Annotated in this window: 56 protein-coding genes and 3 pseudogenes (2 of these 59 cut by a window edge); 29 read left to right on the plus strand and 30 right to left on the minus strand. The window is 57.9% G+C overall.

All coding sequences use genetic code 11. The annotated features are described in order from the left end of the window. The 3 genes from ACXHRN_RS27765 to ACXHRN_RS27775 all read right to left on the minus strand — a co-directional run. A protein-coding gene (locus tag ACXHRN_RS27765) for a calcium-binding protein (protein ID WP_488642063.1) crosses the window boundary here: on the minus strand, nt 1-493 show its 5' portion. The gene continues 188 nt to the left of window position 1, outside the view; the window shows 493 of its 681 coding nt (coding positions 1-493); its start codon is at nt 491-493; its stop codon lies beyond the left edge, outside the window. 1,052 nt (nt 494-1,545) lie between these two features. Further along, on the minus strand, nt 1,546-4,722 hold the full coding sequence (locus ACXHRN_RS27770; protein WP_488642064.1) for an efflux RND transporter permease subunit: 3,177 nt from the start codon (nt 4,720-4,722) through the stop codon (nt 1,546-1,548). A 1-nt stretch (nt 4,723) separates the two neighbouring features. Further along, nucleotides 4,724-5,881 carry an efflux RND transporter periplasmic adaptor subunit gene (locus ACXHRN_RS27775; protein ID WP_488642065.1) on the minus strand — a complete coding sequence of 386 codons (1,158 nt, stop codon included), beginning with the start codon at nt 5,879-5,881 and terminating at the stop codon, nt 4,724-4,726. A gap of 174 nt (nt 5,882-6,055) precedes the next feature. Between ACXHRN_RS27775 and ACXHRN_RS27780 the strand changes: the two genes are divergently transcribed. After that, nucleotides 6,056-6,727, plus strand: a complete 672-nt coding sequence (locus ACXHRN_RS27780) for a response regulator transcription factor (protein ID WP_488642066.1) — start codon at nt 6,056-6,058, stop codon at nt 6,725-6,727. Next, on the plus strand, nt 6,728-8,065 hold the full coding sequence (locus tag ACXHRN_RS27785) for a sensor histidine kinase (protein WP_488642067.1): 1,338 nt from the start codon (nt 6,728-6,730) through the stop codon (nt 8,063-8,065). It begins immediately after the preceding gene. A 38-nt stretch (nt 8,066-8,103) separates the two neighbouring features. Here the strand turns inward: ACXHRN_RS27785 and ACXHRN_RS27790 are convergent, their stop codons facing one another. Continuing rightward, entirely contained in the window at nt 8,104-8,478 is a 375-nt protein-coding gene (locus ACXHRN_RS27790; RefSeq protein ID WP_488642068.1) for a VOC family protein, read from the minus strand. 98 nt (nt 8,479-8,576) lie between these two features. Here ACXHRN_RS27790 and ACXHRN_RS27795 point away from each other — a divergent pair, with 98 nt between their 5' ends. Next, complete coding sequence (locus ACXHRN_RS27795; RefSeq protein WP_488642069.1) at nt 8,577-8,999, plus strand: MarR family winged helix-turn-helix transcriptional regulator; 423 nt, start codon at nt 8,577-8,579, stop codon at nt 8,997-8,999. A gap of 252 nt (nt 9,000-9,251) precedes the next feature. Here ACXHRN_RS27795 and ACXHRN_RS27800 read toward each other — a convergent pair whose 3' ends face one another. From ACXHRN_RS27800 to ACXHRN_RS27810, 3 genes are all read right to left on the minus strand, one after another. After that, nucleotides 9,252-9,599 carry a hypothetical protein gene (locus ACXHRN_RS27800; RefSeq protein WP_488642070.1) on the minus strand — a complete coding sequence of 116 codons (348 nt, stop codon included), beginning with the start codon at nt 9,597-9,599 and terminating at the stop codon, nt 9,252-9,254. Between the two features lie 310 nt (nt 9,600-9,909). After that, on the minus strand, nt 9,910-10,821 hold the full coding sequence (locus tag ACXHRN_RS27805) for a MipA/OmpV family protein (RefSeq protein WP_488642071.1): 912 nt from the start codon (nt 10,819-10,821) through the stop codon (nt 9,910-9,912). A 29-nt stretch (nt 10,822-10,850) separates the two neighbouring features. Continuing rightward, the gene (locus ACXHRN_RS27810; RefSeq protein WP_488642072.1) at nt 10,851-11,684 is read right to left on the minus strand and encodes a DUF3313 domain-containing protein; all 834 of its coding nucleotides are present in this window, start codon (nt 11,682-11,684) and stop codon (nt 10,851-10,853) included. Nucleotides 11,685-12,341: 657 nt separating this feature from the next. Between ACXHRN_RS27810 and ACXHRN_RS27815 the strand changes: the two genes are divergently transcribed. From ACXHRN_RS27815 to ACXHRN_RS27840, 6 genes are all read left to right on the plus strand, one after another. Next, nucleotides 12,342-13,625, plus strand: coding sequence for an ABC transporter substrate-binding protein (locus tag ACXHRN_RS27815; protein ID WP_488642073.1), 1,284 nt, complete (start codon nt 12,342-12,344; stop codon nt 13,623-13,625). Between the two features lie 257 nt (nt 13,626-13,882). Further along, a complete protein-coding gene (locus ACXHRN_RS27820; protein ID WP_488642074.1) occupies nt 13,883-14,620 on the plus strand; it encodes an ABC transporter ATP-binding protein in 738 nt (245 codons plus the stop codon). Continuing rightward, nucleotides 14,601-15,320, plus strand: a complete 720-nt coding sequence (locus ACXHRN_RS27825) for an ABC transporter ATP-binding protein (RefSeq protein WP_488642075.1) — start codon at nt 14,601-14,603, stop codon at nt 15,318-15,320. The genes ACXHRN_RS27820 and ACXHRN_RS27825 overlap by 20 nt, the downstream gene beginning before the upstream one ends. Beyond that, the gene (locus ACXHRN_RS27830) at nt 15,317-16,183 is read left to right on the plus strand and encodes a branched-chain amino acid ABC transporter permease (RefSeq protein WP_488642076.1); all 867 of its coding nucleotides are present in this window, start codon (nt 15,317-15,319) and stop codon (nt 16,181-16,183) included. The genes ACXHRN_RS27825 and ACXHRN_RS27830 overlap by 4 nt, the downstream gene beginning before the upstream one ends. Continuing rightward, complete coding sequence (locus ACXHRN_RS27835; RefSeq protein WP_488642077.1) at nt 16,180-17,211, plus strand: branched-chain amino acid ABC transporter permease; 1,032 nt, start codon at nt 16,180-16,182, stop codon at nt 17,209-17,211. Before ACXHRN_RS27830 ends, ACXHRN_RS27835 begins: the two co-directional genes overlap by 4 nt. A 199-nt stretch (nt 17,212-17,410) precedes the next feature. Next, complete coding sequence (locus ACXHRN_RS27840) at nt 17,411-17,878, plus strand: nuclear transport factor 2 family protein (protein ID WP_488642078.1); 468 nt, start codon at nt 17,411-17,413, stop codon at nt 17,876-17,878. 90 nt (nt 17,879-17,968) lie between these two features. Here ACXHRN_RS27840 and ACXHRN_RS27845 read toward each other — a convergent pair whose 3' ends face one another. Both ACXHRN_RS27845 and ACXHRN_RS27850 read right to left on the minus strand, forming a co-directional pair. Then, nucleotides 17,969-19,123: a CaiB/BaiF CoA transferase family protein gene (locus ACXHRN_RS27845; protein WP_488642079.1), complete on the minus strand. Its 1,155-nt coding sequence runs from the start codon at nt 19,121-19,123 to the stop codon at nt 17,969-17,971. A 245-nt stretch (nt 19,124-19,368) separates the two neighbouring features. After that, entirely contained in the window at nt 19,369-20,067 is a 699-nt protein-coding gene (locus tag ACXHRN_RS27850) for a hypothetical protein (protein WP_488642080.1), read from the minus strand. A gap of 327 nt (nt 20,068-20,394) precedes the next feature. Between ACXHRN_RS27850 and ACXHRN_RS27855 the strand changes: the two genes are divergently transcribed. Continuing rightward, nucleotides 20,395-21,306 carry a LysR family transcriptional regulator gene (locus ACXHRN_RS27855; protein ID WP_488642081.1) on the plus strand — a complete coding sequence of 304 codons (912 nt, stop codon included), beginning with the start codon at nt 20,395-20,397 and terminating at the stop codon, nt 21,304-21,306. Between the two features lie 47 nt (nt 21,307-21,353). On the opposite strand, the gene ACXHRN_RS27860 is transcribed toward ACXHRN_RS27855, so the two are convergent. Further along, nucleotides 21,354-21,641, minus strand: coding sequence for a hypothetical protein (locus ACXHRN_RS27860; protein ID WP_488642082.1), 288 nt, complete (start codon nt 21,639-21,641; stop codon nt 21,354-21,356). A 179-nt stretch (nt 21,642-21,820) separates the two neighbouring features. Between ACXHRN_RS27860 and ACXHRN_RS27865 the strand changes: the two genes are divergently transcribed. Further along, nucleotides 21,821-22,111, plus strand: a complete 291-nt coding sequence (locus ACXHRN_RS27865) for an alcohol dehydrogenase catalytic domain-containing protein (RefSeq protein ID WP_488642083.1) — start codon at nt 21,821-21,823, stop codon at nt 22,109-22,111. 88 nt (nt 22,112-22,199) lie between these two features. Here the strand turns inward: ACXHRN_RS27865 and ACXHRN_RS27870 are convergent, their stop codons facing one another. Continuing rightward, nucleotides 22,200-22,415 carry a hypothetical protein gene (locus ACXHRN_RS27870; RefSeq protein ID WP_488642311.1) on the minus strand — a complete coding sequence of 72 codons (216 nt, stop codon included), beginning with the start codon at nt 22,413-22,415 and terminating at the stop codon, nt 22,200-22,202. Here ACXHRN_RS27870 and ACXHRN_RS27875 point away from each other — a divergent pair. After that, nucleotides 22,354-22,812, plus strand: coding sequence for a zinc-binding dehydrogenase (locus ACXHRN_RS27875; protein ID WP_488642307.1), 459 nt, complete (start codon nt 22,354-22,356; stop codon nt 22,810-22,812). The two genes, ACXHRN_RS27870 and ACXHRN_RS27875, sit on opposite strands and share 62 nt — an antisense overlap. A gap of 190 nt (nt 22,813-23,002) precedes the next feature. Here the strand turns inward: ACXHRN_RS27875 and ACXHRN_RS27880 are convergent, their stop codons facing one another. The 6 genes from ACXHRN_RS27880 to ACXHRN_RS27905 all read right to left on the minus strand — a co-directional run bounded on the left by ACXHRN_RS27880 (nt 23,003) and on the right by ACXHRN_RS27905 (nt 28,310). After that, entirely contained in the window at nt 23,003-23,911 is a 909-nt protein-coding gene (locus ACXHRN_RS27880; protein WP_488642084.1) for a LysR family transcriptional regulator, read from the minus strand. Nucleotides 23,912-23,926: 15 nt separating this feature from the next. Beyond that, nucleotides 23,927-24,781, minus strand: a complete 855-nt coding sequence (locus tag ACXHRN_RS27885; RefSeq protein WP_488642085.1) for an alpha/beta fold hydrolase — start codon at nt 24,779-24,781, stop codon at nt 23,927-23,929. Next, nucleotides 24,778-25,167, minus strand: a complete 390-nt coding sequence (locus ACXHRN_RS27890) for a hypothetical protein (protein ID WP_488642086.1) — start codon at nt 25,165-25,167, stop codon at nt 24,778-24,780. Before ACXHRN_RS27890 ends, ACXHRN_RS27885 begins: the two co-directional genes overlap by 4 nt. A gap of 5 nt (nt 25,168-25,172) precedes the next feature. Next, on the minus strand, nt 25,173-26,342 hold the full coding sequence (locus ACXHRN_RS27895; RefSeq protein WP_488642087.1) for a muconate/chloromuconate family cycloisomerase: 1,170 nt from the start codon (nt 26,340-26,342) through the stop codon (nt 25,173-25,175). 63 nt (nt 26,343-26,405) lie between these two features. Then, nucleotides 26,406-27,269 carry an intradiol ring-cleavage dioxygenase gene (locus tag ACXHRN_RS27900; protein ID WP_488642088.1) on the minus strand — a complete coding sequence of 288 codons (864 nt, stop codon included), beginning with the start codon at nt 27,267-27,269 and terminating at the stop codon, nt 26,406-26,408. A gap of 135 nt (nt 27,270-27,404) precedes the next feature. Further along, nucleotides 27,405-28,310 (minus strand): LysR family transcriptional regulator, encoded by a 906-nt coding sequence (locus ACXHRN_RS27905; protein ID WP_488642089.1) that lies wholly within the window; start codon nt 28,308-28,310, stop codon nt 27,405-27,407. 141 nt (nt 28,311-28,451) lie between these two features. On the opposite strand from ACXHRN_RS27905, the gene ACXHRN_RS27910 reads away from it, so the two are divergent. The 7 genes and pseudogenes from ACXHRN_RS27910 to ACXHRN_RS27940 all read left to right on the plus strand — a co-directional run bounded on the left by ACXHRN_RS27910 (nt 28,452) and on the right by ACXHRN_RS27940 (nt 33,849). Then, nucleotides 28,452-28,997, plus strand: a complete 546-nt coding sequence (locus ACXHRN_RS27910; RefSeq protein ID WP_488642090.1) for an ester cyclase — start codon at nt 28,452-28,454, stop codon at nt 28,995-28,997. 608 nt (nt 28,998-29,605) lie between these two features. Then, nucleotides 29,606-30,571, plus strand: a pseudogene (locus ACXHRN_RS27915) (LysR family transcriptional regulator). Between the two features lie 107 nt (nt 30,572-30,678). Then, nucleotides 30,679-31,086, plus strand: coding sequence for a DoxX family protein (locus tag ACXHRN_RS27920; protein ID WP_488642091.1), 408 nt, complete (start codon nt 30,679-30,681; stop codon nt 31,084-31,086). A gap of 32 nt (nt 31,087-31,118) precedes the next feature. Further along, a complete protein-coding gene (locus ACXHRN_RS27925; RefSeq protein ID WP_488642092.1) occupies nt 31,119-31,985 on the plus strand; it encodes a VOC family protein in 867 nt (288 codons plus the stop codon). Nucleotides 31,986-31,988: 3 nt separating this feature from the next. After that, nucleotides 31,989-32,948, plus strand: a complete 960-nt coding sequence (locus ACXHRN_RS27930) for a glutathione S-transferase family protein (RefSeq protein WP_488642093.1) — start codon at nt 31,989-31,991, stop codon at nt 32,946-32,948. Between the two features lie 15 nt (nt 32,949-32,963). Continuing rightward, nucleotides 32,964-33,581, plus strand: a complete 618-nt coding sequence (locus ACXHRN_RS27935; protein WP_488642094.1) for an alpha/beta hydrolase — start codon at nt 32,964-32,966, stop codon at nt 33,579-33,581. A gap of 13 nt (nt 33,582-33,594) precedes the next feature. Next, a complete protein-coding gene (locus ACXHRN_RS27940; protein WP_488642095.1) occupies nt 33,595-33,849 on the plus strand; it encodes a hypothetical protein in 255 nt (84 codons plus the stop codon). 70 nt (nt 33,850-33,919) lie between these two features. Here the strand turns inward: ACXHRN_RS27940 and ACXHRN_RS27945 are convergent, their stop codons facing one another. From ACXHRN_RS27945 to ACXHRN_RS27960, 4 genes are all read right to left on the minus strand, one after another. Further along, on the minus strand, nt 33,920-34,399 hold the full coding sequence (locus ACXHRN_RS27945; protein ID WP_488642096.1) for a hypothetical protein: 480 nt from the start codon (nt 34,397-34,399) through the stop codon (nt 33,920-33,922). Nucleotides 34,400-34,401: 2 nt separating this feature from the next. After that, complete coding sequence (locus ACXHRN_RS27950; protein ID WP_488642097.1) at nt 34,402-35,352, minus strand: aldo/keto reductase; 951 nt, start codon at nt 35,350-35,352, stop codon at nt 34,402-34,404. A 171-nt stretch (nt 35,353-35,523) separates the two neighbouring features. Then, nucleotides 35,524-35,721, minus strand: coding sequence for a tautomerase family protein (locus ACXHRN_RS27955; protein WP_488642098.1), 198 nt, complete (start codon nt 35,719-35,721; stop codon nt 35,524-35,526). A 61-nt stretch (nt 35,722-35,782) separates the two neighbouring features. After that, nucleotides 35,783-36,772: an alpha/beta fold hydrolase gene (locus ACXHRN_RS27960; RefSeq protein WP_488642099.1), complete on the minus strand. Its 990-nt coding sequence runs from the start codon at nt 36,770-36,772 to the stop codon at nt 35,783-35,785. 141 nt (nt 36,773-36,913) lie between these two features. Here ACXHRN_RS27960 and ACXHRN_RS27965 point away from each other — a divergent pair, with 141 nt between their 5' ends. Beyond that, nucleotides 36,914-37,828 (plus strand): LysR family transcriptional regulator, encoded by a 915-nt coding sequence (locus ACXHRN_RS27965; RefSeq protein ID WP_488642100.1) that lies wholly within the window; start codon nt 36,914-36,916, stop codon nt 37,826-37,828. Between the two features lie 142 nt (nt 37,829-37,970). On the opposite strand, the pseudogene ACXHRN_RS27970 reads toward ACXHRN_RS27965, so the two are convergent. The 4 genes and pseudogenes from ACXHRN_RS27970 to ACXHRN_RS27985 all read right to left on the minus strand — a co-directional run. Further along, nucleotides 37,971-38,036: pseudogene (locus tag ACXHRN_RS27970) on the minus strand (hypothetical protein); the annotation flags it as partial. Between the two features lie 197 nt (nt 38,037-38,233). Next, nucleotides 38,234-40,246, minus strand: coding sequence for an FUSC family protein (locus tag ACXHRN_RS27975; protein ID WP_488642101.1), 2,013 nt, complete (start codon nt 40,244-40,246; stop codon nt 38,234-38,236). 121 nt (nt 40,247-40,367) lie between these two features. Continuing rightward, on the minus strand, nt 40,368-40,589 hold the full coding sequence (locus ACXHRN_RS27980; protein ID WP_488642102.1) for an aldehyde dehydrogenase family protein: 222 nt from the start codon (nt 40,587-40,589) through the stop codon (nt 40,368-40,370). Between the two features lie 159 nt (nt 40,590-40,748). Continuing rightward, complete coding sequence (locus ACXHRN_RS27985) at nt 40,749-41,885, minus strand: NAD(P)-dependent alcohol dehydrogenase (RefSeq protein ID WP_488642103.1); 1,137 nt, start codon at nt 41,883-41,885, stop codon at nt 40,749-40,751. Nucleotides 41,886-42,000: 115 nt separating this feature from the next. Between ACXHRN_RS27985 and ACXHRN_RS27990 the strand changes: the two genes are divergently transcribed. Further along, complete coding sequence (locus ACXHRN_RS27990; RefSeq protein WP_488642104.1) at nt 42,001-42,957, plus strand: LysR family transcriptional regulator; 957 nt, start codon at nt 42,001-42,003, stop codon at nt 42,955-42,957. Between the two features lie 343 nt (nt 42,958-43,300). Here the strand turns inward: ACXHRN_RS27990 and ACXHRN_RS27995 are convergent, their stop codons facing one another. Continuing rightward, the gene (locus ACXHRN_RS27995) at nt 43,301-44,233 is read right to left on the minus strand and encodes a helix-turn-helix domain-containing protein (RefSeq protein ID WP_488642105.1); all 933 of its coding nucleotides are present in this window, start codon (nt 44,231-44,233) and stop codon (nt 43,301-43,303) included. Here ACXHRN_RS27995 and ACXHRN_RS28000 point away from each other — a divergent pair. The 6 genes from ACXHRN_RS28000 (at nt 44,228) to ACXHRN_RS28025 (ending at nt 50,257) form a co-directional block, all read left to right on the plus strand. Beyond that, the gene (locus tag ACXHRN_RS28000) at nt 44,228-45,526 is read left to right on the plus strand and encodes an NtaA/DmoA family FMN-dependent monooxygenase (protein ID WP_488642106.1); all 1,299 of its coding nucleotides are present in this window, start codon (nt 44,228-44,230) and stop codon (nt 45,524-45,526) included. The genes ACXHRN_RS27995 and ACXHRN_RS28000 overlap by 6 nt on opposite strands. Beyond that, nucleotides 45,523-46,041 (plus strand): flavin reductase, encoded by a 519-nt coding sequence (locus ACXHRN_RS28005; protein ID WP_488642107.1) that lies wholly within the window; start codon nt 45,523-45,525, stop codon nt 46,039-46,041. Before ACXHRN_RS28000 ends, ACXHRN_RS28005 begins: the two co-directional genes overlap by 4 nt. A 171-nt stretch (nt 46,042-46,212) precedes the next feature. Next, nucleotides 46,213-47,283: an ABC transporter substrate-binding protein gene (locus tag ACXHRN_RS28010; protein WP_488642108.1), complete on the plus strand. Its 1,071-nt coding sequence runs from the start codon at nt 46,213-46,215 to the stop codon at nt 47,281-47,283. A gap of 235 nt (nt 47,284-47,518) precedes the next feature. Further along, on the plus strand, nt 47,519-48,436 hold the full coding sequence (locus ACXHRN_RS28015) for an ABC transporter permease (protein ID WP_488642109.1): 918 nt from the start codon (nt 47,519-47,521) through the stop codon (nt 48,434-48,436). A gap of 8 nt (nt 48,437-48,444) precedes the next feature. After that, nucleotides 48,445-49,224 (plus strand): ABC transporter permease, encoded by a 780-nt coding sequence (locus ACXHRN_RS28020; RefSeq protein ID WP_488642110.1) that lies wholly within the window; start codon nt 48,445-48,447, stop codon nt 49,222-49,224. Next, nucleotides 49,211-50,257: an ABC transporter ATP-binding protein gene (locus ACXHRN_RS28025; RefSeq protein ID WP_488642111.1), complete on the plus strand. Its 1,047-nt coding sequence runs from the start codon at nt 49,211-49,213 to the stop codon at nt 50,255-50,257. Before ACXHRN_RS28020 ends, ACXHRN_RS28025 begins: the two co-directional genes overlap by 14 nt. A gap of 60 nt (nt 50,258-50,317) precedes the next feature. Here ACXHRN_RS28025 and ACXHRN_RS28030 read toward each other — a convergent pair. Continuing rightward, nucleotides 50,318-50,531: pseudogene (locus tag ACXHRN_RS28030) on the minus strand (LysR family transcriptional regulator); the annotation flags it as partial. Nucleotides 50,532-50,642: 111 nt separating this feature from the next. On the opposite strand from ACXHRN_RS28030, the gene ACXHRN_RS28035 reads away from it, so the two are divergent. Both ACXHRN_RS28035 and ACXHRN_RS28040 read left to right on the plus strand, forming a co-directional pair. Then, nucleotides 50,643-51,611 (plus strand): zinc-binding alcohol dehydrogenase family protein, encoded by a 969-nt coding sequence (locus ACXHRN_RS28035; protein ID WP_488642112.1) that lies wholly within the window; start codon nt 50,643-50,645, stop codon nt 51,609-51,611. Nucleotides 51,612-51,688: 77 nt separating this feature from the next. Beyond that, the gene (locus ACXHRN_RS28040; RefSeq protein ID WP_488642113.1) at nt 51,689-53,350 is read left to right on the plus strand and encodes an ABC transporter substrate-binding protein; all 1,662 of its coding nucleotides are present in this window, start codon (nt 51,689-51,691) and stop codon (nt 53,348-53,350) included. 123 nt (nt 53,351-53,473) lie between these two features. Here the strand turns inward: ACXHRN_RS28040 and ACXHRN_RS28045 are convergent, their stop codons facing one another. The 3 genes from ACXHRN_RS28045 to ACXHRN_RS28055 form a co-directional block, all read right to left on the minus strand. Next, nucleotides 53,474-55,918 (minus strand): glycoside hydrolase family 3 C-terminal domain-containing protein, encoded by a 2,445-nt coding sequence (locus ACXHRN_RS28045; RefSeq protein ID WP_488642114.1) that lies wholly within the window; start codon nt 55,916-55,918, stop codon nt 53,474-53,476. Nucleotides 55,919-56,103: 185 nt separating this feature from the next. Then, nucleotides 56,104-56,574, minus strand: coding sequence for a heme-degrading domain-containing protein (locus ACXHRN_RS28050; protein ID WP_488642115.1), 471 nt, complete (start codon nt 56,572-56,574; stop codon nt 56,104-56,106). A gap of 39 nt (nt 56,575-56,613) precedes the next feature. Next, on the minus strand, nt 56,614-56,666 hold the 3' end of the coding sequence (locus ACXHRN_RS28055) for a TolB family protein (RefSeq protein ID WP_488642116.1). 856 nt of this gene lie beyond the right edge of the window; 53 of the gene's 909 nt are visible here — the last part of the coding sequence; its start codon lies off the right edge, out of view; it ends in the stop codon at nt 56,614-56,616.

The raw sequence follows: 56,666 nt of genomic DNA on the forward strand, positions 1-56,666 counted from the left end.
AATCCGTAATCACATCGGCCCCAGACCCTTTTGTGAAAACGAAGATGTCCGCACCGGCACCGCCTGTGAGAATGTCGCGCCCCAGGCCGCCATTAATGACGTCGTTTCCAGCAAAGCCATTTAGTTGGTCAACATATCGCGAGCCCGCTATCTGATCTGCACCAGCGAAGAACTGCTTAATGACGGCGCGGTCGTCATGGAGATTCGTCACGGTTGCGGCTGCATCGGCGATCTTCGAGGCCGAGATTGACAGACCGGTGATCGTGAGGACGGTTCCATCCTCGTCCGAGGCGACCTGATACCCGGTCACTGATCCGCTCTTCAGCATTCCGGCGGAATCGTACCTCAAGTTGCTGCCAGTAAGACGGACCTCCGAATCTCCGAAATCCACAACATAGAGATCTGATTGGGTTGTATATTTGTCCGCGAACGGCAGTGACAAGAAGTTCATCGCATCGAAGGAGAATGAGTATTTCGCCGTTACGATCGCCATGGAAAACACCTTTCATTTTTGGGAGCAGGATAACAAGAGCCATCAGAAGGGACGTTGCCGTTGGAGAATTGCGGCAGCATTACGGGCATCGAATTATTTGACTGACGATGGATTCATCTGAGAATCGGGGGGCCGGAGTGAAAGCAGCGCTCTAGCTGGACGGGAAACTCGACCCGCCCTCACCTCGATCAACGACCTCAATATGGTGCTGACCAACGCGGTGGCATCGGCATCTGGCAGGGATCCGGTACGATTACATATTCACGAATGTGAAGCAGACCCCAACATTTTAGCGAGGCAAGGGTCGAAAGGCGTAATGCGGCTGCAATGCAAAGCGCATAGATTCGCCTGACCGAAACTTTAAGGTAGAGTACAATGAGTTCTCGTCGATCAGCTTTTAGATTTCTCGCCGTTAGTCTCCGGTCCATCTTTGTCCTAGCCGCCCTTCTTTCCGGGCCGTTGATCATCCTTCTGTTGAAATGAGGAGGACTGCCGGGATACCTTGGGCGAAGTGCGATCATGCCGCGACAAGAAGCATGGGAACAGCACCGGCGCCTTGAAAGGCTGGATCGCGAGTGACAGACCGGTCGACCCAAGCGACTACAACAGCCCCGATCTCACGCACATCACTCCTCCCATCGTTGCCTCAATCGACGCAATGAATGCATCTTCGGGACCGAGGATTACACCACAAATGCGAACTGTTGCGGGAAGCGGTCAATTATACCGCTGATTGAGCCGACTTGTCTTGCGGTTCATCTCCACGGGCTCTGGACCGCCCGAAGCAGGAAAACGGCAAATAGAGCATCATTCCAGGGACGATGCTGATTCCATTGTGCCTTGAACTGCCACAACGACACGACAAGCAGTTGCTTTTCGCGAACTCTTCTCTAATCAAACAATGACAGCTCCACTCGCAATGGGTAGCCGCAACCAAGAAAAAGCGGTGGTCTGTCGCCAAAACGCCGCCACCGCGATGAAGCTTACTGCTTCGAGCGACGCGTCTCACGCGCTTTCGTGTTCGTCTGCTCTTATGCGATGATCTCGGCGGATCAGGATGAGACGGTGCCAGGACGCAGTTTGACATCACCTGACTGCGTCTCGGCGTGCACGGCTTCCTCAACGTGATCGTCGGGTGCCTTCGGCATGAATCGAGCCAGGCGCCGGGTGATGCTGTCGATGTAGGACAGGATCATTGGCACCACGATCAGGGTCAGGATCGTTGAACTGATAAGGCCTCCGATCACCGCATGGGCCATTGGCGCGCGCTGCGCACCACCGCCTCCGACCGCCATACCGAGGGGGATCATGCCAAAGATCATCGCCAACGTCGTCATGACGATTGGCCGGAAGCGGATGGCCCCCGCGCTGATCAGCGCCTCGTTAAGCGTCAGACCACGCTGTCGCTCCTTGTTGGCAAAGTCGACCAGTAGGATGCCGTTCTTTGTAACCAGACCCATCAGCATAATGAAGCCGATCAGCGAGAACATGTTGATCGTGCTGCCGGCAACCATGAGGCCGAGAAGGACACCGACCAGCGACAGCGGCAGCGCCGCCATGATAGCCAACGGCTGAGCGAAACTGCCGAACTGCGAGGCAAGGACGATGTAGATGAAGATCACGGCCATGGCGAGAGCCGTCACCATGTGACCCATAGTCTCTTGCATATTTTTAGATTCGCCACCGAAGCGGATACGATAGCCGTCGGGCAGATCGCGTTTCGCGATCAGCGTTTGCAACTGGCTGGTCACGTCACCCAGCGTGCGGCCCGAGACATCGGCCGAAACCATTACCTCGCGCTGCATATCGAAGCGGCGGATTTCCGAGGCGGCGGGAACGGCACGGATATCCGCCACCTGATCGAGACGCACCATGATTGGCGCGCCGCTCGCGTCAACGCGACTGGTCGATATCATAACTTCGCCAATCGCAACCGCGTCCGATCGCTGTTCAGGTGGCAGACGAACAACTACGTCATAGGTTTCGCCGCTAGCATCTGTCCAACTGGTTACGTCTTCACCCCCGACCAGAGGCGAGAGTGAGGCGGCAAGATCGGATCTGGAAACGCCGAGATCGCTTGCCGCCTCACGCTTCAGGCGCACCGAAAGGATGGAGGTCACTTCCCTGGCGCTCGAATTGACATCGACGATGCCCGAGATCTTCTCCATGTCGTCTGCAAGATCGGAGGCAATTTTTTGAATTACGGTGCGGTCGTCACCAAGAACGCTCAACTGGATCGGGCTGTCGCCCCCGCCAAGTCCTTCCTGTACGATAGCAATCTCGATGCCAGGGATAACGGAAAGCCGCTCGCGGATGGGATTGGCGAGCATGACCGGTGTTCGTTTGCGCCGATCGATCGGCACCAGCCTGACCAGAACGGCAGCGCGGTGCTTTCCGACGGTGATGCTTGTGTTGATTGTCGAATAAATCGTCTCCACCTCAGGAAACTCCCGTAGCGCGTTTTCGACCTGCCGGACTTTCGTGGCCGTATAGTCGAGTGACGAGCCGACAGGCGTGGTCACGTTGACCTGGAAACGGCCCTCGTCAGCGTTCGGGACGAACTCCGCGCCAACCAGTGGCACCATGAACAGGCTGCTAATGAAGATGCCGACCGTGGCAAGCAGCGTCACAAGTCGGTGGCGCAGCGTCCAGGCAATCACACGACGATATTGGTCCGCAAGCGCCTCAAAGCCATGATCGAAGCGGGCAATCAGTCGCCCGATCGGTCCTCGCTTCGCGTGCGGATGTGCATCCGGATCGTACCAGATACTCGAAAGCATCGGGTCAAGGGTAAAGGCGACAAAGAGGGAAATCAGCACCGCGGCCGAGACGGTGACGCCAAACTCATAGAAGAAGCGACCGACAATTCCTTGCATGAAGGCAACGGGCAGGAAAACCGCGATGATGGTTGCCGTCGTGGCAATCACCGCAAGCCCGATCTCGTTCGTGCCGTCGAGGGTAGCCCTCAGATGCGACTTGCCCATGTGAAGGTGACGCGTGATGTTCTCGCGCACGACGATCGCATCGTCCACGAGAATGCCGATCGACAGCGTCAGCGCCAGCAGGCTCATTGTGTTGAGCGTGAAGCCGAGGAAACTGATAACCGCGAGTGTACCGAGCATGGCGATCGGCAGCGTCAGGCCGGTGATGACGGTGCTGCGCCAGGAATTGAGAAACAGGAAAACGATGGCGACGGCGAGTGCGGCACCCTCGATCAGCGTGGCCTGCACCTGGCTGACCGACTCCTCGATGGCCGTAGAGGCATCGGTGACGATGCGCAACTGGACATTTTGCGAGGCCAGTTCGGCATTGAGCTGCCCCATCCGCTTTTGAACATCCGCGACCACCTGCACGGTGTTGGCGTCCTGTACCTTGACGATATCGATAGCAAGTGCGGTTTCGCCATTGTAAATCGCGAGGCTTTCGGCATCGGCTGCGCCGTCAGAAACAGTCGCGATGTCGCGGAGATAGATAGGCCCGCCGCCGCGCTGTGCGACAATCATGTCGAGCAAGTCTTCTGGCTGCTCGATTCGGCCCTGCACTTGGATTGTGCGCTCAGAGAAGGTGGTGATCACGCTTCCGGCCGGGCTGTTCTGGTTGCCGGTGCGTAGGACGTTTATGACTTCGTTGATGCCCACGCCGAGGGCCCGCATGCGCGTATCGTCAATGTCGATGTCGATCTGGCGTTTCCGGCCGCCCACCAGCGTAGCCTGTCCGACCCCGGAGATCGTGGTCAATTGCCGAACGACGCGCTGATCGGCAATCGTTGTCAGGGCGGGGACGTCCAGCGACGCTGAACTGATAGCGACAGAAAGAATGGGCTGATCGGAGGGATTGAACCGCGATACGATCGGCTTATCGACATCGTCGGGGAAGCCGGCTTCGATGGCAGCAATTTTGTCTCGCACGTCCTGTGCGGCGACCGCGCCCTGGACTTCAAGCTTGAACTTGGCCGTGACAACTGAACGCCCTTCATAGGATGTGGACGTTATCTCATCGAGCCCACTGATCGCATTCAATGCGTCCTCGACCGGGCGGGTGACTTCGGTCTCGACAGTCTCCGGCGTGGCACCCGGATAGGTCGTTAACACCACGACAATCGGGACGTCGACATTGGGATACTGATCGAGTCCCAGCCGTTGGAAGGAGAAGATGCCCATCACCAGCAGCGCCACCATCATCATGGTGGTGAAGACAGGATGCGTCACGGAGATACGCGTCAGAAACATGTCAACCAGCCCTTTCGAGTGTCACAGCAACGTCGGGCCTGAGTTCGGGGAGAGGGACGGTAACGATCGTGTCGCCAACGTTGAGGCCGTTGGCAATCTCGATAAGACTGCCGCCGTTCCAGGCCGATCCTACCGTCACGGGTTGACGCTGAAGTTTACCGGCGTGCAGCGTGAGCACATAATCGCCGGCGTCGTCTTTCCGAAGCGATATGGCTGGAACCACGAGTGCATCGGCTTTTTCGCGGACGAGGACCGAGCCGGTTGCGAACATGCCGCCCCAGAGATGTGCATCGGGGTTGGGAAGTTCCAGGTAGACCGGCACAAAACGTGTACCGCTATCTGCAATCGGATTGATGCGGGTGACCGTGCCCTTGATAACTTGCCCTTGCATCCCATCGATCTGCAGTTCGGTTGTCTGGCCCACCCTGACGCGAAGGATATCACGTGTCGAGACAAGAACCTTCGCCTCCAAAATGCTGGTGTCAACCACAGTCAGAAGCTCGGCATCCGCGCTGACGCGCGCGCCTGTTTCAACGGTGCGGCTCGATATTATACCATCAAAAGGAGCGCGAATCTCCGCATCACGCAGCGCGACGCGGGCGATGTCGAGCTGCGCCGATAGACTCTGCACCTTGGCTGTGTTCGCCGCTACATCGCTCCTTGTCTTTTCAAGCTGTTCTTTGGATATCACGTTCTTCGATGCAAGTTGCTCGGTTCTGGCGAGCGCCTGCTTCGCCAGAACCAGTTCGGCCTCGGCGGCCTTGCGGTCGCTCTCGCGCTGCAGCAGCGTCGATTGTAAATCGTTGGTCTCAAAACGCACCAGAACGTCCCCGGCTTTCACTGCCTGTCCTTCTCGCACACTCAGATCAAGGATCTGCCCTCCAGCTTTTGTTCGGACGACGATACGATTGACCGGCTGGAGTTCACCGCTGACACGCAGCCGCTCCACCATTGAAGTGGCCTCAACGATTGCCACCTCAGCGTGTGCGAGTTCCAGCGGCTTGCTGACCGGGTTTGCAGATGCTGCCACCACGATATCCATGACGCGTTCATTCGGATCCACCGTGCTGCGGGCGGGATCGAGATAGATGACGGCGAGAGTGCAGCCGCCGAGCAGCATCCCTGCCTTGACGATTCTCACGCTCCATTTGGGGGCCATAAATGGCATCCTTCTTCTTCAAACTCACTATGGCGGCGCCGCACATTTTGCGGCCGGTGGTTCTCAGTGATAAATGTCGATAATTGCAGCAGCATTACCCGGTCGAGATTTGCTCTCCGTAATCCTGCCGCAACCTTGACCATAGAAAAGGAGAGCATAAATGGAGCGCTTGTGATGAGACTTCTGCTGATCGAAGATGAAAAGGAACTGGCCGATGCGTTGACCGTGGCGCTCAGCAAGCAAGGCATAGTCATCGACCACACGATGTGGCTCGCTGACGCCTGTGAACTGACACGACAGAATACCTACGATGTCATTCTCCTTGACCGGCGGCTGCCCGATGGTGAGGGGCTGACCTTCATCCCACAACTACGGCGCGCAGGGGTAGACACGCCGATCATCGTACTGACCGCGCGGAATGAGCCGATGGAGCGCATCGAGGGCCTGGACGGTGGCGCGGATGACTATCTGGGCAAGCCGTTCCTTGTTGAAGAGTTGATGGCGCGCCTGCGCGCGGTGCTCAGGCGGCCACCCAATCTTGTGGAGCCGCAGATTGCAATCGGGCGTATTGCTATCGATCCGCTGCATCTGAATGTGACCATCGATTCCGCTCCACTCGAACTTCCCAGACGCGAACTTCTGGTTCTCCTCGCCCTGGCCAAGCGCAAGGACAAGACCGTTCTTCGGTCGACACTCGAAGCCGCGGTCTACAACTACGAAGAAGAAATCCAGTCGAATGCGCTCGACGCACATATCTCCCGGCTGCGCAAACGCTTGTCGGACACTTCAGCAGGGGTAACCATCCACAATATCCGAGGAGTCGGATATCTCCTGAAGGAGGAGTAAATGGCTGCGCCAGATATTTCAAACGGATCCCTCTGGTGGAGGCTCAGCTGGCAACTGAGCCTGGTCTTCGTCGCAGTCGTCGCAGCGGTCGTCACCGGGCTTTGCTTCTATGGAGCCTTGATCCTGTCACCAAATGTGGGAATGCAGGACAAACTCGCCACAACTCTTGAGGAGTCCCTGGTACGTGATCGACAAGGTAACGTTAGTATCGTTGAAGGGCAGCAACTACGCTCATGGAGTGCAGAGAGTGGTCGTCTTTGGTTTATTGTAGCCATGGCCGACCGAAAGACGGCGTCCTATGGGCCGATACCTTCTGCATATGCGGATTTGGCCCCTTACGTTTATCTGATAAAGGATGCCGATATACGCGGCTCTGTCGGCACAAATGAGAATGCCTCCATAGATGTCGTCGAAACGCCGCTCGGTGAAGTCCGGGTAATGTATGGAGGCCAATCGAACAGGACTGAAACTTTCCTGATGATGCTCAGGAAGACCTATCCAATCTATGTCCCGCTTCTGGTGATCGCGCTGCCCGCAATCTTTCTCGTCGTTCCGCGAATAGTGCGGCGCGCGCTTGCCGGTCTGAACTCCGTTGTTAGCAAGGCACCAGACGTTGATCCACGCCGAGCGGGATCGAGGCTCCCGGTTGGTGATGTGCCGAAGGAAGTCGCGCCGCTGATCGTTGCATTCAATGGGATTCTTGAACGTCTGGAGGAACAGTATCGCGCAAGGCAGCGCTTCCTGATCGACGCGGCACATGAACTGAGAACGCCGATCGCCATCATGCAGATCCGGATAGAAGGAATGTCGGAGAGCAAAGAGCGTCGCAGACTAATGGATGATGTCGCGCGGCTCGGCGAAACTGCGGAACAACTTCTGGACTTCGAGCGTAACGATCAGGCGACCGGCCTGCATGAGACGGTCGATCTCGTCGATATCGCCCGAACGGTTGTGGCCGATTTGGCGCCGATGGCAATTGCGGCAGGCTATGAGATATCCTTTGAGAGCGATATCGAACGTTTCGAACGAAAGGCTAGCCCATCTGCATTGCCGCGCGCAATCGGTAATCTGGTGCGCAACGCCATTGATCACGGCGGCAACAACGGCATGATCTCCGTCTCAGTTTCGCGAAACGGCGAGATCAAAGTTTCCGATGAAGGCCCCGGAATACCGGCAAGTCAACGAGAGCAGGTATTTGAGCCGTTCTACCGTATCACGCCTCGCAGCACCGGTGCTGGGCTCGGACTGAGCCTGGTCAAGCAAATCGTTACCAATCATCGCGGTCAAGTGACGATCGATAGCACCTCATCTGGAACTACCTTCACCATTCAGTTCTAAACCGAAATGAGAGTTCTGCCGACTTTACGGACGCGGTTTCAATTACTTTGTGGGACCGTATGCGCAGTTATCGTATAGCCAAATGGATCGACGAAGGGGAAATAGCGCCCGAACGGACCGTCCTTCGGCGGGAACGCTATCCGCACGTCGCGCTCGCACAGATGAGCGTGCAATTCGTCAGCGTCGTCGCAACCAAACCAGATCGCGATGCCAACCCCCAGCTTTTCCGTGTCGTCAAAGTCTTCGATCGACGTGCGGACGGCGAATGGAATGGGATGTGTTTCGAAAACAACCGCGCCAGGAGGGGCTTTTGCCGACGGCGTAAGCCCGACAACATCCCGATAGAAGGTAAGTGCTGCGTCCAGATTCTTCGTCTGGATTCCGATGAAGTCCGGTCCAATTAGTCGAGGCATAAGCTGTCTATCCTTTCTACACATGACCCACTATTATCAGGGCACTGATATGTATCTAATGTAAGGGTCCTGATATGTCTAGCCTGATAGTCCCACCGATGGATGATACCTACCGCTCGCTCGGATATGCGCTGAAGCGGGCGCAGCAAGCGCTGCGGGGCCATCTCGACACCCAACTTAGGAGCATCGGATTGACGACACCGCAATACTCGGTACTGGCGGGGCTTGAGTTCAGCGCGGGCTTATCAAGTGCGGAGTTGGCGCGGCGGGCCTTCGTAACACCGCAGACGATGCAGTCCATCATAGCGACACTCGAACGGGACGGCCTTATTAAGCGAATGGCCCATCCGGTACACGGCAGGGTCCTTACTACCGAACTTACGCCGGACGGGCGGTCGGCATTGCGTGCGGCCCACGAGATTGTCGCTCACGCCGAAGGCCTGGCCCGAAATGCCGTTGCACCAAGTGATCCGGAGATCATATATTCAGCCTTGCTACAGATAGCAGAAGCCATGCGGTGAGGTCCTACGCTGAAGGAGCGAGTCAATTCCTCTCAGAAAGGCGTTGGTTTCAGCAGTGGTTCAGAGTCGTCGATCTTGTCAGCTCCGCCGCAAGCCCCGAAGGTACACGCGAACACCTGCGGCGACAAGAAATAGTGCGCGGTGGAATTGACGACAAACGATCACCGCGCCGGAAAAGAACGCCGAGACCGTGCTGGTATGCAATCGCAATATTCCCAGTTTTCTTGGCTCGTGTGGCCGATCTTCAGCCGATCAGCGAAATTCTAATGAACCGTGAGCTATTGAATTCAAATTTTGCAAGAAAGCTTGATGATCAAAGCGCCGACGCAGGTTGGCTCCGTCACTCTGCTCTGTCGTGAAAACGAACTTTTCGACGTTTAAGATTGGCAATTGCGTGAGGCGGCACACTGTCCCTATGTTATATGTCCTCGTAATGACAGCGTCATAACGCCTAAGCTCGATAGCTTCGAGAAATTCGCCGCCAGAACAAACCCGTGTCACCGGCATTCCGTTTGCCGTCAGCAGTGAGTTCAGACTTGTCGCGGCCTTTTCCTCCTCGATGAAGAGGATCACGATTGGTCGACTGATTATGTTTGGCAAAGAGCGTTCTCCCCCTTAAAGGCCGGGCGCCAGGATCTCACGGAAGACCTCGATCTTCCAGCGGATGGCGTGCCAACCAAACTTCTCAATTGCATCATATGTTGAATGGACTGGCAGGTCAGTCATCTGCTTCCAGTCGATCCCTGCCGGCGTTTGGCCCTCATGCTGTTCCGCAAGCAAAAAGCGCGCGCACGGGCCTTTCAAAGGCGGTGACTCACCCGTGACGACAGGAGAGAGGGATAATAACGTCGGACCCTTCCTCCTGCTTGCCGGTGACGACTGCGTTGCTCCAGACTTCGCCAGCGTCGCTTCAGAACCGGTATGACAATCCCAGCAAAGCAAAGTGTTGCACATCGTCTTTCACAACCGGACTATGCTTTGCATCCCCCATAAGGAAACCTGCGCCTGCGGCACCCGTGACCATCCAATTTTCAGTCATCATGTAGGTAATCGATGCCTTGACATCGATGCGCTTGAAACCGGCCTTGGCGTTATATTCCGGGAGGCCAGAACGCAGCGCTTGCGTGGGCGTAATTCCGAAATACGATTGCATGTGATTGTCGTCGGCCCAAGTTCCGGACACATCAGTGGAAAATATGAAGCGTTCGTATCGGTACGACGCCTTCGCCCCGAGCGCCCCAGTCAGACCCTCGCTGCCTCCGATGGTCTTGTTCAAATTTGCGTAGACCTCGAAGGGTCCTTTCTCATAACTAATGACGCCACCTATGACGCTGCCTGCATCTATATCGCCGAGGCCACGCAGATAATCTGAATCGTCTTCCTTGCGTCCGACCTCGTAGCCGCCTTTGACACCGAGCCGAAAGCCCTCATATTTGAACGCGTCGACGGTGACTCCGGTTATGTCGACATGCACCCGCTCGCCGTATTGCGCCGAAAACAACGGTAGTGGGTTAACTTTGAATTTGTCGGAGCCTTCATACTCCGGCATATAGATGGCACCCGCTCCAACGATCAGTTGCCAGTCTGCAAGCGTGTCGCGGAAGTCGCCGTAACGATTTGCATCGAATTGCTCGGCCGGAGCGGCTACAGCGTTATCCGCTTCCAGATCCGCCGCCAAGGCGGTTTGAGGAAACATGATCCAGACCGTCAGAAGCGCGGCAATCGACATTGCGAACTTGTGCGGTTCTGTTGCATTGCCCAGACGCACAACGCTCGGCGCTGCTGCGCTGCGAAATTCGGTCTCTACAGTTTGCTTCATCATTCAGACTCCTGGCTATTATCGTTTGGAGGTTATTGGGAAGGTGTCTCTGCACTTTTGTCGGTCCATTCCGGCGGGGCACCGACCTTGTCGGCCACCATGCCGAGAACACCCGGCGAGCGACCGAAGGCGTCGCAGGCAGCATATTTCGGCTTACCGCCGAGTGCGGATTTCATGCGCTGGCCGGATGGCAGCGATAGCTGGAATCCCTTTGGCTCTTTGCCGGTGATGATCATGCGGGCGAAGTAGCTGCCAAAATTTGAGGCAAGGCTGTAGGCGTCGCCGACGTCTGAGACCCGCGCATTGTTGGTGATGGAATTCGCGCCCTTCGACCAGACCACAGCGGCACGCTGCATGCCTTTGGGATCGACAGCCTCGGCTTCGATTGCGAGCCCTCCGAGCCCAGCAGGCAGACGCGGTATGCCCACCGGGAGCACAGCACTGCTACCCAGCGACACTGCTGTCGACACGCCAGCCATGGTCTTGTTGGTGACGACGATGTCTGTAACCACCGCCCTTACTGTCAAATCCGCCGGTTGGCCCGGAGCAACCACGATAAATTTGTCACTAAGAGCAATGCAAACGGCGCGATCCAAGGCTTTTGTTACCAAAGCCCTATCTTGAGGCAACTTCACGCGTGACAAGGCTGCAAGCGCAAACGTCGCTGGGACAATCGTGACTGTCTTGACGGTCGAGAGGCCGGTAGCGTCGACGTATGTTCGCGACTTCGTGAACTTCCCTTTGGATGAGCCAAGATGATCATAGCTTGTCAAAGTGCCGGCTTCCTTCAAATCAACGGAAGTACAGCCAGCGATCAGAAGCATGAGCGGCAGTGCAACTGCCGGAAGACGAATGCGGTTGATCATCGTCTCACCGCAGATCCGCAATGTTATGTTGGGCGAATAGGATTTGGCGCACGGCGTTCGGCCTCTATCTCGAATGGATTGTTCGAAAGCAATGCAAGAGAAGGATTGCCGCAACATTACAACGAGCAGGGTCGACCAAAATGACCGCGCTCGCGGGAGCGATCTTTAGTAAGTTGAGCAGTTCGAGGAACTCGATACGGAAAGCGTTCATAGGAGTGAGCCCCGGAGCGCGATTGTCCGTCGGCTAGGCCTTCCGCACTGGAGGCGCTGCTAATGCCCTATGCCGACCGGCTGACGCCGGCGCATCTGGTGTCGCAGCTTGAGAAACTGGTGCGCATTGATCTGTTCTCCTGATCCGTGCTGGTATTGCGCGGCGGAGGGTGAGTGACGGATCGGCATTCGACGATCCCAACAAGGCGAAAAGCTGAAGGCAGTGGGCTCGCCACACGCAGCCATACCAGCCAGGCGACCGGTTCCGCGCTCACTCCCACCGAAGCGCTTAGTCCTGCGGATAGGATGTTTTTGTGATTTCGGCGGCAACTTTCAGGCAACCGAAAGCACGAGCTCATCTCGGTGATGGTATGCACAAATACCTGTGAAGGTATGGTTTGACCGGTAAACTGAGCGATAAATCCTCCGATCATCTGGGAGGATAAAATGCATAATATCAAATTTCCGTTGTCGCGGCGTGATTTCTTGAAGACCAGCGGGGCTGTCAGCGTCGCATCACTCGCCAGCACATTTCCTATGCCAGCAATCGCAGCACCAAAAACGATCAAGATCGGCTTTGTGACGCCCCAAACGGGGCCGCTTGCCGTGTTTGCCGAACCCGATGCTTTCGTCCTGGAGCAGTTTCGCAAGGCAACGATTGGCGGCATCCAGATCAATGGCAGCAAGCACCCGATTGAATTTGTGGTGAAGGACAGCCAGTCGAGTTCGAACCGCGCGTCTTCCGTCGCCCAGGAACTGATCATGGGCGATGAGGTCGATATCATCACGGCCACCTCGACGCCGGACACCACCAACCCGGTGGCCGACCAAGCAGAGCTGAACGGCGTTCCCTGCGTAACCAATGACACGCCCTGGCAACCGCACTTCTTCGGTCGTGGCGGCGATCCCGCAAAGGGTTTCGATTGGACCTACCACTTCTTCTGGGGGCTCGAGGACATTATTTCCGTTTTCACCGGCCTCTGGTCAAAAACCGAAACATCCAAGGTGGTCGGCGCGCTTTGGCCCAACGATCCGGATGGAAATGCCTGGGGCGATCCCAAGCTCGGCTTCCCACCGGTTTTGAGCGCCAAGGGTTTCTCGCTGGTCGACACCGGCCGCTTCAAGGGCATGACCGACGATTTCACCTCGCAGATCTCGGCCTTCAAGGCAGCGGGCGTCGAAATCGTCACCGGGGTCGTCGTGCCCCCGGATTTTACGACATTCTGGACCCAGGCGGCGCAACAAGGGTTCAAGCCCAAAGTCGTCACGGTCGCCAAGGCGCTGGAATTTCCGCAGCCGATACAGGCGCTTGGCGAGCGTGGCGACAAATTGTCGGTCGAGGTATGGTGGTCCCCGTCCCATCCCTTCTCCTCCGGCTTTACCGGCCAGACGTCGGCGGAACTGGCCAGCGACTATGAGAAGACGACAGGGAAACCCTGGACCATGCCGCTGGCGTTCAAGCATTCGCTTTTTGAAGTTGTGATTGATGCATTGAAGCGCACCGAGGACCCGACCGATCCGGCATCCATCCGCGATGCCATCAAGGCGACCTCCTATAAATCGATTGTGGGACCGATCGATTTCTCCAAGGGACCGGTACCGAATATCGCCAAGACGCCCCTTGTCGGCGGGCAGTGGACCGTGAAGGATGGCAAGCCCACGCTTCATATCGTCGAAAACGGCGACCATCCGGAAATCCCTGTCAACGGGCAGATGGTGACCGTGGGCTGAGACAGCCCAATACCTCTGATAGGATGACCTCTGATAGGATGCGTGGTCGAGCCTAGGCTCGACCACGCTTTCATACGTCTATTTTCCGACCATGATGGTCGTGAAACCCGTTGCAATCGCAACTTTTTGCGTCTCCGGAATTTCATCGCGGCGTGATCATACTTTGGTATTGCATGATGCTTTTCAATGCATTGCACCAACCCTGGGCCTGCGATCTTGTAGCGGCCTACCGCATCTTTAGGGGAGGAGCATGCGTGATGGAATTCCTGAATATTGCTGGCGTCTGCAAGAACTTCGGAGCGCTCAGGGTCACGGACAACGTCGATCTGAGCGTCTCTGCGGGCGATGCGGTCGGCGTTATCGGGCCGAACGGAGCCGGCAAGACCAGCCTGTTTGGATTGATATCCGGCAATCTGAAGGCTGATGCGGGAACGATCTCCTTTCTGGGCGAAGATGTCACCGGACTTCAACCGGCCCAGCGCTGCCGCCTTGGCATCGCGCGATCATTTCAGATCCCACACCCGTTTGTCGGCATGAGCGTATATGAAAACCTTCTCGTCGGGGCGATCTTTGGCGCCGGCGAAACAGAAAAGGCGGCGGCCCGGCGATGCCGTGAAATCCTTGAGCGTACCGGCCTCGCGCCCAAGGCCAATCTCGCTGCGGGCTCCTTGCGGCTCTTGGATCGCAAGCGGCTTGAGATGGCGCGCGCTCTTTCTACTCAGCCGAAACTCCTGCTTCTTGACGAGATCGCCGGGGGACTGACCGAGGACGAGTGCCAGGCACTGGTGCAATCCGTGGCAAGCGTCCGCGAAAGCGGCGTTGCCATCATCTGGATCGAGCATGTGGTTCATGCCCTGCTTGCGGTCGTTGACCGGCTGGTGGTTCTAAATTTTGGACGCAAGGTGGCAGACGGCGAGCCACACGCGATCATGGCCAGCGATACCGTTCAGCAGATCTATATGGGGATAGACAAACATGTCGCGACCGCTGCTTGAAATTCGGCAGCTCGATGCCTTCTATGGTGACTTTCAGGCCCTGTTCGGGATTGATTTCCAGATATCGCCCGATGAAACCGTTGCGATCATCGGAGCCAATGGCGCTGGTAAGTCCACCCTCTTGAAATCGTTGGCGGGCCTCGTCCCCTCAAGGGGCCAGGCGCTTCTTTGGGGTGGAACAGCACGCGGCGGATGGAAGGCGCATGAGGCCGTCCGGGCGGGCGTAGCACTGGTACCGGAGGGCCGGCGGCTTTTCGCCTCGCTTTCCGTCGAGGAAAATCTGAAGGCCGGCGCCTATGGCCAGCGCAAGGGCTATTGGACGATCGAGCGCATCTTCGACATCTTTCCCGATCTCGTGGCCAAGCGAAACAACCCCGGCTCGGCCCTTTCAGGTGGTCAGCAGCAGATGGTCGCCATCGGCCGCGCTTTGATGGCCAATCCGGCCCTGATGCTCTGTGACGAGATCAGCCTCGGACTGGCTCCCAAAATCATCAAAGACATCTATCTCACACTGCCGCGGATACGCGAACAAGGCACGGCGCTCGTCATCGTCGAGCAGGATATCAACCAGGCACTCGCCGTTTCCAATCGCATCTATTGCCTCCAGGAGGGGAGAGTATCGCTGACCGGCGTGCCCGCGGAACTCACCCGCCAGCAGATCGTGGAAGCCTATTTTGGCGTGAAGGAGAAGGTATCGTGATCTGGGTCAATGCAATCGTGCAGGGGATCTTGCTCGGTGGTCTATACGCGCTCTTCGCTGCCGGCCTGTCGCTGATGTTCGGGGTGATGCGGTTTGTGAACCTCGCACACGGCGATTTCATTGTTGTGGCCGCGTATCTCACTCTAGGCGTGTGCGATACGACAGGCGTCAATCCATTCGTTGCCGTGCTCCTCATTGTACCCATCATGGGTGCGGCAGGCTATGCATTGCAGCGTTTCCTGTTCAATCGGGTCCTGGGCCAGGACATATTACCCCCTGTTCTCGTCACATTCGGGCTATCGATCATCATTCAGAATGCGCTGCTCAACTATTACGGCGCCAATGGCCGGAAATTAACGGTTGGGGGACTGGATACAGCCTCGGTTAATATCGGCCCGGATCTCGCGATCGGTTCATTGCCAGTGCTGACCTTCCTGATCGCGCTGTCGATCATCTTCCTGATCGGGTTCATTTCATATCGCACGTCGACCGGCCGGATGTTGCGCGCCACGGCCGACGATCCTGAGATCGTCGGGCTGATGGGCGCAAACAACGCTCACACGTTCGCCATCGCGACCATGATTGCCGCGGCGGTGGTGGCAATCGCCGGCGGCCTTTTTGCCATGCGAACCAATTTCGATCCATCGGCGGGGCCGGTTCGGTTGTTGTTTGCTTTCGAGGCCGTCATCATCGGCGGGTTGGGCAGTCTCTGGGGAACGCTCGCCGGCGGCATAGCACTAGGCATCGCCCAGACGGTAGGGGGCCAGATCGATCCTCGTTTTCAACTGCTTGCTGGACATCTGATCTTTCTGGTCATCCTCGCGGTTCGCCCTCAGGGACTGTTTTCAAGGAGAACATCATGACGTCATTGGCTTCCACTTCCCAAGTCCGGACGTCAGTGATGCCAGGCGTATTTGCGCACTGGCGGCTTGCGCTCGCCATTCTTGCGTTGCTGCTTCTGACTGCCGGTCCGCTTTTTCTCGGGCGATCCGAAATGCGGTTGCTGGTGGAAATATTCAGCTATTTGGCGCTGGCGCAGATGTGGAACCTGCTCGCCGGCTATGCGGGCGTCATTTCCGTAGGCCAGCAGGCCTATGTCGGCGCGGGTGGGTATGTTTTCTTCTCGCTGACAATGCTGGCGGGTGTGCCCGTGCTCTTGGCAATGCCACTGACGGGACTGATCGTCATGATTATTGCAGTTCCAACCGGCTGGCTGGCCTTTCGCCTCAGCGGCGCCTATTTCGCGATCGGCACCTGGGTTATCGCGGAGGTTTTCAGCATCGTCGCGGGTCAAATCCAGGTTCTGGGCGGTGGCTCGGGAATATCCTTGCCGACAAGCGTCGTCAAATCCATCGCAGCCAGCCGTGATGGCCGTGAAATGATTCTCTACTGGATCGCCTTCGCACTGGCCACGGCCTCAGTGCTCATCGTCTGGGCCTTGATGCGGTCGCGCTGGGGCCTGGCATTGACGGCAATCCGGGATTCCGAGATCGCCAGCGAGACGCTCGGCGTGAAGACCTATCGCACCCGGTTCATCGTCTATGTCCTGGTCGCAGGCTTCACCGCCGTCATCAGCGCCTTCATCTTTTTGCAGAAGCTGAGGATCTCCCCGGACGCGGCGTTCAACATCAACGACTGGACGGCCTTCGTGATCTTTATCGTCGTCATCGGCGGCGTCGGCACAATCGAAGGGCCATTCCTTGGCGTGGTCATCTTCTTTCTGTTGCGCGAGCTGTTGGCCGATCTCGGAACGTGGAGTTTCATCGTCATGGGGTCAGTGGCGATTGCCGTGATGCTGATCGACAAGCGGGGAATATGGGGCGCCATGCACGCAAAAGGTGTGCCTTCGATTTTCCCCACCAGGAGAATCATCAATATGGAACAAGGGTAAGACCCGTGGCGCGCCATAGCGAAGATATCGCCGGCGTGCAGCGGGGCCTCACAGTACCGCCCGCGGAGGATGGGGCGGCGTGGTATTGCCGATAGTTCCGATACTCTTTCCGAGGAATGACCATGGGGCTTTCCCGGAAATGCTCGACCACGAGCAAACCAACAGCATGTTGCTGTATTTTACAACGGAGGAGAACTAAATGAAACGAATTCTTGTGATCTTTACGGCCATCGCCATGATGACCGGCACATCAGCCATGGCAACTGACGTAAAGCTGCCCGGCTTCAAAAAGCAGGCAACACCTGAAGCCGTCGTCAGCGAGCATCTCGAGGCCCTGTCGAATTGCGACTTCGATCGAATCATGCAGCAATATCCCGAGGATGCCGAATTCATGTTACCGAACGGTGTCTGGCTCAAGGGTCGCGCCAATGTGTCCACGCTCTTCATCGGTTTTTGCAAGGATCGCAAGGACGGCGGGTTGAAGGGCGCGAAATTCACCAATGAGGAAGTCAATGTCGTCGGTGACACCGTCAACGTGTCATGGCGTCTGGATGCCGATTTCCTTGCGGAGCCCTATAAGGGTGCCGATGCCTATGTGACCAAGGACGGCATGATGCAGTCCCAGGTGACCACTTTCGACACCTCGCAGATGAAATTCAAGAAATAAGTCAGGGGCTACACCAGCCCAGACGAGGTACCATGGAAGGCGCGAGAGAACCTCGCGCCTTCCATGCACCGACGGGCGCTCCGGAAAAGGTTAGCGTGTCTTCCATCCGTGCTGAAGAACATCCTGGGTATCGGACCCCAATGTCGGAGGCGTCATCGCCGGAGACCGTTGGCCATCCAGCCGCCAGGGGGATCCCAGGAAGGGCGCGGGACTTCCGCCCGCTGTGTCCGCTCCCTCATGAATGAGACCGGCTTCCTGGGCACGCTGGTGAACAAGAGCCTCGTGCAGGCCCAACACTTCGCCGCAGGGAATGCCCAGGACGGCAAGCTTTTCCAGAAGATACTTCCGTGGAAGGGCGGCGACTGCCGGTTCGAACTGAGCCTCGAGTGCTTCACGGTTCTGCATGCGCAGGAGATTGGTGGTAAAGCGCGGATCGGCGGCGAGATCCGGGCGTTCAAGCACGTCGGTGCAGACGACCTGAAACTGCTTGTTGTTGCCGATGGCCAGCACCAGCGGTCCGTCGGCGGCCTCGAACACGCCATAGGGAACCACCGACGGATGACGATTGCCATAGCGTAGCGGATCCTGCTGCATCATCAGGGCGTCGAGGCCGTAATAGGCGCTGATCGTCAAACCACAATCGAACAGCGCCAGATCGATCCGCCGGCCGACACCACTGAGTTTTGCCGGAAGCAGGGCCGCGATTATTGCCTGGGCGGCATACATGCCGGTGAACATGTCAACGACGGCGACCCCGAATTTCAGCCTCGGCCTGCCTTCTTCACCATTGATCGACATCAGGCCGCTTTCGCCCTGCACGACGAGATCATAGCCGGGACGATCGGCTTCCGGTCCAAAGCGATCGTAGCCGGCGATAGCGCAATAGACCAGCTTTGGATTGATCTGGCGCAGCGTCTCATAATCGAGACCGAACTTTTCCATGCCGCCGTTGCGGAAATTCTCGACGACGACATCGGCTTCCTTCGCAAGTTTCTTGACCTCCGTCTGACCCTCGGGGGTCGAAAGGTCGAGCGTCAACGAGCGCTTGTTGCGATTGAACGCATAATAGTAGGACGTTTCGGTCTTGCCGATCCGCATTCCCCAGTCACGCGTGTCGTCGCCGCGACCGGGATGTTCAATCTTGATGACTTCGGCACCGAGATCGCCGAGAACCATGGTGGATAGCGGTCCGGCCAGAACGCGGGAAAGATCCAGAACGCGAACTCCATCAAGGGGAAGTGTCATGATTTCCGACTTTCAGATGGCGTTGTAGCGGCGGCAGGATTGCCTGTATACCACTTGGTGATAAAATCAGCCCCATATCGAGTCAATTGACCAAACTCAGCTTAGCCATTGTTAATATTGTAAAGTTTGAGACAACTGTCTCAAAGCTCGTATCACCGCGCTTCCTTGGAGGCCGCATAAGCTCGCTTTTCGCAAGGCTTGTCTGCCTAGAGCCGAAACAGCGGTGGGATCTCGTCCCCAGCCCCTCAGGATGCGGGCGTCACACTAAGATTGCGAAAATAGGCAATCGTTCCTGATTCCAACCAGACGCCGACACCGCCGCGCTGCCCAGGGCCGTATTTCAGGTCTTTGACGATCAGAGCGGGGCGGCTCCTGCCATCAAGATAGAGCTCTGCCCTCTGGCCCGATACCACGATCTTTAGATGGATCCAGCGTCCAAGATCGAGGTCCGCGTAGCTCTCGTATTTCTCCGGTGCCTCGCGCCTTAGCGTGTAGAACCGGTAATCCGGGTAGGCGACATATTGAACGCTGTGATTACGGCGAACCTGATCGTCGGCGCTGCTATTGGTTGGGCGCAGATAGATGCTTTCAAACCGACCCGCGCGATCGATCCGGAAGGTAAGGCCAATGAAGCCCCTGGCATAGTCTGGCGCATCCGGCACGAGTTCACTCGCCAGCTCCGCCTCCACCACGCCGTCGCCGAAATCAAGCGGTAGCCATGCCATGAAGTCGCGGTCGGCGAGTTGTGCTTTCAAGGGATCCTGTATCGCCTGGCTCGGCATGGTCATCTTGAACGCCGGCTCGCCATTGAACGTGCCGAGCTCAAGCGAGACGCCGGACAACCGAAATGCGCCGAGGGCAAGATCCGGCGAGGCACCGGACCCATGGCCGTCCGCAATGAAGGCTATTTCGGCCGCCCTGTTCAGTGTGCGTAGCGAATCCATCAAGTCCCTCCAGTTTAAATCAATGGGGCGGCTGACGTCCCATCCCTGAGTTTGGATGCGCGGCCCCGTGCCGCGAGTATAGTTTGAATTGGCCCTCGACCAGAAATTCGGACCCTACTTTTTTAACCGCTTCGGCAGCGCCAACCGCATGGCGTCTGCGTGCCCTGCGACACAAAGGCATGGGCAAAGCCCGAGACCATATTTCCTGTTCCGACAATTACGAGTTTCATCGTCATATTCATGGTTGTGGTTGTCACGGATCTTGACCTTGAAATGAATTGCGATAAATCTTGTGACGATCGCTTGACCTGAAACAGGACGTTTCAAATGGACCGACTGACGAGCATGGAGATCTTTGTCAGGGCGGTGGAAAGCGGCTCGTTCAGTGCCGCAGGTGAATCGTTGCAGATGTCATCGCAACTGGTCGGCAAGCACGTGCAGAAACTCGAGCAGCATCTAGGTGTCCAGTTGTTGCTCCGCTCCACCCGCCGTCAAAGCCTGACAGACTTCGGCCGCATCTTCTATGAACGTACAAAAATAATTCTTTCGGAGGTCGAAAACGCGGAAAACATGGCCGCAGAAACCCGCGCCACTCCAAGCGGCCGTTTGCGGATCAACGCCCCCGTCAGCTTCGGCATGCGCACGCTTTCTCCGCGACTGCCGGACTACATGAAGATGTATCCGGAAGTGACGGTGGAACTCACGCTTGCCAATCGCTCCGTCGATCTGATCGAGGAAGGCTACGATGCCGTGTTTAGGGTCGGCGAATTGTCCGACAGTGGCCTGATCGGACGACAACTTGCCCCCTATCGCCTCGTGATATGCGCCTCGCCCGCCTATCTGGCGGAGCACTCCCCGATTGCATCGCCGCGCGATTTGAAAGATCACGAATGTCTCGGATTTTCCCATACGGAGCTCAGGACCCACTGGACTTTCGACGGGCCAGACGGACGGGAAGTCGTGCCTGTAACCAGCAGTTTGATGGCCGATCACGGCGAACCACTGCTTTGCGCGGCGCTTGAAGGCCTGGGCATCATGTTGCAGCCGCTGGAACTGTTGGAGGATTACCTTGCTGACGGCCGGCTTGTGGCGCTCCTGCCTGATTACAAAGTGCCGACGCGGCCGTTGCAGATCCTCTATGCACCAGACCGTCGGCTGACTCCGAAGCTGCGTAGTTTCATCGATTTCTCGGTCGCAAGTTTCGGATCGCCCTCGATCGCCAGCAACAACCGACTCTGAGCGGCAGATGGTGACGGCTTCGTTCGCCCAACCACGCGCTCTATGCGTCAGTACTTGACGGGTGAACAAAAACCATCGGCCGGGTCGGCGATCCACTCGGCGATGTGGTCCCCCAAATAGAGTAATTCCTGCTCCTCATCGCTCACCTGTGCGAATACCGCGGAAAGCCATTGCGAGGGTAAAGCCGATAGGACCAGCAACGCGCGACAAATGCGGACAAATGGGTGATGCCAAGCTGATTGCGGCGGCCCAAGGCAGGGCTTCTCAAAACGAACATGGCGTACCCCGGTTGAAGCCACATTGTCGATACGCGAACGTCCAACGCTCGAAACCATGCTGATACCGTCCTGTGCTGTGTGACTCACCCCCTTGTCGCGTTCAACCAGAATGCGAAAAAGGGCCGCGAGAGTTCAGCAATTGAAACACGACGTTTGAAATTGATGACGAGCCATGTGCTATTCTGCCTTTTGAACTTAATCTGCGAGCTGCAGCAATAGTCTAACGGAATCGCACGATGAGCGATATCATGCGGGCAGTGGTGATCACGAAGCCGGGCGGACCGGGGGACCTGAAGGTAGAAGACGTCGCAAGGCCGCTCGCGAGGGTCGGACAGGTGCTTATCCGCGTCGAGGCTTTCGGCATGAACCGGTCGGAAATATTTACACGGCAGGGCCACTCGCCGAATGTGAGATTTCCCCGCATTCTCGGCATCGAAGCGGTCGGTACGGTAGCCGAAGCGCCTGGCGGCGAGTTCAGCCCCGGAACCACGGTTGCCACCGTGATGGGCGGCATGGGGTTGCCTTAACCGCGCACTTCGCCTCAAAGCCGGTGATCGCCTGCTGATACGCGGTGGCACGACATCGGTCGGCATGGCCGCGCTGGCGATAGCCCGGTTACAGGGCGCGGTCGTGGCCGCCACGACGCGAAATGCCGAACGGCAGGACTCTCTCAAGCGGATCGGAGCGGATCTGGTGTTTGTCGATAGCGGCGACATTCACGATCAGTTGAAATGCGTGGCCCGATGGCGCCGACAAGGTGCTCGAACTGGTGGGCACGAGGACGCTTGAGGATTCCCTGCGAGCGGCTGGAGAAGGCGGGATCGTCTGCATGGCGGGAGTCGGCAACAAATGGACGATCGACGATTTCGAGCCGATGATGGCGATTCCGACCGGCGTCTACCTCACGGCGTATTCCGGCGGGTTCGAAGACTTCAGGTCCATGCCCTTTCCGGATCTCGTGGCCATGGTGGAAAACGGCACGTTGCCGCTGATAACGGGTCCGGTCTTCCGGCGGGAAGAGATCGTGGAGGCACACCGAACCATGGAGGAGAATCGCGCAGATGGGGCGGCACGGTTGCCACCGTCAGTTGGGGTTGGTCGCCTGCATGGATGGACGCTTTTCAAACGACGCGAACCATGCGGTGCGCCTTCCGTCGCCTCCCAGCGTATCCGGATATCACAGGATCTCGCCGCCATCGCCAAGAGCCAAAGACCGGCACCTTGCTAAGTGGATTGACGGCGAGAAAGTCGGGCGGCAGGGCGAAAGGGCTTATCAGGATCCGGTCGACCCCCTTCACTTTGCTTTTCTATAATGAGAATGCCCAACTTGCGGGCAAACGGCGACTGTGGTGGGAAGAATAGTTTCATGTCCGATCTTTCAGAATGTGACGCAAATTCTGCGGCATATTTCGCGATAATCAGACAGGCTTTCGCCTCAATCCGCTCTCCTGGCTGTAGCGCCGCGCGATTTCGACGAAGCCGCGCAGTTGCGGTGAGCGATTATCCTGGCGGTAGTTGACCGACAACGCGGTGCCGGGATTGGGGCCGAAATATTTGCGGTAGCTGACCCCGGCGCGCTGGGTCGACGACACCGATTCCGGCACGATCGACAGTCCGACCCCGACAGAGACAAGACTAATGGCGGTCTGGTAATCCATCGCCATCACCGTCTTGACCGATCCAAGGCCGGCCTGGTGGCAGACATCGAGAATGTAGTCGGCAAAGCTCGGCCGCGGATTGCTGGGATAGAGGATGAAGGTCTCCTGACCTAGATCGCCCAACCTTGGAATCGCCTGGGCATTGAGCGGCGAATTGTCGGGAAGCGCCAGAATCAGCGGTTCTTGATGTAGGAACTCCGATTTCACCTCGTCATCCGTAATCGACGGGCGGGCGATCGCCACGTCGATCTCGCGCTGGATCAGCGCCCGCTTGAGTTCGGCATTGTTCATCGCGGCCAGCACCAGATCGACATCCGCATGATGGGCGCGGTAAGATTTGATCAGCGTCGGCAGCACGCCGTGGGTGGCCGAGCCGACAAAGGCGATCCTGAGGCGGCCTTCGTTGCCGGCCCCGATGCGGCGGACTTCTTCATAGGTGCTTTCAAGCGCGGCCAGCTGTTCACGCGCCCTTTCCAGCAGGAATTCACCCGCCTGGGTCAGCCGGATCTGGCTGCGGCTGCGGTCGAACAGAAGTGCGCCCAGTTCCTTCTCGAGCTGGCCGATCTGACGGCTGAGCGGCGGTTGGGCCATGTCCAGACGCGCCGCCGCGCGGCCGAAATGCAATTCTTCGGCGACCGCGATGAAATATTTGAGCCGCTTGAATTCCAATGTCGTGCTCTCGCTTCAGGCTCGTGGGGCCCCGACGAGGGCGAGCGCCCGGGCAAAATAGGGGCGGAACCGCTTGGGGTTCTCGCTCATTGGAAAATGCCCGAGTTCAGTCATGATCTCAAGTGTCGATCCTGCGATGGCCTTGTGTGTCCGCGTCGCGTCCTCAGGCGTGCAGGTGAGGTCATACTCGCCGCACAGAATGTGAACCGGTGCGATCGTGGTATCGATCAGGCCGATATTGACGATCAGGCTCTCATCCCTCGTATAGAAGCTGAGATCGCCGCGAAAGACGCCGGGCCCCGACTGCATGAACATCCACAGCGTGTTCCAGCGTTCGGCCTTCGGCGCGTGCGGGGCAATATTGGCCGAAACCAGTGACGCTCCCATTTCGCCGCCATGGGCGTCGGGCCGGTGAAACCAGTCGATGTCGTACCAGGCCGGCTGGAAATCCGAGGCCTCGATGGCAATGAAGCCGGAGAAGCGGCCTGGATGGAGGGCTGCGATCTGCAACGCGATCCGTCCGCCCATCGAGCAACCGGCGAGGATCGGGTTTTCCAAACCAAGCGCATCGGCGATCGCCAGAACCGTGGCGATATAGGTCTCGGTCGCCAGCAGATATTCCTCGGTCTCAAAACCTTCAGGCGGCAGGCTTTTGCCATGCCACGGCATGTCGAAGGCGATGATGCGGTGATCTGCAGTCAATTCGGCATCGTTAACAATGTGCCGCCATTGGCGGGTATCGGCGCCGGCGGTGTGTAGGCAGAGAACCGGACGGCCCTGGCCTGCCTCCTCGAAATAGATCCGCTGGCTACGGCCGGCAATGTCGACGGTGAGATAGTGTCCGCAAATGGCTTCGATCATCTGTGTCATGCGAGAGATCCGGCGCGGGGAATGGCGAGGACTTCCTTGATGTAGCGGAGATTTTTCACCAGCGTCAGGATGTCGCCATCAATGTTAGCGCGACCCAGTTTGACCAGGCCGAAGAGATCGTGGAAGCCTGGCGTTGGCAGCGGCTCCCAGAATTTGCGAAGGGCTTCGCCATCGGTGCGAATGGCAAAGCGCCATGGCGTCTTGCGGTTCTGACCGCAGGCGATCTTTTCCAGCCGACCGCGATGGAAGGTCAGGTAGTAGGCATCGCCATCGACCTCCAGCAGTACTGTCTCGCTAAAGAGTGCCCCCAGGCGCAACAGATGTGGCGTAGCGTCGATCGATTCGGCGATCCGGTCGAGAACGGGTTTCAGGGCCGCGTCTAGCATGGCGCTCACCGTGTTCTCGAAAGCGACCGGATGCGGTCTTCGTCGAGCGTTAGGCCGAAGCCGGGCCCCTCCGGCATATGCACCTCAAAATTTCGGTAGGTCGGACCTTCGATCACCAGATCATTGACCAGGATTTTCGGCCCGAACTGCTCGGTGCCCCATTCGAGCTTCGGGAGCGTCGAAAACACCGCCAGATGCGCCGCAGCCCCGATGCCACTTTCAAGCAGGCAGCCGCCATAGAGCTCCATGCCCATGGCCGTCGCCACCGCCGCGGCCCGTTTCATCTCAAGCAAGCCGCCGCTTTTCACCAGTTTCAGCGACAGCACCGTGCCGGCACCAGCCTTGCCTGCGCGAACGATATCAGCAGAGGTGAATACCGCTTCGTCGACCATGATAGGAATATTGGTGCGGGCAGCAACCCGGCCAAGCTGGTCGACTTGGGCGGCCGGTAGCGGCTGTTCGATCAGGCTGATGGCAAGTTCGTTGAAGGCCGGCAGCCAGCGCATGGCAGTTGCCTCACTCCAGGCCTGATTGACATCGACGATGATATCGACGTCGGGCCCGAGCGCTTGCCGGATCCGGGTCAGCCGGGCGACATCGGATTTCGGATCGGCGAAACCGAGCTTGATCTTGAAGATCCGATGCTCGGCCCGTTCGATCTTGCCCTTGGCTTCGTCGATTTCCTGTCCGGCATCGCCTGAAGCAAGCGCCCAGACCACCGGAAAACTGTTGCGCACACTTCCGCCGAGCAGCGCGGTCGCGGGAAGACCGAGTGATTTGCCGATGGCATCGAACAGGGCCGACTCGATTGCGGCCTTTGCGGCATTGTTGCGGCTCGCGGCCTTGGACATGCGCAGCGCATTGTCCTCGAACAGACCGGCCGGTCGTCCGATCAACACAGGGGCGAGGTAGGTGTCGATCACCGCCTTGATCGATTCCACGCTCTCCTCGGCCCAGCGCGGACCGCCGAGCGTCGACGCCTCGCCGTATCCCTCTACGCCGTTTTCCAGCATTACCCTAACGAGGACAAAACCCTGATGGGAGATTTCGGTGTTGGAAAGCTTGTGGCGACGCACCGTCGGTGCGTCGATGATCACGGACGAAATGTTGCGGATCGCATGATCGCGCCATGACGCGCTCTCATCCAGACGCGCGACGGGTTCGACGAGAGCCATTTGTCGGTACTCCGATATTCTGGAAAGATGCCGCGCCGATTCACACCGGCGCGGCGGGGAAGATTATTCGGCAGCCATGGCGACCGCTTCGCGCTTTAGAACGAAGTTGAAGTCCATGATGTAATCTGTTTTCGAGCCGGCCGGTGCCTTGACCAGGTTGCCGATCAGATCCTGCTTGACGGCGAAGACCGAGTCGTTGTCGAGATATTTGGTCTCGGAATCGAAGATCTGCGAGATCAGCGGACGATAGCTGTCCTTGGTGATCATGAAGTGGATATGACCCGGCCGCCACGGATGATGGCCCATGTAGTTGAGGAGTTCGCCGGCCGCCCCGTCATAGGGGATGGGATAGGGAACGGGGCGAATGCCGACAAAGGCGTAGTGGCCGTTGACGTCGGTATGGAAGCGGCCGCGGAGGTTGTAATCCGGCTGGTCGGGATCTTGCTGCTCGTAAAGACCGTTCGGAGCATCTTCCCAGACATCGATGACGACGCCGGCGAGCGGCTTGCCGTCGGTGCCAAGGATCTGGCCCTGGACCAGCACGGTTTCCTGCTCGGGAAAATCCTTCTGGATGATCGAGGCGCCGTTCGGCAGGACGGGAGGATTCTCACGATAGAAGGGGCCGAGCACTGTCGAACAGCTCTCGCCCTCGGTTACCGGGTGGTCGATCATGTCGACCAGCACTTCGATGCCGAGAATGTCGGAAATCAGGATGAATTCGTTGCGATTCTCATCGGAGATATCGCCGGCCCGGCGCAGAAACTCGCAGGCCTCAAGCCATTCGTGATGAGTGATGTTCACTTCCTTGCAGAAATCATGGGCGTGGCGGATCAAGCTCACCAGGATTGCGCGGCGGCGCGGCGCGATATCACCAGAAAGCGCGCCGATGACGACATCGGAAATATTTTCGATCGTGACGTTTCGCATGTTTTCCTCCCACAGCGTTCGATAGCAGAATGCTTGACCGAGGGAATTCCAGACCTCAATGCCCGGAATGATATGCGATCATACCTCGATACGATCGGCCGCTGTCTGAGCCTGCTGAATGGGCGGTATTCTCACTCAATCTTCGGATGCACTCTGGTCTGTTGAATGGCTCCTGCCTTCCATTCTCTGCAGGTAGTCGATGAATACACGCACCTTGGCCGACAGGAATTTTCGACTGAGGTAGAGCACATAGACATTAAAGCTCTCGCTGGTCCAGTCGGTGAGAATCGGCGTGAGGCTTCGCGATTCGATATGCCGCTCGACCATGAAATCCGGCTCGTTGACGATTCCCGCGCCGCGGGCTGCCAGTTCGCACAGCATGTCGCCGCTGCTTGCGAGGACGGACGGTCGCACGCGCACCTGGCTCTCGAGCCCGTCGGCGTTGTGGAAAGCCCACTGGCTGCCGGTCGACAGATACGAATAGCTCAGGATGTCATGATCGACGAGATCGGCTGGCACCTGAGGGCATCCCCGCGCCGCTAGATAGGCTGGCGACGCACAGACGATTCGATGAACCGAGGTGATCCGGCGGGCGATGACATTGGTCGCAGCCGGCCGAAGGGCGATGCGCACAGCGACGTCTATGCCGTCATTGGCCAGATCAATCTGCCGATCGGTCAAGTCAAGCTCGACGCGCAATCGTGGATAGGTGGCAATGAAATCCGGAAGCCAGCGCGACAACCGGTTGATCCCGAACGAGAGCGGAGCGCTGATCCGCAACAAACCTATGGGCTGGGCAGCTCTTTCTCCGGCGACAGCTTCAGCCTCCGCAACGTCGGAGAGAATCTGCTTGGCCCTCGCGAAATAGTCCTGCCCGACATCGGTAAGGGACAGCCACCGGGTTGTGCGGTTGAGCAGTCGGGCGCCGACATGGTCTTCCAGCGCTGCAAGCTGTCGCGACACCGCGGCGGCAGACGTGCCCAGTGCCTTCGCTGCGCGCACGAGGCTGTTCTGTTCGACAACAGCGATGTAAACGGTCATTGCGCGCAGGACATCCATGCGCCGAATTATTACACAAGGCGTATCAATCAATCAATTGCTGCGCCGTTTATTGTCCTATGTGGATGCAATAACGTCCTTCCAGCGGCACCAATGTGGAGGCCGCCTCTAATGGAGAACACGATGAAATCCATGATATTGATCGCCAGCATTGCCACTCTCGTCGCCAGCCAAGCGTTCGCAGACAGCCCCTGGCTAAAGCCGGCAACGCCGGCGCCCGCCCACGAAGTTCAGGCGGCCGGAGTCGAAGCCAATCTCAAGATCTTTGACACGCTGGATTTCGACGTCTTTTCGAACCAGAAATGGGACCGGCTCGCCGAAAGCCATGCCGACGACATCGTCGTTACTTGGCCGGACGGCCATGAAACAAAGGGCATTAAAAAACATATCGAGGATTTGAAGGCGCTTTTTGTCTTCGCGCCCGATATTGCCATTAAAGAACACCCGATCCGGTTCGGGTCCGGTACCTGGACCACAGCCACTGGCGTTATGACCGGCACCTTCAGCAAGCCCATGCCCATTGGCAAAGACAAGTCAATCCCAGCGACCGGCAAGGCCTTTGCCCTTGGAATGGTGACCGTGGGCCATTGGACCAATGGCAAGATGGACCATGAATGGCTGTTCTGGGACAATGGCGACTTCATGAAGCAGATCGGGCTTGGCCAATAAAAGTCTCGACTCGCGACCGTTACGCCGCGCTGGACATTCCAGCGCGGCTAACCCTGTTCACAATGGTAGAGCGTGCAGTCTATCTTGCTTTTATGCGGCGCTAACTATCTATTCCCATCCTCAAGATTGCCGAAAAGCGCTCTTATCAGGATGCTTGATGGGAATCGAACGGTAGACTAGGGAATAAGTCGTAACGAAAAGAGCACAACACTGGACCTTGGTGGCGAGCTATTAGCATCGGTTGCCGAGACGGTTGCTATAATTTGGAATATACTGCTCCTTGGCGTTCCAAAGCCACGATCTCACTGGGCTCAGGTCCTGTTGATGCCAGAATGCAGTGGCCCGGAGAATCCCGCGCGAAATCAATGAAGACGCACGAGACGTAGCCTGAACAATCGCCGCGACTCCGGATTATCAGCGCTCCCCGTCACCAGCCGGAAAGCATCGTCGGGGTCGATACCGCCCATCCTCTCCTGCTCCTGAGTTCCGAGTGTGGACAAAAACTCGATAGCCATTCAGACGTATCGGGTTCACCTTCAATGTGGTTTTGATATTCGGCGAGGGATCTTCGCCCAGCAACTGCAATCTAGAGCAAAGGATTGAATGTCTTGGACCGCCTCGAATGCGACCGCATGTTTGCCGCGGTGATTGATACAGGTAGCTTCGCAGCAGCAGCCATACGCTTGGGAACCAGCACTGGACAGGCATCCAAACTTGTCTCTCGCCTCGAGAGAGAACTGGGTGTGCAGCTAATTATGCGAACAACCCGGGCTTTGTCGCTGTCAGAGGTTGGGCGTGCTTACTATGAGCGGATAAAGGCCCTTATTGAGGATTTCGATTCCCTCGACGCGTCTGTGCGTAACGCATCGGGGGCACCATCCGGCAGGCTCCGGATTACTGCACCCATCACCTTTGGTACAACGCAACTGACCCCAGTCCTGATCTCTTTCGCCGCAGCTTTCCCGGACATCCAGCTGGACGTCAGCTTTTCCGACCGCCTCGTCAATCTTGTTGACGAGGGGTTCGATGCAGCAGTCAGGATCGCCATGATCTGCGCGTCGCTAAATCGTGATGTCTTCATCGGAATCTTCTCCAAAATCATTGTGAGAAAATTCTACTTTTAAACCCAGTTAGTTTGCGGGAGGATTACCGTGGCGTCTCGTTCATATCTCGACGTTCGAGGAACGCCGGTGATCCCGAGCCAGCTTGTCGAACACGACTGCATAGTAGACACTAATTTTCGTGACCCGCTATCGTGGCGATTTAGAAATGGACGCGATCAGCAGCCACTCTCTGCCGAAGTTCGCGGACGCCTCCATTTTTCAAATGCCGAAGCGTGTGTCGCGGCGGCCGAAGCGGGCCTGGGTATCGCTCGTGTGCCCAGTTTTGTTGCCGGGGTCAGGTTGCGGGCAGGATTGGTGAACCCCGTTCTAAGCCTGTATGAAGACGATCCGCGTGGTCTCTATGCCGTCTATCCTCCGGCACGGCACCTTGCTTTGAAGGTGCGCGTGTTGGTGGACTTTCTGGCCAATGTCTTTCGCGGCCGACCGAAGTGGGACGACGGATGGTCGTAATCGCTTCCGTTTTGGAAACAATTACTCTCTGTTTGACGGGATAATCGTCGATCTGGAATTGCGCCATATTCCATCTCAGGAATTCACCCAATGAAAGAGAAACGATCATGATTGACTCCCGGACTGCCCCTTATGCTGCACTCATCCTGCGCCTCGCACTTGGCCTGCTTTTCCTGGCTCACGCCGGCCTGAAGATTTTCGTATTTACCCCAACCGGCACTGCCGGCTTCTTCGCGTCGCTCGGCCTTCCCGGTTGGCTTGCCTACGTCACCATCGTTTGGGAACTGGCAGGCGCCGTTGCGCTCATTCTGGGCATCTGGCCCCGCCTTGCTGCCATCGCGGTCATTCCGATCCTGCTCGGTGCAATCTTCACTGTTCACGGCGCAGCAGGCTTCTTCTTCAATAATCCGAACGGTGGCTGGGAATTCCCTGCTTTCTGGATCGTGGGCCTGATCGTTCTTGCATTGACCGGCGACGGCGCAATGGCACTCCGTCCCACGCCTGTCCGTAAGTAGGACCCAAGCGACGATTGTGAACGGAGGAAGCCATGAGCACGGCACATAGTTTGAAGACTGGAATCGGCAAAGTGAGCTTGACGGTCAATGACCTCGACCGAGTGAGTGGCTTCTACCAGGAGGCTGTCGGCCTCCACCTGCTTCGCACTGATGCATCGACGGCAGAGCTTGGCGTCGAAGGAAAAACGCTTCTGGAATTGCGACGCGATCCGGCAGCGCTCCGCCGTTCGCCCCGCGAGGCAGGGTTGTTTCATACGGCTTTTCTGCTTCCCTCCCGCGCCGATCTTGGCCGCTGGATCAAGCATGCGATGAAGACCCGGCCGCCGGTGGTGGGCGCATCCGATCACAGTGTCAGCGAAGCGCTTTACCTTTCCGATCCGGAAGGCAACGGCGTCGAGATCTACTCGGACCGGCCGGTTCTGTCATGGCAATGGAAGGACAGACTGGTCCATATGCCCAGCGACCCGCTCGATCTCGATGATCTGGTCGCCGCAAGCGGCACCGGTGAATGGAAGGGTTTTCCCGAGGGTTCGACGGTCGGCCATGTGCATCTGCAGGTCGGCGCTCTCCCCACGGCGGAGACCTTCTATAGCAATGTACTCGGCTTTGCCGTCACATCTCGCTATCCCGGCGGGACCTTTTATGGAGCTGACGGATACCACCATCATCTCGCAACCAATATCTGGAATAGCCGCGGTGCCGGTGTGCGCTGCTACCCGAGTACAGGTCTTGCCAATATCGAGATCGTCGCGAACCCGGATTTTCTGGCATCCGCCAGCGCGAAGTCCACAGACGCCGGAATTTCAACAGCCGATAAGCCACAGGGTCTGACCTTGAGCGATCCATGGGGGACCGAGATCAGCATCGTCACATCGGCCAAAAAGAACACTCCGGAGTAAGCAATGCTTGTAGAAGGTAAGTGGACTGCCGACTGGCACCCGGTGCAGGCGAGCGACGCCAAGGGCGGATTCGTCCAGCAGATATCGGGTTTCCGCAACTGGATCACGCCTGACGGCAGCACCGGGCCGACCGGCGAAGGCGGCTTCAAGACCGAGGCAGGCCGGTATCACCTGTATGTCGCGCTCATCTGCCCCTGGGCATCCCGCGCGCTTATCGGCCGCGCTCTGAAGAAACTCGATGGCGCCATCTCGGTATCCGTCGTGGAGCCGGCGCTTTCCGACCAGGGCTGGCGCTTCGGCGATTATCCGGGTTCCGATCTCGACACGCTCAACGGTGCAAGTTACATGCACCAGATCTATACGACTGCCGATCCGGTTTACACCGGCCGGGCGACCGTACCGGTCCTATGGGACAAGGAACGTCGCATCATCGTCAACAACGAGTCCGCCGATATCCTGAGAATGCTCAACTCCGGGTTCGGAGCGCTAGCCGACAACAGTATAGACCTTTATCCAGAGGACCTGCGCGCGGATATCGACGCGTTGAACGAGCGGATCTATCCAAAGCTCAACAACGGTGTCTATCGCACGGGTTTTGCGATCAAGCAGTCTGCCTATAAAGAAGCGTTTGTAGATGTCTTCGCCATGCTCGACGAGCTGGAGGCTCGTCTGGAAAACCAGCGACCGTATCTGTTCGGCGATCGGTTGACGGAAGCAGATGTACGGCTGTTCGTCACCCTTGTCCGCTTCGATGCCGCCTATAACGGCCTGTTCGAGTGCAATCTGCGCAGGCTTACAGACTATGCTCGTCTCAGCCGGTACGTGGAGCAAATCCTCGCAATCCCCGGCATTCGCGGCACGGTGAACATCGACCACATCAAGCGTGGCTATTCCTCGATCAACGCGCTCAACCCCAACGCTATCGTTCCGGTTGGCCCTCAGCTGCCGTTCGAGCTGGCATAAAAAAGGACAAATCCGATGTCGCCAATCGCGGCTAATATTCTTGTCATCATGCTCCACGGCGTTGGCTCCAGCGGCAACGACCTCGCGCCGCTTGCCAACACCTGGAAGACCGCCTTGCCCGGCGCCGTCTTCGTTTCCCCCAATGCACCCGCCCCTTCCAGCTTTGGTTCTGGTTACCAGTGGTTCAGCGTCGCCGGCGTTACTGAAGATAACCGTAGCGAACGGATTCTGGATGCGCGGCTATCGTTCGACAAGGTGCTTTCCTCGATCATTGCGGAAAACGGATTTACCGACAAGCTCGATCGCGTCGCATTTGTCGGGTTCTCGCAAGGCACGATCATGGCGCTCGATGCGGTCGCATCGGGCCGATGGCCAGTCGGTGCCGTGGTCGGGTTCTCAGGCCGCCTCGCTTCGCCGCTTCCGCTTCAACCAGCGTTGAAGACGCCCATTCTCCTGGTGCATGGGAGTGCCGATCCGGTGATCCCAGCGACCGAAAGCAGCAAGGCCACAGCCACTCTTCGCGCACTCGGCGTCAAGGTTGAAACGCTCACCTTGCCGGGCGTGCCTCACACGATTTCAGCCGAAGGCGCAGCACAAGCAGGCAGTTTCCTGGCGGAGGCTATGGCCAAGTAAGAAGGCAGCTGTCATGGAGATCGGACTTTACACATTCGGCGACCTGCCCGTCGGCACCCAGAGGCCGGCGGCATCGAACCGTCGTCTGCTGGAGATCGTCAAAGCGGCAAAGCGTGCCGAGGCCTCAGCGCCTTCGGTATTGGCGAGCACCGCCGGCCGGACGACACGATCTCCTTCCCGGGTGCATTTTGTCGCCAATGAAATGGTTGCCGGTCATAGCCTGAACCAAGCGTTTCGGACACGGCGACAACGGGCGCGCCCTGGCTGACCAAAGGCCTGCCGGGCGCCTTCTAGATCTCAGCTCCGGCAGAAGATCGGCAGCGTCGGCAGATGCAAAGTCAGACCGGGGCGATGGGGAGTGCAAAGCCGACGAGAGGAGCCATGAACAAGGCCCCAAACGACTCGAGTTTCGTCCGCAGGTCCGCAGGCAGCTCGCCGTAGACATAAAGTCGTTCGATTTTCGCCAGCTTGAGAAACCGCTCGGCGAAAGGCTCAAAAGTGCCCTCCACATGCGGCAAAACGGCTTCCGTCAGATATCGCTCGACGATATGAACCGTGCGCCCGTCTTCGCCTAGCGAATATTCATAGATCAGCGTATCGGGCTCTTTGTTCGACAGCGCGACAATCTCGGTGATAAGGGTCTTAAATCCTCGAGTGCCTCTGGCTCTACGGTCATGTGGAAAACGTTGGTGATGTAGGTCATCGGCGATGCCCCCGTATCTGATGTCACGTTTGAAATTCAACGCATCGCAGAGAGGTCCCGGCAATGCGTTGTGCTTAAGCATTGTACTGGCCCGGCTGGCGTTGATCGCCGGCACGGTCAGGCGCCCGCCTCGTCCAGCCGAGTAATCGCCTCATCCGAAAGCGAAAGCCTTGTGGCGCTGGCCAAACCGGCAACCTGCAGGATGCTTGTTGCACTGGCTATGGGCGCGGTAACTGCTTTCTTGCTGAGCAACCAGGCCAGGGCCACCTCAGCCGGCTTTGCGCTCGCGTCGGCGGCCACCTGATTGAGCGCGACAAGAATTCGGAGTCCCTTGTCGTCAAAATATTTCAATAGGCCGTCGCCGCGGGGGCGGCCTTCGATATCTGCCTTGGACTTATATTTGCCGGACAGAAAGCCTGACGCGAGGCTGTAATAGGTGATGACGGCGATCTCCTCCTTGGAGCAAAGATCAGCAAGAGGACCTTCAAATCCGGCACGATCGTAGAGATTGTATTCCGGCTGCAGCACATCATACCTTGCAACGCCGTTGGTCTTTGCCGCGTCAATCGAATCCTGTAACTGCTGCGCATCCAAATTCGAGCAGCCAAACGAACGGATCTTTCCCTGCGCCCTCAATTTTTCATAGGCGCCGAGTGTTTCCTCATAAGGCGTCTCGGGATCGTGCCAATGCGAAAGATACACATCCAGGTAGTCGGTCTGAAGGCGGCGCAACGATGCTTCGACGGCCTCTGCTATATAGGCCGCTTTCAACCCCTTCTTGCCCTCGCCCATTTCCGAGCCAACTTTAGTGATCAGAACAACTTTATCACGGGATACAGTTCCCCGCTTGAGCCACTTTCCGATGATTGCCTCGGATTCCCCGCCGACATTGCCCGGCACCCAGGAAGAATAAACATCCGCGGTGTCGATCGTATTCAATCCGGCATCGAATGACGCATCCAGCACGCTAAAGGAGGTAGCTTCATCAATCGTCCAGCCGAATACATTGCCGCCGACAATGATCGGCGAGACCTCAAGACCTGTTCGGCCTAGGCGTCGTTTTTGCATAGCTATCTCCATTTTTAATCAGGCGCCGAATATACCGCACGCGATGGCTGGTCGCTGTAAGGAAGGCGCCACACACGGGGAAGTCGGAAAAAAGTAAACAAGATACCCTGCTCGGCGGATGGGATACGCGTCATTCAACAACGCATACCCCCGTGCCAAAGGGAAGCTGTGTTAAGACTTTTCGTTCTCTTCTCCGAATACCTTGCCGGCGCCCGCCCAGTTCGACGGTGCAACGTCTTCAAAGATCACGTAAATGTAGCTCGGGTCGGTTCCGGTGTTCTTGACGATGCTGTCAGTGATTTCAGCAGCAACGGCCTTTTTCGCTTTAGCATCTTTACCGCTGAACCAGCTTACGCGTACGACAGGCATGATAGTTTCCTTTGAAAGTGACGGTCAATTTCCGCCTCGTGGGTTAAGCCCGGTAGCCAGGTTAGCGCTCCAGGAATGATGTAAGATCGTCCGTGAACTTCATGGGATTCTTGAAGGCGAGAAAATGGTCGCCCTGTTCTGCAGCCGGATAGACGTACAGCTCTGAGCCCGGGATCACAGACTGCATCCATCTTTGGCTCGGCACATTGTTGCTGTTTTCGCCGGTAAAGATTGCTGTTGGCACATTGATCTTGTGGCTGACCACGTCACGCCAATCGTTCACGGCATGATCGAACAGAACGAGGCTCATAAATTTGGGATCGCTTTTGATGAACTCGCGAGCGAACGCTTCGGAGTTTTGGAAGGCCGGCGAGCCATTTTCCATGTAGCGGTGCATTGCGTTCATATCGACGACCTGATCGTTTGTGGGAGCGCCGCCAAAGGCCGCGATCATCCGCTCAGGCGATGTGGTCATGCCGCCGGCATCCAGGCGCTGCTGCTCCGACCAATCCGCATGCGTGTAAATTGAGATTGGCTCATCGATGAACGCGGCTTTGCGGATATTCTTTGTGCCGAACAGATCAATGTAGCTCCAGACCACAGACGCTCCCATGGACCAGCCACACAGGTTCACCTTTTCGACGCCAAGATGATCGATGAACTCTTTCAGGTCCGCTCCAAAACGGGCGATCCGGGTTCCGTATTCGACATTCTGAGAGAGGCCCTGATTGCGGGGATCGATCACATAGACGTGATATTTCCGGCTGAGGAGGTACATGACATTGACGTACTCGGCCCCGTTGGCAGACCAGCCCGGAACGAAAATCAGCGGTTGACCACTTCCAGCCTCCCAATAGGACAGCTTGACGCCATCGCTCGTCTGGAAGCTATTGATCTGTAGTTCCTTGAAATCAGAGAGTTTCGCTGGAAGACCTTCGATTATGTTTGGAAAGACATAGTCTTTGCCGAGCACTTCAACGGCCGGTCCCGCGAATGCTATGCTTGCAGACAGGACCAGTCCGGATAGAGCGCTGATCACAGAAGAAGACATTCGAACCATTTTACGAACCCTGCGAAATTGGATGGTGAAGCCTGGGCTCACCAGAAATCGTTGCCGAAGACAGTGTGGTAATGTAAATCCTGAGCATGATAAACAGCTCGAAATCTACGGTGTGTAGAGGGGTTTTCTACAATGGCTCAGCTAGAGCAACTCAATGGTATCATCAGCTTTGTCGAAGCGGGAACACTGCTGAGTTTCACCGCAGCCGCTGACAAACTCGGCATTACAAAGTCAGCCGTTGGCAAAAGCGTTGCTCGGCTGGAAGAACGGCTGGGCACGAAGCTCCTGCATCGCAGTACACGTAAGCTGACCTTGACGCCTGATGGTGAGGCCTATCTTGCAAGCTGCCGTCACGCTCTCGAAGAAATTGGTTCTGCAGAAGATGCGCTCGCAACGAAAAGCCAGCAACTTGCGGGCCGGTTGCGGATCGATGCCCCTGCCGCCTGGGGGCGACAGGTTCTGCTTCCGGTACTCGCTAAGATTACGAAGCAACATCCGGGGCTCACACTGTCCTTGTCGCTCACCGACAGGATCATCGACCCTGTCGAGGAAGGCGTGGATCTTGCTATCCGATTCGGCGAAACCAAAAACACAACCGGGCTGATCATTCGCAAACTGACCGAACAGAGAGCCTTGATCGTCGCATCACCCGAATACCTCAAAGCTCGTGGAGAGCCTGCCTCAATAGAGGACTTGCAAGAGTACGACTGCATCGTTGGATTTCGGCGTGATATTCCCAACACATGGCGGGTCAGGGCGACAGACGGGTTGGTTTATCGTGTCGCACCGCCTCCAACCCATGAGATCGGTGACGGCGCAGCCATTATCGATGCCGCTGTCGCCGGTCTTGGGTTCGCCCAGATGCCAAGTTCGCTTGTTGCGGACCACATCGCGGCGGGAAGACTTGTGTCGGTTCTTGATGCATTCACAAGTGCCAAAGTCGAAATCTCCGCCATCTGGCCGTCGACCAAGCACCTTCTCCCTCGCGTCCGGCATGTAGTTGAAGTTCTTGCACAGGAAGGCCGTCGGGGAAATTTGGGGGATTAGTCGAGCGGAAATCATACATACCATGCTCGGCGCCGTATGGCGTTTCCGCCATAGGACCGCGCCACCAGTGCTGTGCGACGCCCGCGGCCTTGGTACGTGCGATCTCATCGGCGCGGCTCAACAAACGACCCTTCATTGCGACACGCATGTCGTAAAGGACCGGCGTCGATGGTAGGTCAAGGTTCCAGACGTCATGGTGAACCAACTGAAAGGTCCAGCGCCCCTAGCTGTGTGGCATCGACGGCGAAGAGAGAACGCCGACGCGGTCGGTTTCCGGTGGGCAGATATCCCGCATTCAGTTGAGGATCGTAGCTCGGGTCGCCTACACATTCGGAGTGCTGCGGGTGTGGCTTTGACCTTCGGCTGGAGGATTCGGCTGTCCAGGACGGCCCACGTCCCAAGCCATCACACGGGCACCGACAGCAAGGCCGGTTTGGTCCCTGAAGGCAGAGCAAAAATCGAAGGATGGCGATCGAGGTCGAGCGCGGCCAATTCTAGTAGCCAATAGATTCGCGCCTCAACACTTTGGCCCCTTTGCACGTCGGCACCGCCCAGTTCGGCAAGACTCCGTGCTACATTGCGAAGAGCCTCAGCGGCGCTCATCGGGTCGGTCATGGGCATGCCCGTAATGCGAATTGCTTCGCTAATCGAGACGAGACCGCCGTTGGAAACTGCTAGATCGGACTGCATTTCGCCAAGTCGATAGAGGGCGTGACCGAGCGACAGCGCAGCAAGCGCGTCTTCTGACTCTCGGATATCTCCTCGGGACCGAACAGCCAGGCTAAAGACAAGATAACGAAGACGCGCCAGATGGCGTTGCGCCCACGGGGTTGCAGCCCGAAGTGAAATTGCAATGATCTCGCGGCGGATCGCTTCCCTGATATGCCGACGACGTCGTTTCGTATCTATTGGAAGTAGCCAGCGATAGAAAGCATAGCTGAGGGCGATTCCGGCCAAAAGCATGACTTCGATCGCAATCAAACTCGTGGCCAAGTCATGGTTCACGTCCACCGGGCGGGCGAGAACCGCAAAGAGCATATTGAATGCCAGACCGATAAAGACGGTGCCACTCCGAGCTTGTAGAAGGGATGCCGCAAACAGAAAGGGAATTGCCAGACACAGGGAAATCCAGCCGTTTGCGACTTCGGGAAGAACTGCTAGCCGCCACACTATTGCAGCTATCGCCGCCGCAATGCCGGCGAAAAATACCTGCTTCACGACTGCCGCCGGTTCGTCGACGGCTGAAAACAAAACAGTGAAAATGCAGGTGCCGAGGATAAGGTATCTCGACTCTTCCCACGGGAGAATGAGCCAGGCTAACCCAGCAATTCCGGATGCAAGCCCTCCTCTGACAACGGCCAGCCTCAGCCCCGCCAGATCAACGTGAGGTGAGGACCACTTCACTGCAGGCGGTAGGTCGGTCGATCTTAGCCTGTTGTAGCCGTCTTTGGCACGGGTCAGCAACGCTCTCATTTCTTCAAGAACTGGTGAAAGGACGGGGTCCGCAGCTTCGAGCTGTATCGACGCTGCTTCAATCGCATCTGTCTCCAGTATTCCGTGCACGGCAAGAGCCTTCGCTGACGAAATGAAGGCTTGCTGCAGCGAACCGATGCCTGCCCGATCGGAATCCTGTGTATGGGGCACTCGGGAGCGAATAGCGCGAGCGACAACGATCAAATCCAGAAGAAATGCGAATAGCGCGTTCAGGTCCTGAAGTTTGCGACGGGAAACCATCGAACCTGCAACACTGTCTTCAGCCGAAGCCTGAAGCGATGCGAGCATTGCCAGGAACTCGCGTTCCCTGACCGTCGATTTATCTTCAGTGTTCACCAAAGCGTCAGCGATCAGCGTCATGGCTTGCGCGACAGCGCTTTTGGCCTGGTTCGCAATCACTGAACCGGGGGATTTCGGCCCCAATGCGATCGCGACAAGGATAGCAGAGCCCACTCCGACGAAGTTATCCAAGGTCCGAGCAACGGCGAAACTGATTGGGTCCAGGGATGATGCAAACGTCAGCGAAACGACCACGGCAGATGTCAGGCCACAAAGTGCGGCGCTATACGCTCGCTGATGTCGCATCGCATTGGCAATCCCGCAACAGATAGAGATCCAAAGCGTAAGGCAGATCGCGGCAACAGCAAGTGAAGGCGAGGCTAGGACGATGCCCGCGCCCGCAACCGCGCCCAGAACAGTCCCAACCAGCTGGGCAAGGCTCCGTTCAAGCAACAGCCCTCGCGGCGGCTGACCGATCATCCAGACCGCCATTGCTGCCCACCACGGATTGTGGAGCGACAGAATATTTGCGGCGGCCATTGCAGTCGTCGATGCGAGAGTAAGCCGAATGGCTACGTTTCTACCCGGTGGGTCGAGAAAAGCTGAAACGAGGGTCTTCACTGTTTTACTTTTCTCGCTGTTCAATAACACCGCCTATCAAATGCGCTGGAATGGCAAGGAGGCTTGCCGATAGGTGATAACGTTGGCCGATCCACCACATGTGGTGGCAGTAAACTGGCTTGTAGTGCTAAAGTGACCTCGATGCTCAGAAATGATAGGCCTGAGCGGGGTCCTCCAGAGTGATCCACTGGATCTCGGTGAACTCTTCTAGAACGGCTTTGCCATCGAACCGGCCATAGCCGCTACTCTTCATGCCGCCATAAGAAAGCTTGGAGGCCGCGACTTCCGCCGCTATTACACTGCAGAATTTGGGGACCTTCTCTTCGAGAAGAGCTGCCGATTCGACGGCGGCAAGCGCGCCCCTCACCTATGCCGCCGCTGCGAGCGTTACAAGTCTGCCAGTCACCAGATGTCTGCGCTCAAAGGTAGCGACTTGCTCCGCTTGGCGCGGAACATTATCGATTGCAGGTTCTGTTCATACGATCGGTCACTTTCATCTTTATGAAACACTGCAGCTGAAGCAGCCTTATGCGGCGGCTTCTGAGAAGCGCAGAATTGGCTTGATGGTGACGCCGGCCTCACTGTCGGCCATGGCTTGGTTCAGTTCCTCGAACCGATAGAATTTGACGAGGCGGTCGAAGGGAAAACGGCCCTGACGATACAGTTCGACCAGTTCGGGAATGAACGTGCGGGAGACAACGTCGCCTTGAACGATACCCATGATCCGTCGCCCCGGGATCATCACGTCGTTCACGTTGAAACTGGCCTCGGTCCCTTCCCGGGTGGCGCCGACGATTCCGCAAGTTCCCAGCGTGCCCAGGCTATCGATGGCTTGGCGCAGAACTTCTGCTCGACCACTGCATTCCAAGGTAAAATCGGCGCCGCTTTTGGTCATTTTGCGAACTTCGGCGACCGGATCTGCTTCGCGGCTGTTAATCGTATGCGTTGCACCGACTTCCATTGCCAGTGCGAGCCGCTCGGGATTCACGTCGACTGCGATGATGGTGGTTGCCCCACCTACCCGAGCGGCCATGACCGCGGCCAAGCCAACAGCGCCTGTACCAAAGGTGGCGAAGGACGACCCGGCGTGAACTTTCAGCGCATTCAGGACGGCGCCTGCGCCGGTTTGGATACCGCACCCCAGAGGTCCGAGCAGCTCCAGCGGAACATCTTTTCGTACCTTGACGACGTTGCGCTCATTGGCGATGGCGAACGTTGCAAAAGAGGACTGGCCAAAAAAATGATCGCGAAGCTCGCCGCCATTTGCGTCGCACGCCGAGCATGTCCCATCCATTCTGGACCCACCAAAATTGAGCAGTGCCATATGATCGCAATGCGCGGGGTGTCCCGCTACGCACGGATCGCAAATGCCGCACGACATATATGTCATGACGACGTGGTCACCTGGTACCACAGTCGTCACGTCGCTACCGATCTGCTCCACGACCCCAGACCCTTCATGTCCTAAAATAATCGGCATCGGTGTTGTAAAAAGCTGGTCGCGCACGACAATGTCGGTGTGACAAACACCGCTTGCCACGAGCCTCACCACGATTTCGTTTGCGCGCGGTTCGCTCAACGACGCATTTACGAGGTGAAGTGGTTCACCTTTGCTATGCAAAACTGCGGCACGCATCGGCCGGCGTAAACTGGTCGTTTGCATCAGACTTCTTCCTTTACGTCGACTTGGCAAAATTTGACTTATCGATGGAGAAACGCTTACGAGCCTGAACTTGGTTTTGAAAACACCGTTTTGGTCTTGATCATATCGATTTGATATGATCTTCGTCGCCCTACAGCATTTTTTATTGAGTCGATGGCGGATCATCATATCCGAACAGGGATATCAAATGGACCTCAGGAGGCTGAGATATTTCGTGACCGTCGCGCGTATGGGGAGCTTTACGCGGGCGTCCGCGCTCCTGCGAATGGCGCAGCCCCCTCTAAGTCAGCGTATTCGAGAACTGGAGCTCGAAATCGGCTCCATCCTGATCAACAGGGACTCACGGCCTTTGACCCTAACTCCCGCAGGACGGGTGTTTTTCGACCATGCAGTACAGGTTTTGCAGAAGACAGACGCGATGATGGCGACCATGCGGCGGTTGCTCACTGACGAACGCCGTACACTTAACCTCGGCGTTGTGCCCGCGAGCTTTCACGGGAATCTCGCCAGTGTCATTCGGGAATATCGGCGCGCATTGCCAGATGTCGATGTGCATATCCTGGAGATGAATAGCATCGAGCAAGCAGACGCCCTTAGGCAAGGACGGATCGACGCCGGTATCAGTCGAGTTGAAGTTGTTTCGGACGGTGTTCGGCGCATCGTTTTACGCCACGAGCCAATGGTAGTTGCCCTACCCTATGATCATCACTTGGCAAATCAAGAGGATTCGATGCCGCTCGAGGCATTGAGAGATGAGCCGTTCATTGTTTACACCAGCGATCCTCGTCCTAGCTTGGCAGACCATGTCCTCGGTCAGTTTGCAGAGCGCAACATAGTTCTTTCGAACGTTATCGAGGTCAGGCAATACGAAACGGCAATAATACTGATTGCGGCGGGAAGCGGGCTATCGATCGTTCCAGCATCCGCTCGTTTGGTTGCTTTACCTGGAGTAACCTACCGGAGTCTGACAGAGCAGATTACCTCGCCAATAGTCTTTTGCCATCGAGAGGATGATACCTCAATGGAACTTCGTGTTCTGCACTCAATTGTCACTCAGCTGCTAGATGTTTGATCCGGACTGTGATGTCTTGTTGATCCGGATCGGGTGCGTAGAATTATCCGGCAAGAAATCTCCTCGACGTTTGACGAGCGAGTCCAGGACGTCGGCGGATTTCCGCGTCAACGCTTGAACCCACAGCGTGTCATCACGCAACATCCATGCCGCGATCTACAAAGGAATGAGGTACATGATGGCGACCTGAGCCCCAGATGCACGTTACGCGGACCGAGACCAGTGTTAGCGATTGGGCCGATTAGCCCATAGCTGGCCGAGCAATCGTCACGAAACGCAATCGGCGAACCGGTTATGCTCGGCGACGGTGTCCTTCTAACCTCCATGATGCCTCAGAACACTGTCAGCCATGGATGTGCTTAGAGATTAAGTCCTGAAACGCAATCTGATTGCGTGTTTCGTTTTCACAAAGATCGAGATCGAATTCGATCTCGATCTTTGTGAGCCTGTAGCGCAGGGTGGATATGTGAATGGATAGTCTTTCGGCTGTCTCCTGATATTTGCCGCCCGTTTCTGCGAACACGAATGCTGTCTTGATTAGCTTTTTGTCAGCCTTCGCCAGAAACCGTCCGACAACCACCGCGTTGGCGGTCTCGAGTTTGATAGGTAGACGTCGATACTCCTCGAGGTCGCGATCGAAGCGCTTCAGTTCCGCCTCGCGCAACATCGCCATCGCCAGACAGCGTGCAACGGCCTCGATGTCGTGCAGGATGAGGTCTGAAAAGTCGATCCGTTCGCGGGAATGAACCGTCAGAACGAAGGTCGCCGCATTGAAGCGCGGCAGCTTGGCGATCAGCACCGAATGATAATTTAAGATCTCGGCGTCGAGCCGGTAGAGCGGAAATTGGGCCTGCTCCTGGATGTCGGATGTGAAGAATGCCCTGCCTGTCTCAATAACGCCGCGTGAGGGGCTGAAGGTGAGCGGCCACCGTTTCGGCGTGCCGTCGAACAATGGGCCTGTTCTTCCGAAACTGTCGATCAGGTCGATGAAGGCGCCCTCCTCGTCGAGCCGGAGCAAAGCGGAAACATGCCAGCATTCCCAGCTCTCGCAGACGAGGCGAAGCGCGGTCTCGATCGCTGGCTGCCCCTGCAGACAGGCATCGAAATACTCCTTGACGAAGGTGCTGATGATGGCGCTTCTCCTACGATTCATAGGAAAAATAGCGTGAAGTCTTGAAACAAACAAGCGATGCCATCGCGCACGAAAACTGCGAGCTTCGTTGCAGACGCAATCATTGCCAGAAAGCGACCGGTGCCCATGAAGAGAAAGATGCATTTGCTTGCATATTTGAAGACTGGCCCCACCGCGTTTCACACCGGCGGGTGGAGACACCCTGAATCGACCCTTGACGACATCTTCGAGCCCGCACGCTACGAGCGCATCGCAGGCATTCTCGAGGATGCCTGTTTTGACGGCTGCTTCTTTGCCGATTTGTTCGGGCTTTACGACATCCACAAAGGCAGCCCTGAAACATATGTCCGCAGCGGCGGCCAGATCAGCTTCCTCGACCCGTTGACGGTCCTGCCTATCATGGCGCGTGCGACCACCCGCCTCGGCCTCGGAGCAACTCTGTCCACCTCACTGTTTCACCCTTACTATCTCGCACGGACACTGCTATCGCTGGACGTGCTCAGCAAGGGTCGCGTGGCATGGAACGTGGTGACCTCGGCAACAAATCTGGAGGCGCAGAACTTCGGTTTCGATTCGTTGCCTGACAAGGATCAGCGCTATGATATGGCCGACGAAGTCGTTGAAGCCTGCATAAAGCTCTGGCACAGCTGGGACGCCGACCCGTTCGTCTTCGACAAGAATGCAGGGTTCTTCGCCGACCCCACCAAGGTCCACTATGCCGACTACGAAGGTCGGTACGTGCGCACCCGCGGGCCGCTTTCGATACCTCGCAGCGCACAGGGCCACCCGGTCATCATGCAGGCGGGTTCGTCGGATAGGGGCCGGCAGTTCGCCGCGCGCTGGGCCGAGGTGGTCTTCGCCGCCCAGCTCGGCAAGCCGAAGATGCAGGAATTCTATGCCGATCTGAAGCGGAGGATGGTCGCCCGAGGCCGGCGGCCGGAGGATTGCGCCATCCTGGCACAGGTGACCTGCATCATCGGCGAGACCGAATCCATCGCGCGCGAAAAGGCCGATTTTATCAACGCCCTGGCCACAGAAGACCTCAAGATCGCCACCACCTCCAGTTCCGTGGGCGTCGATATAAGCCGATATAGGGAAGGCGACCAAATCTCGGCCGCCGCGGGTAGCCAGGGCATGGCAGGCGCCGTCGACATGCTGTCGCAGACCCAGTCGAACCTGGGGCTTTCCGTTACGGAAGCGGCGCGGACACTGCCCCCTGACCAGATCGTCGGTACCGCGGAGATGATTGCGGATCGACTGGAGGACCTGTTCCTGTCGAATGCCTGTGACGGCTTCGTGCTGACGCCAGCGACGTTTCCGACCAGCCACGAGGCATTTGCCCGCTCCGTCGTGCCGATTCTTCAGCAGCGCGGGGTATTTCGCCGATATTACTCCGCCGCCACGATGCGCGGCAATCTGCGGGGAGACATGCAATGACGGAAGCAACCCTCCTGTCCAGACAGGACGAGTGCATCCCGGATGCGCTGCGATCGATATTCAGGGATGCGATGGCTCAACATGCCAGCGGAGTCACGCTCGTGACGACCGATGGTGATGGGGGCAAGGCAGGATTTGCGGCGACTGCGGTCTGCAGCCTCAGCGACAGGGTTCCGAGCCTGCTGGTCTGCGTCAACCGGGCGTCCTCCGCCCATGCCGCCATACGCACCAACAAGGTGGCTTGCGTCAACATACTTGGCGAGGAAGACCGGGAAATCTCCAGCCTGTTCGGCGGCAAGACACCCATGGACGAGCGCTTCCAAGCCGGAAGCTGGACTGTCTGCGCCAACGGGTCGCCAGCACTTTCGAGCGCCATGGTCAGCATCGACTGCGCGCTGATCGAAGTTTACGACGGCGCCACACACGATATCCTGATCTGCAAGGTCACGGACATTTGCCAACGGGGCGGAAATCCCCTCGTCTACTTCAACAGATCGTATCGGCAACTCTCCTGAACCCTGCGTGGTGAAAGGTGATCCGATTGTGAAACCTGGAAAGGAACGCGACACGTTTTGAATGCTGCATGCAAAGCATGCCGTCGTATCGGAAACACGCGGTGGGCCGCGACGTCATCCGACACGACGGACGCGTGAACAACCAATGCACAATCCAAGAGGGGAATAAAGATGTATACGAGACGAGATACACTCGGATTGATGAGCCTTTCCTTGATCGCCGGCGCAAGCGCAAGCTTCCTGCCGAAGCGCGCGCAGGCCGCGACCGATATCACCGTGCTGAACTGGCAGGGTTACGGAACCGATGAGGCTTGGTCGCTCAAGAAGTTCGCGGAAACAACCGGCATCAATGTCATTCATGATTACTACAGTTCGGAATCCGAGGCACTGACCAAGCTTCATACCAATCCAGGTCAGTACGACCTGGTGGTTTTCAGCGCATCCCGCGCTCTCCAGGCGATTTCCGAGGACCTGCTGCTGCCCATCGACTTCTCAAAGGTCGCGAACGCAGCCGGCGTCGATAAGTCTGTCATCGAGAACGTGAACTTCATGGCTGACGGCAAGGGCTATGCCGTTCCCTGGAATTGGGGACTCACGTCGATTACGTATCGTGAAGGCATGCCCGAACCCACCAGCTACCTGACCTTGGCGGACAAGCAGTTTGCCAATCGCGTGTGTTTGATGGATGACGGCATCACCGGCGTGGCGATGGCTGCGCTGATGACCGGCCAGGACATAAACAATCCAAAGGATCTCGGCGCGATCAAGGACATGCTCAAGTCCCTGAAACCCAATGTGAAGCTTTTGTGGAGCACCGAGGATCAGTGGAACAAGGCGTTTGCCGCCAAGGAATTCGATATTTCCATGTTCTGGTCGGGCTCTCTGGTGCGTTCGAAGCGGAACCTCAAGTTGCCGGTGAACTTCACGGTGCCCAGAGAAGGCGGAATGGGTTGGCTGGCCGGGCTCTGTATCCCATCGGCATCGACAAAGGTCGCTGAAGCGCATGTCTTTGCCAATTGGCTGATGGATCCCGCATTTTACGTGGAATGGGCGACGAAGGTCGGCGCGCCTGCTTCGGTCAGTCAGACCATCATGGATGCCCTTCCGGCCGATGATCTAAGCCGTCTGTTCCACAAGCCGGAATATCTGAAATCCATGGCCGTGATGTCGGCACTACCGGATGAAAGACTGCAGGCTTTCACCGATCTATGGTTGGAAGTGAAGGCATACTATGCCGAATAGACGCGCTAAGCCTCAGGACGGCCGTGGGGCGACCATGCAACAGCATCGATCGTCCTCGGCACCCTTTCGTTTGGCTTCACCCTGGACTCTGCAACAGAGATCCGACTTGGCCCCTACGGTCAATACGACGCAAAAGGGAATATCGCGATGATGGATGTCGATCAGCAGGAAGGATGTGGGCTGCAGGCGGTGGGGACCGGCCTACCTCGTTGCCACTTGCCCGGAACCATCGAGCATGTATGACGCAAGGAATAGCAACGCGCGAGAAGGTGCATTACCCGGCCTAAAGGTAAGTCGTCCTCCTCTTCCCGCATGGCTCTCCACGACTGCACTACTGCTCCCGACATATGCATGGCTGATGCTTGCCATTTTCCTCCCGCTGCTGGCGATGCTTGCCTTCTCCTTCATGGCAGCGACGCCCATCGGCAATCGCCCTGTGGTATTCACCTACAAGCACTACCTCGCCTTTATCAACCAACCTTATCTCGTTGGCATCGGCCTCAATTCGATCGTGATCGGCCTCTGGACAACGTCGATATGTGCGGTACTCGGCTTTCTGGCAGCGCTTGCACTTGTTCGGACGACAGTGGGCCGTAGCCGCGAGACCCTGCTCGTCCTCATTCTACTGCCGTTCTGGACCAATGGTCTGGTGCGGATCTTCTCCTGGACGATGGTCCTGCGAGAGAACGGCTTCCTCGACAATCTCTTCCACCTGATCGTGCCAGACGGGGGATCTATTGCGATCTTATATTCGCGCTACGCCATCGTCGTGGGCCTGGTGCACGGCTATCTGCCCTACATGATTCTGACCTGCTACATAGCCCTTCTGGCGATTGACGAGACCCTCATCGAGGCTGCCGCCAGCCTGGGCGCGCGATGGTGGGTCGTGCTGGGGAAAATCCTCCTGCCCCTGGCCATGCCGGGAATCATGTCCGGCGCGGTGCTGATCTTCATCCCGGTGATTGGATCCTTCATGGAAGCGCGCATCCTTGGCGGACGTGTCGGGGTGACGATGGGCACAGTGATCGAGGATCAGTTCACGCAGGCGTTCAACTGGCCCCTCGGCGCCTCCCTGTCATTCACCATGCTCGTCGTGGTGCTGGGCATCTTGGCGACATTCTCCGGCGTACTCCGCCGCAGTCCAGCTACGTGAGGGTATAGATGAGAATCCTTGGACGTCTCTTCCTAGTCCTGATCCTGTTTTTTCTGTACACACCGATCCTCGTGATGGTGGCGATGGGCTTCAACGCCTCCCCGCTCTACGAGCTTCCGTTCAACTTCAGCACGACCTGGTACCAGCAGTTGATGGGCAACCGGCCATTGCTGGCGGCGGGAGCCAACAGTATCATCATCGCATCACTTGCGTCGGTGCTTGCTACGACGATGGGAACAATCGCGGCCATCGCCCTGTCCCGACGCCGCTTTCGCGGCAAGTGCTTGCTTCGCCTCCTTCTCCTGCCGCCGATCGCAATCCCCTGGCTCATCACCGGCACCGCAATGCTGATCTTCTTCTACTGGGCCGGGATTGGCCGGGGATTCCACGCACTGCTCATCGGCCATGTCGCGCTCGCCATACCCTATGTCGTTCTGCTCGTCGGCACCGGACTGAGTACGATTCGTACGGATCTCGAGGAGGCGGCGATGAGCTTGGGGTCGACCCCTGTCCATGCTTTCTTTGCGGTTACTCTACCGCTCCTCTATCCAAGCATTTTCGGCGCGGCACTCTTCGCCTTCGCCGTCTCCCTGGACCAGTTCGTGATTTCCTATTTCCTCGCCACGCCTGGCTTCTCGACCTTGCCTGTCCAGATCTACTCGGCGATCCGGAAGGGTTTCACGCCGGAGATCAACGCGATCTCGACGCTGCTTCTCTTCGGTTCGATGACCATCATCCTGATCTTCACACGTTTTACCAAGCCGGGAGTACACCGTGACACGCGTTGACCTTCAAACCGTTGCGAAGAAATACGGCCCGATCCCGGTCCTGACCGGCATTACCGCGGAGTTCGAGGAGGGGTCTTTCACGAGCTTGCTAGGCCCGTCCGGCTCAGGCAAGTCGACGCTGCTGCGGATCATCGCCGGTTTCGTGCAACCCGACCAAGGCGTGGTGATGATCGGCGGACGGAACGTGACGCGGGTGCCCGTCTGGGGACGCAATATCGGCATGATGTTCCAATCCTATGCGCTTTTCCCACAAATGACGATCGCACAGAACGTGGCCTTCGGTCTCGAACGGCGCGGAATGCGTGGGCAAGTCGTCCGCAAGGAGGTCGAACGGGCGCTCGACTTGGTGCGGCTTCCGGACTTCGGCGACCGGTTTCCCAGGCAGTTGTCGGGCGGACAACAGCAACGGGTGGCGCTGGCGCGTGCGATCGTCATCCGGCCGAACGTGCTGCTGCTGGACGAACCCCTATCTGCCCTCGATCGCAGACTGCGCCAGGAAATGCAGGTGGAACTGCTTCGCATCCAGCGCGAAAGCGGCCTGACGACGATCTTCGTGACCCATGACCAGGAGGAAGCCCTGTCTCTCTCCGACCGCGTGGCGATCATCGACAAGGGCCGCATCGTGCAGATGGACAGCCCATCCGTCGCCTATGAACGCCCGAGGACCCGGTTTGCAGCCGAGTTTCTCGGCGATTCGAATTTTCTTTCGGGGATGACACACGAAGGGGCAGTCCGGCTCGATAGCGGGTCCCTGATACGGTTGGACGGTCCGAGGCAGACTGATGGACGCCGTGTGACACTGGCGATCCGGCCCGAAAAAATGTCGATGATTCCCTCGGCGGATCAAAACAGTATCGCCGCCCGTGTGACCGCCACCATCTATTCGGGGCCGACGCTGACATATCTACTGGAGACGCCCGACGGCGCGCCCCTGAAGCTCCTCGTGCAAAACAGCAGCGGCAATCACCGTATCAAGGACGACCGGCTGACACTGTATTGGTCGCCTGGACACACGGTTGTTCTTGAGGATTAGTCCAGCTAAAAGTCCAGCTAAATCAGTAGGGTTGACCTCAGGTCAGAGGCTCTTCGTTCGCGCTTGTGCGAGAATACGTTCATAAATCTGCTTCCCGATCTCAGTGAGATACTGGCGGCGCGTCGTACGGTTGATGAGCTTGACTCCCAGATGGTTTTTCCAGGGCCAGCACGTGTTCACCGACCAGATGAGGCGACATACCAAGCGCGTCGGCGGCCGCGCTGAACGACCCGAGGTCGATCGCCTTTACGAAAATCGCCGTGCGCCAAACGATCCATTAGAAACATTCTGTTGTAAGTGTTGTTACAAAATACTCATTTATCGCAGTTTCGTTTTAATCGCACCTTTGCGGCAAACTGAGACGTGATCGAATGAGCGAGTCATTATGAAGGCAGTCGTTATTCATCAGCCGGGCCTCGCCGAGGTTCTGAAGATCGAGGAACGCCCTGTTCCCACGCCGAGATCGGGGTGGGTGCTGATCAGGGTGAAAGCCTTCGGACTGAACCGTTCTGAACTCTTTACCAGACAAGGACATTCCCCGAGCGTCGTCTTTCCTCGTATCCTCGGAATTGAAGCTGTCGGAACCGTCGCTTCCGCTCCCGACGGAGAATTCCAGGAAGGCGACACGGTCGCGACGGCAATGGGCGGGATGGGCCGTGCGTTTGACGGCGGGTATGCGGAGTTCACGCTCGTTCCCGCGGCGAACGTACAGCGCCTGACCAGCTCGCTTGCTTGGGACATCCTCGGCGCGCTGCCAGAGATGGTGCAGACCGCATGGGGCGCGATCGAGACCGCTCTGCACCTCAAGCAAGGTGAGACCTTCCTGATACGCGGGGGGACCACATCCGTCGGCTTGACCGCAGCGATACTCGCAAAGCGCCGGGGTGCCCACGTCATCGCGACGACGCGTCGAAGAGAGCGCGAAGAAATGCTTCTGGCCAACGGTGCCGATGAGGTCATCCTTGACACGGGCGAGATTGCCACCGATGTGCGCCGTCTACACCCCGACGGTGTCGAGAAGGTGTTCGAACTGGTCGGCACTACCACATTGACGGACAGCCTGAACTGCGCGGCGAAGGGCGGCAGCGTCTGCATGGCGGGCATGGTCGGCGACGCCTGGGAATATCAACGCTTCGCTCCTATGGAGGTGATCCCCTCTACCGTGAACCTGACGACTTACACGGGCGGAGCTGACGATTTTGCGGCGACGCCGCTGCAGGAAATCATCGACGAAGTCGAGACCGGACGGTTCAAGCCCCCTATTGGCCGCGTCTTCGCCATCGACGAAATCGTCGAAGCCCACCGGACCATGGAAGAGAATAGGTCGGGCGGCAAGATCGTCGTTCTGACCTGATCCGTTTCCTGGCTTCCGGTAGTTCACCGAACCTTTTCGAGAGAACAATTCCCAATTCCACTGGAGAAAACAACCTCATGCCGATTAACTTCAAGCTTCTGGACGGTCTGCGTGACGGTCGTAACGACCACGACAACAATCTAATTGACGGCCTGGTTTCGGGCCGCGTCAACCGCCGCGAATTCCTTCGCTTTGGCTCCGTTCTCGGACTGTCGGCCCCGTTCATGGGAAGGCTCCTTGGAGCGGCAGGGATGGGTGCTGGCACATCAGGCTTGGCACTGGCCCAGACACCGGGCGGAACGGTACGGGTCGCCCAGCTCGTGCCGACCGCAGCGATCGAACCTGTGAAGCTCGCCGACTCCGGCGGGATCGTGGTATTGAGCCAAGTCGCCGAGACACTTGTACTTTCAGGCGCAGACCTCGTGGCGCGCCCGCTTCTGGCCGAGAGCTGGTCACCGAACAAAGACGGCACGGTCTGGACCTTCAAGCTGCGCAGCGATGTCAAATTCCACGACGGCAGGCCCATGACGGCCGACGATGTCGTCGCCAGCATCAACCGACTGGCCGATCCGGCCAACGGTTCGAACGCGCTATCGGTATTCGGCGGCGTGATGTCTAAGGGCGGCGCGAAGAAGGTCGCCGACCATACCGTCGAATTCCACCTCGACGCGGCGAACGGCAATTTTCCATACATGCTGTCGACCGACAATTACAATTCCGTGATCCTGCCAGCAGATTACGATGGCGATTTCGAGACCAAGATGATCGGGACCGGACCATTCAAGCTTGAATCCTACAAGCCCAAGGTGGGTGCGTCGTTCGTCCGCAACGAAAATTACTGGAGCAGCACGCCAATTCCTGACCGCGTCGAACTGAGCTTCTACGCCGACTATCAGCCACAAATCTTCTCGCTCCAAGGCGGAGAATGCGACTACATCCACCAGCTTCCCGTCCTGCAGTCGGCGGCCCTTCAGAACGATCCCGCGATTGTGACGATGGCGATACCGTCCACAGCGCACCAGCTCGTCCACATGCGGACCGACAAGGCACCATTTACCGACAAGCGAGTCCGGCAGGCGATCGCGTTGTGCCTCGACCGGCCCAGGCTCGTCAAGGGTCTAATGAGGGGCAAGGCCGTCGTCGGCAACGACAACCCATTTGCCTCGGCATATCCCTCCACCGACACAGGCGTGCCGCAGCGCGAGAAAGACATCGCCAAGGCGAAGGAACTGATGGCGGCGGCCGGGGCGGGAGGCGGATTTGAGATTTCGCTCACCACAGCGAAATATCTTGAACTTCCCGACTACGCGGTGCTCATCCAGAACGCGGTCAAGGAGATTGGCATCACTCTGAACCTCAACTTGATGGATCAGGGCGCTTATTATGGAGACGCCGTTTTCGGCAAGTCGCCGTGGCTCGATTCAGACATGGGCATCACTGACTTCGGCCACCGGGGCGTTCCCAACGTGTTCCTGACAGCTCCCCTCAAGAGCGAGGGGACCTGGAACTCCGCCCATTTTAAAAACAAGGACTATGACAGCTTGGTTTCCACCTACGTGGCCGCACTCGATATCGACGCCCAGAAGAAAGCAGCCGGAGAAATTCAAAGGCTCCTCCTTGAGGAGAATCCGACAATCATCAGCTACTTCAACGACTTTGTTTCAGCGGCAAAGAAAGGCGTTTCCGGCATTGAACTGACGGCCATGGGTCATCTGTTCCTTCGCAAGGCATCGGTCTAGGCGAGGACATCCCATACGGATTGATGACTGTGCCCGCCGTCATTCCGGCCATGGAATCCCGGGTGAGATCCTGTCTCCGCCATGCTGACTGAAGCCAGACACTTATCATCAGGCAGTTGTTTTTTACGGGCCTGATAGGTCCGGCACCCCCAATGTTGTCGTCGCGCGGATGTCGCCAGCCGAAAACCCGACCTCGGCATGCCAGCGCCCGGACACAGGCACCCAGTCCTGCGCGCCGTGGTCCCATCGTTGAAATGACCGGGCGTCGGTGTGCAATGTGACCGTTTCGGCCTCGCCGGGGTCGAGCGTGACCTTGGCGAAGGCGCGCAACTGCCGACGCGGGCGACCTTCGGGGACCGGTTCGGGGCCGAGATAGAGCTGCACCACGGTCGCACCCGTGCGCTTGCCGGCATTGGTTACACGCACATGAAATTCGGCGCCTTCGCCGGTCGCCTTTCCAGACAGATCGTCGAGCAGGAAAGTGGTGTAGCCGAGACCGTGACCAAAGTGGAACAAAGACACGATTCCGGTGCGGTCATGGTGTCGATGACCGGTGAACAGGCCCTCTTCATAGCGGACCTTACCATCAAGGCCGGGGTAGATTTCCGGGTCCTGGCTATATGTGGGATTGTCCTCTAGCCGGGCCGGAAAGGTCTGCGGTAGCCGCCCGCTGGGCTCGGCGTCACCGAAAAGAACGTCGGCGATGGCGTGGCCCGCCTCTTGCCCCGGATACCACGACTGCAGGACGGCGGCGGCCTGCCCAATCCACGGCATTTCGACTGGCCCGCCAGATTGAAGCACGATCACCGTACGCGGATTCGCGGCCAAGACGGCTGCGGCGAGGGCGTCTTGCAGGCCGGGCAGGCGGATGTCGCCAAGATCACTGCCCTCGGTATCCCATTCACCCGACCGTCCAAGGCACAGAATAACGGCATCGGCCGAGACCGCAATTTCCACCGCTTTGCTGATGGCGTCGGAACCCAGAGGCAGGCCGATGCCTGCGCGAAAGGCCGAAAAGTCCAGGTTGGCACCGGGCTTGGCGCGGAACTCGACAGTGACGGCATAGCTCCGGCCGGCCTGCAGCGCCACGTCGGCGGTGATCTCGTCATTGCCTTCCTCAAAGAAGGTGTGGCCGGGCTTCCAGTCGGACCAGGCATCGGCGGCGACCTTGCCGTCAACCAGCAGGCGGATCGGGCCGGTGGCATGAATGCCGACCCGGTAGGTCGCAGTGCGGTCCGGTGTGAAGCTGCCCGAGATGCGGGCCGAGAAGGTGCGCGGATCGACCTTCCCCCCGGCAATCGGTGGCACCCAGAATTGCACGGCGTCAGTCATAGATTCGCTGTACACAGGCACGCCGGACAGATCGGGCGAGGTGAAGTAATCCACGGTCTGCGCTCCGGTCCACAACGGCTCCCACCGGTGATTGCTGCAGCCCTCGGCAAAGACCAACCGTTCCTCGCCCATCCGGTCGGCCAAGCCTTCCCACGTGCTTACGGCGCGGTGCGCGTTCAACTGGGCGGAGCCGCCGCCCATTATCCGGGCGCTGCGGGCGTTCGGGCCGATGACCGCGATTTTTCCGACAGTAGAAGGCAGCGGCAACAGCCCGCCGTCGTTCTTCAGCATCACCGTGCCCTCGGCCCCGGCCCGGCGGATCAGGGCACGATGCTCCGGAACGTCGGCCTCACCTTCGGGTGGCCGGGTGGCCCGGTCGAGCGCCCCGGTGCGCTGCATCAGGCGCAGCATCCGGCGGGCCGAAGCGCGGATCGGTGCCGCATCCACCCGGCCCTCGCGCACCGCTGCCGCTAAGGCGGCCCCGCGGTCACGGGTGGGGCCCGGCATTTCAAGATCAAGCCCCGCGTCAATCGTTGGCTCCATGCTGCGCGATCCGAACCAGTCGGACATGACCAGCCCGTCCCAGTGCCATTCGTCGCGCAGCACGCCGGTCAGCAGCCAGTGGTTTTCGGCGGAATAGGTCCCGTTCACCTTGTTATAGGACGACATTATTGCCCAGGCCCCGGCCTTGGTCACCGCCTCGAACGGCGCGAGATATGTCTCGCGCAAGGCAACCTCGGGGATCATCGAACTGACTGTGGTCCGCTCGATCTCACTTTCATTACCGACGAAATGTTTGGGTGTCGCGCCCACGCCGGCATCCTGCAATCCCCGCACATAGGCGACGGCAAGTTCGGCGGTCAGCCAGGGGTCTTCGGAAAAGCATTCGAAGTTGCGCCCGTTCGTCACGCTACGATGGATGTTCATTGTCGGGCCAAGCAGGACATCGGCCCCTCTTGTTCGTGTCTCTTCGGCCAGCGCCGCGCCGACCTCGGCAACGAGGGCCGGGTTCCAGGTGGAACCTAGGGCGATGCCGCAGGGAAAGCAGGCGGCCTTTGGTCCCCCTACCAGTCCGCCGCCACCCCGCGCGCCGTTCGGGCCGTCGGACACGACAAGCGCCCCGATGCCCAGCCGCTCGACGCCCGCCACCGACCAGAAGTCGGCACCCGACAGAAGGGAGACCTGCTCTTCCAGGGTCATCGCATCCAACAACGTCTCAATTCGGTGATCTGTCATAGTCTTGGTTCTCCAAACTAATGATAAGCATCGGACGTTCGGTCAGTCGCTACTGCCGCGGCCGGCTGACCTTTCGTGACGACAGTCGGCCCTACCGATGTTCCTGTGGGGCGATCCGATAACCTGTAAGCCCGAATAATCGAATTTACTCTGAAATCGCAGGGCGAAACGTTCCAGCCCAAGAGTTAGCCACCGCCCAACTTGACCAGATCCCGCATGGCTGCGACCACCAGCCTATGGTCATCGACATCCGGGAGGCCGCTGACGGCCGCCGTGCCGATCAGGGTTCCGTCGCGCAGGATCAACGGGACGCCGCCGCCGCTGGCGACATAATCGGCCTCGGGCAGGCGGAAGCGGGCGTTGAACTCATAGCCCATTTCCTCTGCCTCAAGCCTGATGGCCAGCGAGGAGCGTTGGAACCGGTACACCACGGCGCGTTTGCGGGCCGCCCAGTCGAGGTTGTCGAGGGTCGCCCCCGGCAGCAGGGTTGAAAAGATGACCGTGGTCCCATGGGCGACGGTGATGGCCACCGGGGCGGCATCGCGGACCGCAAGGTCGCGCATCCGGGTGCCGAGCGCCCAGGCGAAATCATAGTCGAAGCGGTTGAGAAGAAGCTCCTGCTGCTCGGCAGCGAGTTGGTCCGGCGTATAGATCATGTCAATGTCCTTTGTATTCTGGGTATGGAGCGACGGGGCCTAGCTGGCCGCATCCACGGGGTATGTGACATAGGCAAAACGGGCATTGTCGG

The organism is Shinella sp. OV683 (assembly GCF_057787725.1).

Coding starts and splice junctions, on each gene's coding strand:
- ACXHRN_RS27770 (WP_488642064.1), bottom strand. CDS start 4,722: ATGTTTCTGACGCGTATCTCCGTGACGCATCCTGTCTTCACCACCATG.
- ACXHRN_RS27935 (WP_488642094.1), top strand. CDS start 32,964: ATGTCGCCAATCGCGGCTAATATTCTTGTCATCATGCTCCACGGCGTT.
- ACXHRN_RS27860 (WP_488642082.1), bottom strand. CDS start 21,641: ATGGTTTCGAGCGTTGGACGTTCGCGTATCGACAATGTGGCTTCAACC.
- ACXHRN_RS27925 (WP_488642092.1), top strand. CDS start 31,119: ATGAGCACGGCACATAGTTTGAAGACTGGAATCGGCAAAGTGAGCTTG.
- ACXHRN_RS28050 (WP_488642115.1), bottom strand. CDS start 56,574: ATGATCTATACGCCGGACCAACTCGCTGCCGAGCAGCAGGAGCTTCTT.
- ACXHRN_RS27965 (WP_488642100.1), top strand. CDS start 36,914: ATGGCTCAGCTAGAGCAACTCAATGGTATCATCAGCTTTGTCGAAGCG.
- ACXHRN_RS27905 (WP_488642089.1), bottom strand. CDS start 28,310: ATGACCGTTTACATCGCTGTTGTCGAACAGAACAGCCTCGTGCGCGCA.
- ACXHRN_RS28015 (WP_488642109.1), top strand. CDS start 47,519: ATGTATGACGCAAGGAATAGCAACGCGCGAGAAGGTGCATTACCCGGC.
- ACXHRN_RS27820 (WP_488642074.1), top strand. CDS start 13,883: ATGGAATTCCTGAATATTGCTGGCGTCTGCAAGAACTTCGGAGCGCTC.
- ACXHRN_RS27930 (WP_488642093.1), top strand. CDS start 31,989: ATGCTTGTAGAAGGTAAGTGGACTGCCGACTGGCACCCGGTGCAGGCG.
- ACXHRN_RS27825 (WP_488642075.1), top strand. CDS start 14,601: ATGTCGCGACCGCTGCTTGAAATTCGGCAGCTCGATGCCTTCTATGGT.
- ACXHRN_RS27920 (WP_488642091.1), top strand. CDS start 30,679: ATGATTGACTCCCGGACTGCCCCTTATGCTGCACTCATCCTGCGCCTC.
- ACXHRN_RS28005 (WP_488642107.1), top strand. CDS start 45,523: ATGACGGAAGCAACCCTCCTGTCCAGACAGGACGAGTGCATCCCGGAT.
- ACXHRN_RS27805 (WP_488642071.1), bottom strand. CDS start 10,821: ATGATGAAGCAAACTGTAGAGACCGAATTTCGCAGCGCAGCAGCGCCG.
- ACXHRN_RS27790 (WP_488642068.1), bottom strand. CDS start 8,478: ATGCCTCGACTAATTGGACCGGACTTCATCGGAATCCAGACGAAGAAT.
- ACXHRN_RS27890 (WP_488642086.1), bottom strand. CDS start 25,167: ATGCTAGACGCGGCCCTGAAACCCGTTCTCGACCGGATCGCCGAATCG.
- ACXHRN_RS27835 (WP_488642077.1), top strand. CDS start 16,180: ATGACGTCATTGGCTTCCACTTCCCAAGTCCGGACGTCAGTGATGCCA.
- ACXHRN_RS27995 (WP_488642105.1), bottom strand. CDS start 44,233: ATGCATCTTTCTCTTCATGGGCACCGGTCGCTTTCTGGCAATGATTGC.
- ACXHRN_RS27850 (WP_488642080.1), bottom strand. CDS start 20,067: ATGGATTCGCTACGCACACTGAACAGGGCGGCCGAAATAGCCTTCATT.
- ACXHRN_RS28040 (WP_488642113.1), top strand. CDS start 51,689: ATGCCGATTAACTTCAAGCTTCTGGACGGTCTGCGTGACGGTCGTAAC.
- ACXHRN_RS28020 (WP_488642110.1), top strand. CDS start 48,445: ATGAGAATCCTTGGACGTCTCTTCCTAGTCCTGATCCTGTTTTTTCTG.
- ACXHRN_RS27775 (WP_488642065.1), bottom strand. CDS start 5,881: ATGGCCCCCAAATGGAGCGTGAGAATCGTCAAGGCAGGGATGCTGCTC.
- ACXHRN_RS27910 (WP_488642090.1), top strand. CDS start 28,452: ATGAAATCCATGATATTGATCGCCAGCATTGCCACTCTCGTCGCCAGC.
- ACXHRN_RS27795 (WP_488642069.1), top strand. CDS start 8,577: ATGGATGATACCTACCGCTCGCTCGGATATGCGCTGAAGCGGGCGCAG.
- ACXHRN_RS27870 (WP_488642311.1), bottom strand. CDS start 22,415: ATGCAGACGATCCCGCCTTCTCCAGCCGCTCGCAGGGAATCCTCAAGC.
- ACXHRN_RS28010 (WP_488642108.1), top strand. CDS start 46,213: ATGTATACGAGACGAGATACACTCGGATTGATGAGCCTTTCCTTGATC.
- ACXHRN_RS27900 (WP_488642088.1), bottom strand. CDS start 27,269: ATGCGAAACGTCACGATCGAAAATATTTCCGATGTCGTCATCGGCGCG.
- ACXHRN_RS27855 (WP_488642081.1), top strand. CDS start 20,395: ATGGACCGACTGACGAGCATGGAGATCTTTGTCAGGGCGGTGGAAAGC.
- ACXHRN_RS27845 (WP_488642079.1), bottom strand. CDS start 19,123: ATGACACTTCCCCTTGATGGAGTTCGCGTTCTGGATCTTTCCCGCGTT.
- ACXHRN_RS27960 (WP_488642099.1), bottom strand. CDS start 36,772: ATGTCTTCTTCTGTGATCAGCGCTCTATCCGGACTGGTCCTGTCTGCA.
- ACXHRN_RS27810 (WP_488642072.1), bottom strand. CDS start 11,684: ATGATCAACCGCATTCGTCTTCCGGCAGTTGCACTGCCGCTCATGCTT.
- ACXHRN_RS28035 (WP_488642112.1), top strand. CDS start 50,643: ATGAAGGCAGTCGTTATTCATCAGCCGGGCCTCGCCGAGGTTCTGAAG.
- ACXHRN_RS28000 (WP_488642106.1), top strand. CDS start 44,228: ATGCATTTGCTTGCATATTTGAAGACTGGCCCCACCGCGTTTCACACC.
- ACXHRN_RS28045 (WP_488642114.1), bottom strand. CDS start 55,918: ATGACAGATCACCGAATTGAGACGTTGTTGGATGCGATGACCCTGGAA.
- ACXHRN_RS27840 (WP_488642078.1), top strand. CDS start 17,411: ATGAAACGAATTCTTGTGATCTTTACGGCCATCGCCATGATGACCGGC.
- ACXHRN_RS27815 (WP_488642073.1), top strand. CDS start 12,342: ATGCATAATATCAAATTTCCGTTGTCGCGGCGTGATTTCTTGAAGACC.
- ACXHRN_RS27785 (WP_488642067.1), top strand. CDS start 6,728: ATGGCTGCGCCAGATATTTCAAACGGATCCCTCTGGTGGAGGCTCAGC.
- ACXHRN_RS27780 (WP_488642066.1), top strand. CDS start 6,056: ATGAGACTTCTGCTGATCGAAGATGAAAAGGAACTGGCCGATGCGTTG.
- ACXHRN_RS27950 (WP_488642097.1), bottom strand. CDS start 35,352: ATGCAAAAACGACGCCTAGGCCGAACAGGTCTTGAGGTCTCGCCGATC.
- ACXHRN_RS27990 (WP_488642104.1), top strand. CDS start 42,001: ATGATCTTCGTCGCCCTACAGCATTTTTTATTGAGTCGATGGCGGATC.
- ACXHRN_RS27940 (WP_488642095.1), top strand. CDS start 33,595: ATGGAGATCGGACTTTACACATTCGGCGACCTGCCCGTCGGCACCCAG.
- ACXHRN_RS27885 (WP_488642085.1), bottom strand. CDS start 24,781: ATGACACAGATGATCGAAGCCATTTGCGGACACTATCTCACCGTCGAC.
- ACXHRN_RS27985 (WP_488642103.1), bottom strand. CDS start 41,885: ATGCAAACGACCAGTTTACGCCGGCCGATGCGTGCCGCAGTTTTGCAT.
- ACXHRN_RS27895 (WP_488642087.1), bottom strand. CDS start 26,342: ATGGCTCTCGTCGAACCCGTCGCGCGTCTGGATGAGAGCGCGTCATGG.
- ACXHRN_RS27955 (WP_488642098.1), bottom strand. CDS start 35,721: ATGCCTGTCGTACGCGTAAGCTGGTTCAGCGGTAAAGATGCTAAAGCG.
- ACXHRN_RS27865 (WP_488642083.1), top strand. CDS start 21,821: ATGAGCGATATCATGCGGGCAGTGGTGATCACGAAGCCGGGCGGACCG.